Below are 57,671 nucleotides of genomic sequence, written 5' to 3' on the forward strand. Positions count from 1 at the left end.
GTCGACGCCATCGGCACCACGCTCAACACGATCGGCGGTTCGGTGACCAATCTTGGCAACACGATCAACAACATCGCCGGCGATACATCGACCGCCTATACCGACGCCAATGGTGTGGGCATCCGCTACGCCCGCACCAACGAGACTGGACTGGCGCAAACCGATTCCTTCGCTCAAGGTGTCGGCTCCACCGCTGTCGGCTACCAGGCGACAGCGACCGGTGTCAGCGGACTGGCTCTCGGCCGCGACAGCCAGGCCAGCATCGATGGCAGCGTGGCCCTCGGTTCCGGCTCGGTTTCCGATCGCGCATTGGCGCCGGCCACCGGCCAGATTGCCGCCGGTCCTTCCAACTTCATCCAGTACAACACCACCGACAAGACGTTGCTCGGCGCCGTGTCAGTCGGCACCAGCACCTCCTACCGCCAGATCACCAACGTGGCTGACGGCACGCAGGCGCAGGATGCCGTCACCGTCCGCCAGCTGCAGGGGGCGATCGCCTCGGTCGCGACGACCCCGACCAAGTATTTCCATGCCAATTCGGCGGCCGGCGATTCGCTGGCGGTGGGCGCCGAGTCGGTCGCGATCGGCCCGACCACGGTGGTCAACGGCGACAATGGCGTCGGCATCGGCAATGGCGCCATCGTCGACCAGACCGCGCCCGGCGGAACGGCCATCGGCCAGAACGCCCATGTGATGCTGGCCGACGGCCTGGCGCTCGGCACCAATTCGACCGCTGCCGGCGTCCAGTCGGTGGCGCTCGGCGCTGGCGCCAACAGTACCTTCGCCAACAGCGTGGCGCTCGGTGCACAATCCATCACCACTGTCGGTGCGCAGGCGAACTACACGGCCTATGCGCTGGCAAGCCCACAAACCTCGGCCGGCGAGGTGTCGATCGGCTCCGCCGGGGCCCAACGCAAGCTTACCAATGTCGCGGCGGGCTCGGCCAATACCGACGCCGTCAATGTCTCCCAGCTTCGGGGCGTGTCGCAAAATGTCGCCAACCTGTTCGGCGGCAGCACTACGGTCAACCCAGACGGATCGATCACCGGACCGACATACACCATCCAGGGCAACAACTACTCGACCGTCTATGACGGCTTCACGGCCGTCAACAATGCCCTGACCAACATCTCGAATGGCGGCGGCATCAAGTATTTCCACGCCAATTCGACGCTGGCCGACTCTACCGCCAGCGGTACCGACAGCGTCGCGATCGGGCCGGCCAGCGTGGCGAGCGGCACCAACAGCCTTGCCGCCGGCAATGGCTCGACGGCCACGGGGCAAGGTGCGGTGGCGCTCGGCCAGGGCGCCAAAGCCAACAACGCCAACGATGTGGCGCTCGGTTCGGGCTCGGTGACCCAGACTGCGGTCGGCACACCAAGCACCGTCATCAACGGCAAGACCTACGCCTTTGCTGGCACCACCCCGATCGGGACCGTCAGTGTCGGCGGTGCCGGCGCCGAGCGGACGATCACCAATGTCGCCGCCGGACAGATCAACGCCGGCAGCACCGATGCGATAAACGGCTCGCAGCTCTACGCCACCAACACGGCGGTCGAGGATTTGAAATCGGGCCTCGGATCGCTCACCCAGAATGCTGTCGTCTATGACACCAATCCGGACGGCAGCAAGAAGAACAGCATCACGCTTCAGGGCGGCGACGTCAACGCGCCGGTCGTCATCTCCAATGTCGGCCCCGGTGTTGCCGGCACCGACGCGGTCAACGTCAACCAACTGAACAACCGCGTGGATTATGCCATCAGCACGTCCAACACCTATACCGACAAGGTGGCCGCCACGACCCTGCAACAAGCCAATAACTACACCGACCAGAAGCTCAGCCAGCTCAATACGGACATCAGCGGCATACGCGACGAAGCCCGCCAGGCGGCGGCGATCGGGCTTGCCGCCGCCTCGCTGCGTTACGATGACCGGCCCGGAAAGCTAAGTGTTGCGGCCGGTGGCGGCTTCTGGCGGGACGCCGGCGCCTTCGCCTTTGGCGCGGGCTACACCAGTGAGGACGGCCGCATCCGCGGCAATGTGTCTGGTACGGCCGCGGGCGGAAACGTCGGCGTCGGCGCCGGCATCAGCTTCACCTTGAACTGAGGCAGGAATGAAAGGACTTGCCGCACTGACTTGCCTGGCGCTCTGCGGCGGTCTCGCACCGGCCGTCGGGCAGGTTGCCTCGCCGTACAGGATCAAGCCTTCGGATGTGGTGCTGCCGCCCGAGGTGAAGCTCGGTGACTACCAGCGTACCATCCGCCCTTTCGAGAATTGGACACTGATCTGCGACGAGAACCTCAAAGCCCGCAAGAAGGTCTGCAATGTCTCGCAGGTGATCGAGGACATCTCCGGCAAGATGGCCTTCAGCTGGTCGCTTGCCGCCACTCAGGACGGCAAGCCGTACATGATCGTGCGCACCGCGCCGAACGCCAGGAGCGACGGCCTGGTGTCGCTGAAGTTCGATGGACGGAACCAGGCGATCGACGTTCACCTGAACGGCTGCAACGAAATGGTCTGTGTCGGCATGTTGCCGGTCGGGCCCGTCATGCGCCAGCAAATCTCGCAGAATGCGACGTCGGCGATCTCCTACTCGACCGTCGACGGTCAGACGATCACGGTGATCGCAACCCTCAAGGGGCTGTCAGAGGCCCTTTCGCCAGTCAAGTAACCGAGGCAGCACAATGAGCCAGCAGGACCAGTTCATGTCCGCAAAACGCAGCAGCCCGACCGTCGAGCCGGATCGGGACAGGCTCGTGGAACCCGCGCGGCGGTGGCCACGCGTCATCGGATTTTCGCTTTTGGGGCTGGTTGTAGCAGGCCTCGGCTTCGCCGCCGGGAACTATGCCGCGATCGCCAATCTGGTCGGCAGCGCGACGGCTGCGCAGTCCGAGACGGCGGCCCCAGCGCTTCCGGACACGCCTTTCCTCCAGCACGTCAAGCAAGCCGGGGTTCAGGCCTGTTCGACTGTCTTTCCGGTGCTCGGACAGCTTTTGACGACCGGCACGAAATACAGCGTCAAATCGTTGTGGAACGACCAGGCTGCCGACAAGCATGCGGTTCAGGCCTTTGTCGGCATGGATTATGCGACGGAACGCTATAGCGGGCCGGCCGCCGGCGTCGTTTTCGCATCGCCCACCGCTTCGGGTTGCGAGGGGGCGATGGTGCGGGTGGCGCCGTTCGCTAGCCCATGTGCCGACATTCCCTCCGTTCTTCCGCAAGGCAGCAAGATCACCGACCACCTTGGGCAGGTCGAGGTATACGAGCTTGGCGGGAACACGGGTGAAGCCCTTCTCTTGCCGACCGGCAACAGCTGTGTGGTGATTTCCGTCGCATCGGCGGCGAAGTGAGGACGCGAAGCTGATGGCGATGGCTTCCGCGGAGGATTGCTGACTATGAGATCAGGATTTGTGGCGGCAGTTCTCGGCATTGCCCTGCTGTGGACCGGGCAAGTTATCTCCGCCGATCTGTCGGAAGGACCGCCGGAACCGCCCGCTCCGCCACCGCATGAGGAAAAAGGGATATGGGCGGCGATCGCCTATTCCAGCACCGATGCCAGGCACGGCTTCTTCTGGGGCGCCGACAAGCGGCAGGAGGCAATGGATATCGCCCTCAAGCATTGCGATAACGCGGGCGGACAAAACTGCTCTGTCGTCGCCGTGTTCCGTAATCATCGCCATTGGAATGACGACGACCAGACCGGCTTTCCTTACAATCACTGTGGTGCCCTGGCCGTGGGGGAGAGGGCAACGGACCGACTGACGCCCTGGGGGGCAAAGTCCGCCCAGACCCGTAGGGAAGCCGAAGACCTCGCCCTGCAGGCCTGCGAGACGGCAGGGGGCAAATGCAAGATCCGCGAATGGGTCTGCACATAGCAGCCTCCATCAGGCAGTTGAACGGTGCCCGTTCGACGGCGCGCTGAACCCGGAAGAAGAAAGTCGCAGTCATTGCTCGATCTCAGCCCTGTTTCTTTGAAGGTTGTCACTGTTTGCGCCGTGGTCATGGCTTCGTGGGTGTCGGCTGCCGCGGCCCAGCAGCAGGCGGCCACGCTTCCCAACGGCGCATCATCGCTCCAGGAAACCTACCAGGATTGGCGGCTGGCCTGCACTATCCAGGAGAACGCTCGGGTCTGCACGGTCTCGCAGGATCAGGCGCAACAAAACGGCCAAAGGCTTCTAGCTGTGGAATTGCGCACGAGTCCCAGCGGTGGCCTGGGCGGAACCCTGCTCCTGCCGTTCGGCATCCTGTTCGAACCCGGCGTCTCGGCTCAGATAGACGACGCGCCGATGTTGGCCCGATTGCCGTTCCGGACCTGCTTGCCGAACGGATGCATTGCGTTGTTTCCGGTTGATCGGGCCCTCATGCAGAAACTGAAGGCAGGTGCCGTACTGAAGCTCAACGTCACGACGGCGGCGGATACCAAAATGAGCTTTCCCGTCTCTCTGAAAGGTCTTGGCGCCGCCCTCGATCGCGCCGCGGCGCTGAGCGCTCGTTAAACGTCGAATCCGGACTGACCGGGGTTCAAAGGTGAGAGCCGAGAAATCGATTAAGAATTGTAAGGCGCGCAGAGCGGACCCTCAATGTCTAGCGCGGAGACAAAACACCGGCGCTCGGCGAGGAACTCAAGGGCTTTCGGCGGCGAAAGGGGAGCGTCGACAGAGCGTTTCACTGGTGTGATTTCGTCGAGCTGAAGGCTACGGACTTTGCATGCAGACCTCCTTTGTCGTTAACGCCTATCGAATTCAAGGCCGCCGTCCAACACAGCTGACCCGCCACGGGTAGTTTTCCCATCAGAGATTAGAGTCCGGCTCTCGGTTGAAGGACGAACTGATGAAAAGAAAGCGGTTTACGGAAGAGCGGATAATCGCGGTTCTCTGTGTGGGCGGGGACAAATGCGGCAGATTTGTATGGAACTGGTCCAGCGGGCTAAAGCATTTTTGAAATGTTCGCGGGCTCCGATTGAATGGAACAGCCTGAACGCTGCGAGCGATGGCCAGTAATCGCCGGCGAGCCACAGCACCCAGAAAATTATCCCAGACATTCGCCGACGGGCAGATCGCAGACCGCCTGCTGGATCACCTCGCCCCGCGCACCATCGTGCTTGCGGACAACGCCTATGATGCCGACCGCATCCGCGAGTTGATCGAGGACCAGGGTCTACGCCCAACATCCCGCCGAAGAGCAACCGGCGTTCGAAACCCTGCTTCAGCGAGCGGCTCTATCGCGAACGTAACCTGATCGAGCGCTTCTTCTCCAAGCTGAAGAACTTCCGCCGCGTCGCCACCCGCTACGACAAGCTCGCCGCCAACTTCCTCGCCTTGGTCCAACTCGCTTCAAAGCGACTGTGGCTTCGCGCTTATGAGTCTACAGCCTAGCGAAGGAGAATCTGTCGTTTTGATTTCATTTCGGCCGGGCGGGTGCTTTGAGTTTCGGTCGAGGCCTTGCGGTGCCCATTTCGTCGCTATGAGAGGTAAGTCGAGCAGAGCGGGACATAATCGGGCCAGGCCCCTCAAGAGCGACGTTTTCAGCACGATGTTGTCGTCCCAATTGCACTTTTTTCGGTTTGCTTTGTCCATCTCGGCAGCAGATCGCTTCTCGACGTTTTGCTTGAGCAAGTGCAGCTCTCGCCGTCATCTGATCGCAGGCGCTCTCCGTGAAATTGAAGGGAACCATAAGGGCATCCTAACAGTTGAATATGGCAGGGAACTTTATCGGCTTGGGCGAGGACGCCATGCGCGAGAATCACTCCGATGTCTTCGATCTTTTTTCAGAGATTTATGCGAATACGGCGCAGGAGGAGATAAGCGTCCAGCAGTACCTTCTTGCCTGCCGTGACAACAAGTCGATGTATGCCTCGGCGCCCGAACGCATGGTGGAGGCGATCGGCGAACCCACCCTGGTTGACACCAGTATGGACGCGCGGCTCGGCCGCATTTTCTCGAACAGGACAATCAAGGTGTATCCCACCTTTGCCGATTTTTATGGCATGGAGGATACGATCGAGCGCATCGCCGGATATTTCCGGTATGCCTCTCAAGGGCTCGAGGAACGCAAGCAGATCCTCTATCTTCTCGGGCCAGTCGGTGGAGGCAAATCCTCGTTGGCCGAACGACTGAAGAAACTGATGGAGGAGCGTCCGATCTACACGCTGAAGGTCGGCAATCAGATCAGTCCGGTTTTCGAATCACCGTTGGGGCTCTTCCACCCCGACCGCATGGGCGATCTGCTGGAGGATAAATACGGAATTGCGCGCCGCCGGCTGAATGGACTCATCTCACCCTGGGCAGCCAAGCGCCTGGACGAGTTGTCGGGCGACATTTCCAAGTTCAGCGTTGTGAGGCTGATGCCTTCACGGCTTCGCCAGATCGGCATCGCCAAGACCGAGCCCGGCGATGAAAACAATCAAGATGTTTCGGCTCTGGTCGGCAAAGTCGACATAAGACAGCTGGAGAATTTCAGTCAGTCCGATCCGGACGCCTATTCCTATAGCGGCGGGCTGAACCGAACGACGCAAGGATTGCTTGAGTTCGTCGAGATGTTCAAAGCGCCGATCAAGGTCTTGCACCCGCTACTGTCCGCGACCCAGGAAGGCAGTTACAACGGTACCGAAAATTTTGGAGCTTTCCCCTATCAAGGGATCATCGTGGCCCATTCCAACGAATCGGAATGGCTCCAGTTCAAGAACAACAAGAACAACGAGGCATTCCTTGATCGAATCCTCGTGGTTAAGGTTCCGTATTGCCTGCGGATTACCGAGGAGAGGCAGATCTACGAGAAATTGCTGCGCGAAAGTGACTTGGCCGCCAGTCCATGCGCTCCGGAAGTGCTGGACATTCTCAGCCGGTTCACTGTCTCGACCCGTTTGGCCAAGCACGACAACTCGCCGCTCCATACGAAGATGCGCATCTATGACGGCGAGAACCTTAAGGAAACTGATCCCAAGGCGAAGTCAATTCAGGAATATCGCGACGCCGCCGGGGTCGATGAGGGTATGACCGGCGTCAGCACGCGCTTCGCCTTCAAGATCCTGTCGCAAACATTCAACTACGACACCAAGGAAGTGGCCGCCGACCCGGTGCATTTGATGTACATTCTGGAGGACGCCATAAAGCGTGAGCAGTTCTCGAAGGAAATGGAGGCGGCCTATATCGAGTTCATAAAGTCGGAACTCGCCACGCGCTATGCCGAGTTCATCGGTCATGAGATCCAGAAGGCCTATCTGGAATCTTACAGCGAATATGGCCAGAACCTTTTCGATCGCTATATCGCGTATGCCGATGCGTGGATCGAGGATCAGGACTACAAGGACCCTGATACCGGCCAGATCCTCAACCGCGAGGTGCTGGACAGCGAACTCTCACAAATCGAAAAGCCAGCCGGCATTGGCAACCCCAAGGACTTCCGCAACGAGATTGTCAAGTTCACGTTGCGCGCGCGGGCACGAAACCATGGCCGCAACCCGTCATGGACCAGCTATGAAAAGCTGCGCGAAGTCATTGAGAAGCGGATGTTCGGCCAAGTCGAGGATCTGCTCCCGGTGATCAGCTTCGGCTCCAAGCAGGACAGTGTAACGGAGAAGCGGCATAGCGAGTTCGTGCAGCGGATGATCGAACGTGGCTACACTGAACGCCAGGTCCGCCGATTGGTGGACTGGTACATGCGGGTGAACAAGGCGGGTTGAAGTCGACCCGGGGTGTTTTCATGCCGATCTTTATCGACCGCCGATTGAATCCGAAAGACAAGAGCCTCGGCAACCGCCAGCGCTTCCTGCTTCGCGCACGCGAAGAGTTGAAGCAAAGCATCCGGGACCAGATCCGCACCGGCAGGATCGCCGACGTCGATGCGGAGCATGTCGTCTCGATACCCACGAAGGGCACAGGCGAGCCGAGTTTCACGGACGCGAACGACAGCGGCAGGCGTCAGTATATTCTGCCCGGCAACAAGCATTTCATCCCAGGAGACCGAATCCCGAAGCCTGTCCAGGTCGGTGGCACAGGATCGCCAGGCAACGCAGAATCGGAAGACGATTTTCGTTTCCTGCTCTCGCAGGAGGAGGTGCTGGATCTTTTTTTCGAGGATCTTGAACTCCCCGACATGGTGAAGCTCAATCTAAAGCAGATGCTTGCTTTCAAGCCGCGTCGAGCAGGCTTCACAGCAACCGGCTTCCCCACCAACATCAATGTCGGGCGCACGATGCGAAACAGCCATGGCCGTCGCATAGCACTACGGCGTCCCAAGCAGGAGGACCTTGATGCGATCGTGCAGGAACTCGCAACCCTGGAAGCAGGGGCACCGAGCGCAGCGTCGCACCAGCGCATTGCGGCATTGCAGGAAGAGCTTGAGCGGCTGCAACGCCGCCGCAAGCGGATAGGCTATATTGACCCAGTCGACATTCGCTTCAACCGTTTCGAGGCCTGGCCGGTGCCGAATACCAATGCGGTCATGTTCTGTCTCATGGACGTCTCCGGTTCCATGGGTGAGCGTGACAAGGATCTGGCCAAACGTTTTTTCGTGCTGCTGCACCTCTTCCTGAAACGCCGCTATGAGCGTACCGAACTCGTCTTCATCCGCCATACGCACCAGGCACAGGAGGTGGACGAGGAAACGTTCTTCTACTGTACGCAAAGCGGCGGCACGGTGGTTTCCACGGCACTCGAAGAGATGCGCCGGATCATCGAGGAACGCTACCCCAGCCGCGAATGGAATATCTATGCCGCCCAGGCATCGGACGGCGACAATTCCGCCACCGATTCCGAGCGCTGCATAGCTCTGCTGGACGGCCAGGTCATGCGCCTGTGCCAGTATTTCGCCTATGTCGAGATCATCGACGAACGAGAGAGCCATATCTTCCGCGCCACTGACAATGGGACCTCGCTCTGGCGCGCCTACAGCGCCGTCAAGCTGAAATGGCTGAACTTCCAGATGAGCCGCATTGCCACCCCAGCCGACATCTATCCCGTCTTTCGCCAGCTTTTCGCCAAGCAGCCGGCACTCCCGAAGAGGGCTTAAGGGGGGTGCATGATGGCCATGCAAGCCGGTAAATCCAGTTTGCTCTTTTCCGGTTCAGACTGGGATTTTAAGACGCTGTCGCGTGTCTATGAAGCCATCGAGGCGATCGCTATCGAAGAGCTTCACCTCGATGTCTATCCGGTGCAGATGGAAATCATCTCGTCCCAGCAGATGCTCGACGCCTATTCCTCGCAGGGCATGCCGCTGATGTACCACCACTGGTCCTTCGGCAAGCATTTCCTCTACCAGGATTTGCTGTATCGCAAAGGTCGGCACGGGCTCGCTTATGAACTCGTGATCAATTCCAACCCCTGCATCGTCTACCTGATGGAGGAAAACACCATGGCGCTGCAGGCGCTGGTGACGGCCCATGCCGCGCTAGGCCACAATCATTTTTTCAAGAACAATCATCTGTACAAGCAATGGACGGACGCCGGCGCCATCCTGAGCTATCTAGACTTCGCGAAGGGCTATATTGCACGGTGCGAGGAGCGACACGGCGTGGCAGCTGTTGAGGCAATCCTCGACGCCGCCCACGCACTGAGGGAACAGGGCGTATTCAGGTATCAACGGCCCCTGAAGCTGTCGTCGCAACGGCAGCGCGAAGACATGCGCGAGCACCTTGGCTACGAAGACCGTTCCCACGATCACCTATGGCGAACGCTCCCGCATGCCAAGGATGCAAACAAGGGCGGGAAAACGGACCTCGGCATGACGGAGCGCAAGAAAATGCTCAACCTGCCTGAGGAGAACCTGCTTTATTTTCTGGAAAAGAACAGTCTGGTCCTGGAACCCTGGCAGCGCGAAATCATCAGGATCGTCCGCGTCATCGCGCAATATTTCTATCCGCAGCGACAAACGCAGGTGATGAACGAAGGCTGTGCCACCTTCGTGCACTACACACTCATGAACATGCTGTTCGACAAGGGCCGGATCAGCGAGGGCGCGATGCTGGAAATTCTGCGCAGCCATTCAAACGTGACCTTCCAGCGGGCGTTCGACAATCCACGTTTTTCTGGCATCAATCCCTACGCCTTGGGCCTCGACATGATGCGGGACATCCAGCGCATATCGACGGAGCCGACCGCGGAGGATAGGGACTGGTTCCCCGATATCGCCGGAAATGGCAACTGGCGCCAGACCCTGCTCGACGCGTGGGCCAATTATCGCGACGAGTCCTTCATCCGCCAGTATCTGAGCCCAGCGCTCATACGGAAATGGCGGTTTTTTATCCTCGCCGATGCCACCGGCGAAGCGCAGTACGAAGTCGCGGCGATCCACAATGAGCGCGGCTATGAAAAGATTCGCGCGGCGCTCGCTCGTAGTTACGACATCGGCGCGAGCCGAGCGGATATCCAGGTTGTGGATGTGGATCTTCTCGGCGACCGGCATTTGCGGCTGCAGCACAATGTGAAGGACGGGGTCATGCTGGAGGACGGGAGCCGCGACGTAACGCTGAGCCACATCCGAAGACTCTGGGGCTATGACGTCAGCCTGGCAGCGATCGACGCACAGACAGGTGCGACAATCGCCGAACGTTCGACCACCCAAATTGGGCAGTGACTCGGAGCGTGAACCCTGCTTTTCGCATATTGTTGCCACCCAAGGCGGTGTGGAGAACACATTATCTAATTGGTCAGAGCTACCCACCAAAGCCAGGGGCACCGTTTTCAAATGCAGCTACGACGAGTACGTCAGTCGATCTCGACAATTTTACGAGCCGGCTTCTTGGTCGCCGCCCGACGTTTGATCCCTTTAACAGGCTTTGGCGCCCGGATGCCTTGATCGACATGCGCTGCTCCCGCAAACGTGCGGACTTCGCTTCGCGCTCTTGACGTTCTGCCTCCAGCACACAATTCGATACTCACGATCGGCTCGCTCCAGCCTCTCCTTGTCAATTCGTCGCTGGGTCAACAAAGCCTCCCTATGCTTGCCGACCCATGAAAAATTCTAGTCCGGGAAAAATGTTCAGGCCAGGGGCCTGATTGACGTCGTTTTCTGCATTTCCCTTGGTCGCCCCCTTTTTGCCAGAGCGTTTGAGAAACATCCTGAAGATCAACGGGAAGCCTAGTTGGCTCCTTGCCGGACGGGCCTACGGCGAGCCGGCATCAGGCCTTCCGCGATCGCTCTATTTGCTATCATTGTCGATTTTCACTGAGAACTGACCCGGCATTTCTACCGAGATTTGACCCGCCTTTATGTATGTTTCGGGTCTGGTGTGGTATCAAGTTCCTGTTTTTCTCCTTCGTGTTTTTCGGTTCATGAGCTGAGCTGTTTTTGAAGCGGAAGCTGTCGTTTCCGGTTTCGAGGATATGGCAGTGATGCGTCAGCCGGTCGAGCAGCGCGGTCGTCATCTTGGCGTCGCCAAAGACGCTCGCCCATTTCGCTGAAGCTGAGGTTGGTGGTAATGATGACGCTGGTGCGCTCGTAGAGTTTGCTAGCAGGTGGAAGAGCAACGCCCCTCCTGAAGCACTGAACGGCAGGTATCCTAGCTCGTCGAGGATCACGAGATCGGAATGGACAAGCCGATTGGCAATCTGGCCTGACCGGCCCTGCGCCTTCTCTTGCTCGAGCGCATTGACCAACTCGACGGTCGAGAAGAAGCGAACGCCCTTGTGACGATGCTCGATCGCTTGCACGCCGATCGCCGTGGCGATGTGGGTCTTGCCTGTGCCGGGTCCGCCGACCAGAACAATGTTGTTGGCCTCGTCAAGGAAGGCGCAGCGGTGGAGTTGGCGAACCAGAGCCTCGGTGACCTCGCTGCTTGAGAAGTCGAAGCCGTTCAGATCACGATAGGCTGGAAAGCGTGCCGTCTTGAGCTGATAAGCCGTCGATCTGACCTCGCGTTCTGCCCTCTCGGCCTTGAGGAGCTGCGAAGGATGGGAACGGCGGTTTCGAACGCCGGCGATCCCACCTGCTCGTCGAGCACTTGGACGTGCTTCAGGATGAAGCGGCGGCCCTGAGATCGCTCAACGGGCTTCCCATGTTGCGAATGGCAGCAATGCGCCTGATTTCGGCCATTCCGGGCAAAATGAGCCGACCCGAAAGCGGCCATTCATTTCGATTGCGCGTTTGCTGCCTCTCACGGAAATCGACGGGCGGCCCCGGCAGACATAACTTCAGAATGTTGATTTCGAGGCCGGACGAAGATGTTCGCCTCGCTATTCCAGATACGGCCTCAGCACATCTTCGATCCATTTCATGAATGCGCGAACTCGGCGCGACAGATTGCTCCTATGTGCTACGACGAGGGACACGGCGAGCGCCCGGCGACGAAAATCGGGGATGATCTCCACAAGCGCTCCACTCTCCAAGTATCGGCCAATGCCCAGGAGTGGCGCCTGGATCAGCCCAATGCCGGCGAGGGCAGCGGCTTCGTAGGTCTGCGCGCTGTTGACGTGTAGCGCACCTGGCAACTGAAGCGTCGCGTAGCTGTCGCCGTCCGGATATTCCCATCCATAGGGTCTCGCGCCCAGCATCGTCGAAAAATGAATTGTCCGATGTTCCTGACGCTGGAGATCTTCCAGCGATCGAGGGACGCCATAGCGCGCCAGATAGGCGGGACTGGCAGCGTTGACCATGCGCAATCGGCCCAGTGGGCGGGCAATCAGCGTCTCGTCCCGTATGGGTCCAAGCCGCAATACACAGTCGAACCCCTCTTGAACCAGATCGACTTGCCGATCCGTACTCGAAACCTCCAGCTCCAACTCGGGGTGATTGGCCATGAAATCCGGCAGCGCCGGCACGATCGTTGTGCGTGCTACCTCTGTCGGAAGATCGACTCGTAAACGCCCGCGAAGTGCCACGCGATCGCCTGCGAACATCGAGTGCAGATCATCGACTTCAGCAAGCAGATCGCGGGCACGCGCATGAAATGCGCGTCCGTCCTCCGTCAACTGCACGCTGCGCGTCGTCCTGTGCAGGAGCCTGACACCGATATCTTCTTCCAGCTTCCGGACCGCCGTTGAGGCCCTCCCTTTTTGGATGCCCAGGCTATCGGCCGCACGGGTGAAGCTCCCCATTTCCGCGACAGTTATGAAAATGAGGATGGGTTCGAGATTCTGCATTTTCGTGCCTCGGTATTGTTTCCCAAAAAGAGAACAGTGAGTTCATTTCACCAGCGTTTATCACACCTATGAGACACAGTAAGCTCCGAATATGGGATCCCCCCATCGGAGAATGACAAATGTCCGAAACTATGAACCTGCATCACGTGCCTGAAACCATAACCTTGCATCGCGCCCTCTGGGCCGGCCGGATAATGAGCGCGTTTGTTGTTATCGCACTGGTGGCGGACGGCATTATTCAGCTTTTCGCACCGGCACAGATCGCGAGCATGTTGCAGGAAACCGGGTTCGCGATGGACCTGGCCCGTGTCGTGGGTCCGATCATACTCGCCTGCGCCATCCTTTACGCCATCCCGGCCACCGCCGTCCTCGGCGCGATCCTCGTGACGGGCTTCTTGGGAGGTGCCATCTGCGCCCATGTCCGCATCGGTGAGTTGGGATCGCCGCCGGAAATCGTTTCCATGCTTCTGGGCGCGATGACATGGGGCGGCCTCTACGTTCGCGATCCCCGAATCCGGGCCATTCTACCGCTCATCCATTGAACCAACAGGGGCAGTGCTCTGTCCCTCAACATCAGGAGAAAACACATGTTTTTAGTAACGGGAATCACGGGAAAAGTTGGCGGCGCAACGGCAGAACATCTGTTGGCGCACGGCAAGGAGGTACGCGCACTCGTCCGCAATCGCGAAAAGGCGGCTAGCTGGGCGAACCAGGGCGTGGAACTGGTGGATGGCGACTGGAATGATTCAGCAGCCATCGAGCAAGCGCTCAAAGGCGTCGAAGGCGCCTTCGTCATGTTGCCCCCTGTCTGGGCACCGTCGCCCGATTACAAAGAAGCAAAGGGCGTGATTGCGAACTATGTCGAGGCGCTCGCCAAGGCAGCGCCGCCGCGCGTGGTTGCGCTTTCGTCGATGGGTGCGAACAGAGCCAGCGGGCACGGGGTGATCACGGCCCTGTGGCTTCTGGAGCAAGCTTTTCGAGACCTGAATTCGCCAATCGCATTTGTGCGCGCGGGTGGATTCTTCGAAAATTTTCTTTACGGCCTGCAGGTCGCCCAGGGCGGAACGCTACCAGTCTACAACAGTCCGACAAACCGGAAATCGACCATGGTGGCGACGAACGACATCGGCGCGGAGGTCGCAACCCTTTTGACCGGGCCAGCGTGGTCAGGGCAGCGCATCGTCGAGATTGGTTCGATGGTCACCGCGGATGAAGTCGCGGAGCAATTGGGTGAAGTCCTGAATCTCGACGTGAAAGCCTTTGCAATCCCGCGTGCAGGGTGGGCGGAAGCGTTCGAGCAGTTCGGCATCCCGAAGGGCCGCACCGGACCTGCCGAAGAAATGTCTGAGGCCGTGAACGCGGGATGGATGGACCTCGGAGTCGCGGGCACGGAGCACGTAGCGGGTACGACGTCCGCACGCGATGTATTCGAGGCTGCACAGAACGCCGCCAAGGCGTAGGCCCGGGACGGATCAAGTGTGATACGGAGACTTCCCGCCTCTGCGTCAAGACGCGTCGCGGGAAGCGCTCAACAGTTCAAAGCAGCGCGAAGCGCCTCCATTCCCGCCTGACCTTCTTAATTTGCGGGAGGATCTAGTAGTTTCTATTTCGTGATTGGTTGGGCTCGCCCGGTCGTAAATTCTCAGTGACATCACCGCGGTTCTACGCCCATCTGCGGTGACTGCCTCTTCAAAGACTTTTGGTCCCGAAATCAGATTACTGCTGAACCCAGAAAGCGGCTGCGATTAACCGCTGCAGTTCTTCACGCTGACAAGGCTTCTGCAGTGTTGAAATCCAGAATTTCATCGCTCTCGGGTAAACACTGCTGGGTAACGCAGGCGCGATTCAAGTGGAGCGGGCTACTTTTGTCCCTCACCTGCCGATGTAGGCCGCCAGTTCATCGGGCGTTCCGTTGGGAAAAGCCTGCTTCAGAAAATCCAGAAAGGCAGATACACGCGCGCTCAACAGACGCCGCGACGGGTAAAGCGCCCACAGCGCGATCTTTGAACCCTCTATATCGCCCCAGTGCAGCAAAGTGCCGTCAGCGAGATCGTGGCTTACCAACGAGATCGGAAGGCGTGCAGCGCCAACGCCTGCCCGTACCGCATCCCGGACCATGATGAGGGACGACAAAACGAGGACAGGCTCGATCCTGATCTTCGCAGACTCTTTGGAGGTCATGACGTTCCAGGTCTGTGGATTGCCGCCTCCGCGCACGACGCCCGGCGCCGGCAGATCACCAGCCGGGCGGGGAAGTTCTGGGCTTGCCACGACGACCAGACGGTCATGCAGAAAGGCGCGACCAACAAGGCTTTCGTCCGGATGGGGATTGACCCGAATAACGAGGTCATATCCTTCCTCGATCATATCGACGGCCCGGTCTTCCGTTGTGATTTCGAGTCTCACATCCGGATATTTCAGCGCGAAACCTGCAGCGATCTTGCCCATGGCGGTCTGCGACAAGAGGAGTGGCGAGCTGATCCGCAGCCTGCCACGCGGCTTTCCGGCACCCGAGGTAATAGCGGCCGCCGTTTCATCGAGCTCCGTCAGGAGCGCGGCTGTCCGCTCATAGAGGGCGCGCCCTTCCTCGGTGAGTTTGAGGTTGCGCGTGCCACGTTCGAAAAGCCGAAGCTGGAGCGCAGCCTCCAATTCCGTGACGCGTCGGGACAGGGTCGCCTTCGGCCGCCCGGTGGTGCGGGCCGCTTTGCCAAAGCCGCCATGGCGGGCAACAAGATTGAAATCGGTAAGAGCAACGAGATCCATAAGTGTTCCAGCTGTGAGACGCCGTGTCCAAATTGATAGTCTATTGGGCCAACAGTGAACCAGCCATATTCGGGGTGTCAAGCAATACCAACCCGGAGAAAATCCCATGACCATTCTCGTTACCGGCGCCACAGGCAATATCGGCGGCCAAGTCATCCAACACCTCGTCAACCGTGGCGCTGATGTCCGCGCTCTCGTCCGCGATCCCTCCAAAGCCAATTTCCCGGCGGGTGTTGCCGTCGTGAAAGGTGACTTTCTCGATGTCGACTCGCTGCGCACAGCGTTCGAACGCGTATCCACGCTGTTCCTGCTGAATGCCGTCGTGTCCGACGAATTCACCCAAGCTTTGATCGCGCTCAACATTGCCCGCTCGGCTGGCATCGAACGCATCGTCTATCTCTCGGTGATCCACCCGGACGTCTACGTGAACGTACCGCATTTCGCCGGCAAGTTCGGCGTCGAGCGGATGATCGAGCAGATGGGCTTTCACGCCACCATCCTGCGCCCGGCCTATTTCATCCAGAACGATCTGACGATCAAGGATGCCATCACTGGCTACGGCGTCTACCCGATGCCGGTCGGCGACAAGGGGCTCGCCATGATTGACGTCCGCGATATTGCGGAGATCGCAGCCTTTGAGCTGCTGCGCCGCGAACAGGCCGCACAGCCGCTTCCGGTCAACCGCATCAACTTGGTCGGTCCTGAAACTTTGACCGGAACGGATATTGCCGCCATCTGGTCGGACGTGCTCGCCCGCCCGATCAACTACGGCGGTGGCGACACGGCAGCCTTCGAGCAGAACCTCAAGCAGTTCATGCCGGCCTGGATGGCCTACGACATGCGCATGATGGGCGAACGCTTTCTGACCGATGGCATGCTGCCCGAGGGTGGCGACGTCGAGCGACTGACGACACTTCTTGGCCGTCCGCTCCGCTCCTATCGCGACTTCGCCTTGGAAACCACAGCCGCTGCCTGAGACAGACAGCCGAGCACTCCCAAACAAGGACCATCATCATGATCTACTCGACCGCAACCGTCCCGGTGAATCCGGAAGGCGAAACCAAGCTCACCCGCGGGCAGGTCTGGAAAGGCCTGGAGCTGAAGGCGCGCGATGCGCGCCTTTTTCTCCCCCCCGGTCTTTGCACCCGCTGCGACGTCGTGGAGGAAAGTGCTACCCACTTCGTGCGCGAAGCCACCATCGCCGGCTCTGACATCAGGGAAATTATTACTCTTGATCCGCAGAGCAAGGTCACCTTCTTCCAGGCCACCGGCCCCCGTGAAGGCACCATCATCAACGAGTTGTTCGAGGATGAGGCCGGAGCCCTGCATCTGAAGTTCTACTGCTACGTCGGCCTGCGCGGCAAGGAGCCTGATGGCACCGAGGAACAGGCCGAGCAGACGCAGTTCGACAGCGACAAGGGCTACAAGTCGGCCCTGATGTCGACGCTGAAGCGGACCCGCGGACTGCTCGCAGAGGGCCGGCTCTGATCACCACCAGCATCAAACCCAACAGGCGGCCTCCTGAGAGGCGCCCGGCTTTCAAGAGGAGCACAATCATGACCACGTCCATCCCTGAAACACGTTTCGCCGCTGTACCGAATATCCTGGTGCTCGGGGCCACCGGGCCGACCGGCCGCCATATCGTCAGCCAGGCCGTCAGCCGCGGCTACGATGTCACCCTCCTGGTGCGCTCGCCTGAAAAGGCCGCAGACATGAAGGGAGCGAAGATCGTCGTTGGAGACGCCCGTGACGAGAAGGTGTTGCGCCAGGCCGTTAAAGGTCGCGATGCCGTAATTAGCGCGCTCGGCACACCCACAAGCCCATTTCGCGAAGTCACGCTTCTTTCGACCGCGACCCGAGCGCTTGTCAGCGCAATGAAGGCAGAGCGCGTCTCGCGTCTCGTCGCCATCACCGGTATGGGCGCTGGCGACAGCGCAGGGCACGGCGGTTTCCTCTTCGACAAGCTGATCTTCCCTCTGCTCCTGCGCAAGGTTTACGCCGACAAGAATCGTCAGGAGGCAATCATCAAGGGCAGCGATCTGGATTGGACCATTGTCCGTCCTTCAGTTCTCAACAACAAACCTGGACGCACCACGATCCAGACGCTCACGAACTTGAACCAGTTCCGCGGAGGCTCCATTTCGCGCCAAAACGTTGCGACCTTCGTGCTGGATCAAGTCGCCACGGATCGGTGGCTACATAAGTTGCCGTTGATCACCTGGTAGGATTGGCTTGAATGGCCTGTCGAAGCGAAAGATGCAGGCTGAGGGATCGCGTTAACCCAACCGCGAAGGCACAGCTGCACTGCACAAAAATTAAGTGCAGCTGTTCCCCCTCTGGAGGTCCATGACCTTCACACTTTATGGGCCACGGTTTCCGTCGGCCCTTTTTCTTGTTCCGAACCAGGTCGCAACGGCGTTGCGGACGCTGCAGGAAGGCGGCCGAAGCCCCGCGGTCTATTATTCGAAGGCTGCCATCTGGGCCGTTGCGGCCTTTTGATCAACGGAGTTGGCGGGCTGTTCGACCGTTCGTTCGTAAGGCTTCTAGGTTTCGCCTGTGATGTCCTCGTAAGCCGAGACGGCACCTTCGGCTGCCATGCGAAGCACGTAGGCCTGCAGGCCCATGTCGGCTGCGAACTCGCTCTTGCGCTGGGCGCGGCTGTCAAAGCCTACCGGGCGGTCTAGGTCCTCGCCTCTGGTATCGTTGGAGAGTTTCGTGGTGAGATCACGGGCCTCGGTGACCGCGCGGCTGTAGAATTGCCCGGCACCGTAGGCGGAGCCGAAGAACGATCCAACGATGCGCTGCATGTGGATCCGCATCGCCCTGGACAAGGCGGCCCTGCGGATCGCCGCCGTTGCGACGCGAAGTTCTGGATTGCCGGCGGCCAGCGAAAATCGGTCACGTGAACGGCAGCTCTGCGCCCAATCTAGGCCGTTCCGTGGGCTTTTGGCCCAACCTTAAAGCGGACATCTCCTGCGTTCAGGTAACGGCGGCGACTTTGCGCCAATAACGGACTTTGCTATTTCGCCGCCTATCGCAAGGTGTCTAGGCAGCGTACTTGTTCATTCTATCGGACCACTTGTTGGCTATAATTTGAGACACGACTTTACAAAGGCCACGATTCAGTTTCTTCGCGACCAGGTGGGCAACCGCTGCTCTAACCCTGGGTGCCGTCGGCCGACCATCGGGTCCGCGGAAAAAGGTCAGTCGATCGTCAACGTCGGCCAAGCTGCCCATATCACCGCGGCGGCCCCAGGTGGACCGCGTTATTTGGCAACCCTTACCGCTGAAGAGCGTGCCTCTGCCAAAAATGGGATTTGGCTCTGTCAGAACTGCGGCAAGTTGATCGATTCTGATTCCGCTTATCACACGCTCGAGCTTCTCCGTGACTGGAAACGGAAAGCGCAAGATCAGGCTTTTGTGGAGGTTTCGACCGGGCGGCTGGGAGCGGCTGCCAATCCGGTATGGGAGGGCGGCGACACTGAGGTTTGGACGGCAGCGGCGGCCGATCTGGCAAAGTTCAAAAGTTCGGAGACTTTCCCCAAGCATCCGATCTCGGTGAGCCTAGCGATCCAAGGCTATGATCGCGGTGAACTGGTAACAGCCGTGGGTTTGGCGGCCGGCCTGTCGATCGAGCGCGAGCTGCTGATCGCGGCCCCTCCCGGGACGGGTAAGTCGACCGCAATGATCCAGATCGCGGAGGCGCTGGTTGCGACGCGGACGTTCGTTCCAATCATCGTTCCGCTAAACGAGTGGTCGGTCGACACCAGTATCGGCTTTATTTCCGAGGTTGCCGCTCGAAATAGCTTTGAGGGAATTGACCCCGGCCGCTTAAAGGCTCTAGCCGCCTCCGGCCGCTTGGCCGTCCTTCTTGATGGTTGGAACGAGCTCGATGAGGATGCGCGCTTGGTCGCAGCGGCCTTCATTAAAAAGCTGCGGCGGGACTATCCGCAATTGAGGCTCGCCGGATCCACGCGGCAGGAAGCTGTCGACACACCCTTCAATGGGCGGCGGGTCGACGTGCAGCCGCTGTCGGAGGACCAGCAATTTGAGCTGGCGCGCGCCATTGTCGGAGAAGGCGGAACCGATCTTATGGAGCGTGCTTGGCGAACGCACGGTCTGCGGGATCTCGTCAGCAACCCGTTCTATCTGACCGCGCTCGCCGAGCACTCGCCGACTGGCAATCTGCCCGCGAGCAAGGACGAAGTCTTGAACGCATTCGTAGCTCGCATCGAAGTTGCCCATGCGCAGGTCCTCAGGACAGAACTCGAAGGAGCCCACGCCGAATTGCTGACCGGCCTAGCGATGGCGATGTCGCACGCAGGCAAGGTAGGCTTCTCCGACGCCGAGGCACGCGCAGCGATTTCCGAGGAGCTCAAGCGCCTGCGAGCAGCGGGGCAGATTGGCGACAAACTCCTGCCCGGACCTGTGATCGATGCGCTGGTCGCCCACCACCTTTTGGTCAGATCTGGGTGCACCGTCATGTTCCACCACCACCAGTTCCAAGAATGGTACGCCTCAAATCGCGTGGCAGACATGATTGTTGAGGCAGCGGCCAAGCCGGAGCGTATGGCGTCGCTCGCGGCCGATATTCTGGATCGCCGAATTTGGGCCGAGGCGGTCCTGTTCGCGGTCGAGCGGCTCGGCAGCGGCTCAAACGTGGAACAGAATGCTGCGGCGGCCGGCATCATCTGGACCTTGGGCGTCGACCCAATCCTAGCAGCGGAGATGATCTTCCGGTCGTCCGATGCTGTTTGGAACTTGGTGAAGCATCGGGTCACCAAGTTTGTTGAGCGCTGGCATCGGCCCGGCACGGTTGATCGGGCGGTACGATTCATGGTCACAACGGGTCGTGGAGACTTCGCGCCGCAGGTGTGGGCCCTCGTGAGCGCATCGGATTCCAATACGCATCTGGGCGCAACGCGTGCCGCCAGCCGCTTCCGCTCTGGCGTCCTCGGCCATGACGCCGCGCAGAAGCTTTCGGCTCTGACCGGTGAAGTGCGTCGACACGCATTGGGTGAACTCGCCTCCCACGGCGACTTCGACAGCATGACACTGGCCGCGGGCCTGGCGACCAACGAGCCCGATCCGAAGGTTCGCGCCGATGTCGTAGGCTCCCTGCTGTTTCGACGCTGCAAGAGTCTTGCCGCGCTCGCCTTGAAGGAGGCGCCCGACGACGTCTGGTTTGAGGTTGCGCGTCATGGATACGATGAGGAGTTTGAAGATCCTGTAATCGTTGAGCGGATCGTCGCGGCCCGCCAAAAAATGCTGGCGGCAGAGAAGAATCCATTGGAGCAGCTAGCGATGCTCAGTCGCCCCGGAACGGGGAAAATAGACGCCGACGATGTTGTCTCGCTGATCGCCGGAGCCGATTTCGAGGCAACGGATCATCGCGGGGCCGCGATCCTGCGCAATCTCTTGGAGCGCGACACAAATGCCGTCGCGCGCGGCATGTTCGCTCGCATGGCCGCCGGGAAAAAGCTTCCGTTTGGCGGGGAAGAGTTGCTGGAGCAGCTTGATGCGGTCGACGAGGGGTCGATAGTGGAACTAGCTCTTCGGCAAACAGTGGCGCGGCACGAGCGGAACGATGCAATCCTCGTCGCAGGCCCCAAGACGGTGGGCAAGCTGATTCATCGGCTGCTGGCGCAGCGGCCAAGCGCCAGCCAGCGCACGGATCCAGCCGCAAAGCCCCGCGTGGATGCTTATTGGGGGCTACACGACCTCATTCAGATGTCGCGGGGCACGTCGTTCGGTGAGGCGCTCCTTCGCCACGCCGACGAAACGGACATCGACACCGTCATCGCGCTCGCCGACTTGCTGAGCGGCCACGGCCGTGATCGGCGGGGGGCAAGTGCCGACTTTCCTCCCGAGATGAAGACAGCCATCGCACACATGGCGGTCGGCTGGGCGAAGAGATTTGTAGCAAGTGATGCATGGCTGCCCTGGCAATGTTACGCCATTATTGGCGCGCTCCAGCGCGTTGCCGATGAATATGAAATTGATGCCCTCATTCGGGTGCTTGAAAAAGACGTGGCTCGCCATCGCGCCGCGCGGATCAAATATGACCAAACCCATTTGCAGTCGGACCTAGAGGCCGTCAGGCATCATCCGCACTACCTGCAGATTCGCCAGGCTTTGGTAGCAATTGGTGGGGACCGGGCAAAGGAATACTTAGTCAGCCAACTTTCCGATCCCGAGTTCGGCGCCGAAGCAGCGATCGGCGTGCGCCTCATTACAGCGCCTCCGGTGCCCCGCGAGGGGACGTTTCAACTGCGCTGGCCAGATTTCTCGAACCTCAAATTGCGCCGGGCCAAATACGCGGCGGCAACGGCGAAAGATTGCAGCAAAGACGCAGTCACGATTTTCGGAGTGGTGGAATCGCTGATCTCGCCTGGCTCGATCGAGCGCGATCAGTTGCGTGCGTTGGCGTTAGCGTCCACCGCCTTCATGATGCCGTGTGGTGGCCACGACGATCTCGCCCGTTGCCTCCTCGCCTTGCCGCTACCGCTCTCGAAGAAGCTGCATTTCCTGAATGCGCTCGCGGCGGCCGGTTTGGTGGTGCCTGCCGACCTTGTCTTGAGCGGTGTTGCCGATTGGGTCGAGCGCTCGAAGAAGGAATGGTGGGTGGCCCAACAGGAGCGCTATGAGCTGAATGAGTGGTTGCGGCTGCTGCCGGTGTCGGACCGCCCGGCCGCTGTGCTCGACGGCTTTAACCTGCTGCCGGACGATCATCATCGGATCAGCGATCTTGCCGGCATGATCGGTGCCCTCGGCGACACGCCTGACGCTCAAGGCCTAGAACTGTTGTTCGAGCTCGCCCGCCGCGATCCGCGCATCGTGGAGCACCATCAGTGGCTCTACGCGGTCCTGAGCCGCCGCGAGCCGGAAATGGTGATCGGCCTTGTTGAATTCTGCCATGCGGCGGGTATCGCCTCGAAGAAAGTCGAAACCTGGTACGCAGCGCGAAGTATTGCGCCATTGGTCGCCGCTAACCCTACGTTACGCGAGGAGCTCGCAAAACGCTATGATGTCGGGCTTTCTAATCCGGCGAACTCTTTGGTCGAACAGATTTTTGCGGATGAAGCGGACGGCAACGCTGTGCTTGCGATGATCCGACATCGGGGCGGCGGACGAATGGACGGCACGCTTCGTATGGCAATCGAGCACGCCGTCACGGCGCGGCGCTACCAGAATGACGAAGGCACACAATACGAGATTTATCCGATCAATGCGGCACCCCTTCGCAAGGCGCTTTTCGTCACAGTCTGCGAAGGCGGTGCGATTGCTGGGCTCGCAAAGGACGCGCTAGCGGTGATTGATGAAACGCGGGACCGGTACGGCTTCCCAGAGGATGAGCCTCGCCATCCTGACGTCGCGTCGAACTTTCCTTGGCCGCCCGAAGCCGTACCTGATCGATGGACGCGCCCGAGCATAGCGCCCGCCCATACGGTCTAGGCGCTAACGGGGGGGAATGCCATGAAGGCCGGCCGGACGAGGATAACCCGACGCGTCGTAGACCTCCTCAAAGAAGCGGACCGCCAACGCCGTGACCGCGGCATCGGTTGCGATGTTCAAGGTGGCATCGAAAACCACCTCATTTTGAGATACCGGTCCGATTGTGTCACTATTCACGCCGTAGTGGACGCCCGCCACCCCAGTCACACCCAGAACGACCCGCCAGGGTACGTGGAGCTCTAGATGCTCGCTCCTGAAGTCGACAGCTTGCCGCAGGGTTTGATGGAAGGCCTTTTCAAATGGCGAAAGCGGCACAAGTGGAATTACAACGTGTGCGGGTCTCAAGCCGCGCTCTGTAATCACAAACTTAGCGCCAACTGCCCAAAGCTCACCATTCCGAAAGAGTTGGATTGAAGCGCCGAGGCGAGCTTCTCCACTTGGCGGATTAGAGGCAGGTTCAAACCGGATTGCGCCAAAGTCGTTATTCGCCGTCAACCCCCCGGAGGCCTGGGGTGTCAGCAACGGCGCGTATGTGATCTTTTCAAGAAGCCGAGCCCGTGGCAAAGGATTATCGAGACGTCGGGTTGGAATGAGACGCAAAAAGCAAAGCTTGTCCGTCTGGTAGGTGTAGAAGAGCTCATCGACTCCCTGAACTCCAATCCTCGCCAGCGTCGCGCCAACCGGAAAATATGCTGCGGGGACGTAGGTTGAGAGCGTTGGCTGAAATTCAGGAACGGACGAAGTGGCGGCGACATCGAGATAGTCACGAAGGCGCGTCACAAACTCCTCAGTCAATGTCCACTTAGCCACGGCAATCGCTTGGCGATCCGCGCCAGGTGCCAATCGGTAAAACACCGGTCCGGCCTTGTGTGCCAAGTCAAACGGCAGGTCTGCACGATCACCGTAGTGGGAGTTGCAGACCATCAGAAGGCGTCGATCGCTTAGTGCGTGTAGTGCGTAGCCAAGCTCGATCGCGACGTTGGAGTTCATCAATTTCTTGGGTGCGCCTACCTGTTCGCCGCGACCGTGGGTAAAGCCCGACGTCGTTCCAACGGGTGTTACGTCCGCAACGACGACCGTCGCGGCGGCGATCTTTTCCATGATGAGCGCTGCAAGATCAGGGCTACCTGAGACACCTTGGCGATCGGAATCCAGATGCAGGGCTTTGCGAGCCTCGTTTCGATCAACCGTTTTCTGAGGCGCCAGTTGTGCGGGAAAGACTTTCCGCTCCGTGAGTGTCCGCCGTGTTGCTGCTCATGTTCAGACGCTCGGCGATATCGTCGACAGCGAGCCCTTCGGACGCCCAGCGAAGGACGTCACGCTGCCTCGGCGAGAGACGGACAGACTTATGATCACGCACGCCTCCAATGAGAGCGGACGCGCAACCAAAGGCGTAGGCGATAGCGAGTTGGTGCCAGCCTCCACGGGGATCGGGGTTCAGTTTCTTGCCGGCGATCGAAAAGCCTACTGGTTGTCGCTCCATGGTTGAGAACGCAATTGTCAATCCTTCGTCCAGCCGAAATTCCTTTGCCTCATGCATGATGCGGCGGCCGAGTGGGTACACTTTGCACCGGTCACCAACCTCGCTCCAATGAAACGGCGCGGTGGCCTGTCTCACAAGCCGGATCGTCGGGTCGCGGTAAAGGTAGCCGTTCGAGAAGTACCGTGTTGCCCATTCCTCCGGCCAAGCGTCGAGCAGGACATGCGACAGTTGCTCGCGCGACAAGCATGGCAGCGGAATTGCTCCGGCAAGCAGGTTCGTCGCTCCGAATCGTCCAGCATAGCCCAGCAGCAATTTGCAGATCCTTTCCGCACTGCCGCATTGCCCGATCTCCTCAAGGATCACGCACGTTTCGTCGAATCTCCGGTGCCAATTGCCCGGGAGTCTTTCCGGACTAATTAGGTTAGCTTTCTTATTCACTGCTCTGCGTACAGGTGGAGAAGGTTCTGCAGATAAAATCTCAAATAACTTATCAAAAAACTTATCAAAAAATTGACAGCCGATATAGTTACTAATAGGTGTCCTTCGACAGCATCTGACGGTCCGGCGCTGCATGTTCAGCGTCGGGTATCACGCGGAGCTATTTGGGAAAGAGGTTGTGTCATGCAAGGCGTCCGACACCGGGGGCGAGGAGTAGATGATACCGTTCGGATTGGAATAATAGGGCTGGGCGAAGTCGCTCATGTCCATCTGGCGGCATTGCCCATTGTGGCGGGCGCGCAACTGGTCGCGGTTTGTGATGCCCGCTCAGGAGTGGTTGAGAAGGTGGCGCAGCAGACCGGTGCAAGAGGATACGTCGATGCAGCCGCGATGGTCGGTGACGGCGGCCTGGATCTTGTGATGATCCTGACGCCGGCTGCAACGCATCGCATGTTGGTCGAGCTCGTTGCTCGCGCCGGCATCGACGTATTCTGCGAGAAGCCGATCGCGGTCAATCTTGAGGATGCGAAGGCGATCGTGGAGGTCTGCGACCAGACGGGCATTCGCTGCTTCTACGGCTCTACCTACAGATATCTGCCGGCGGTTCGCAGTGCGCGCGAGCTGATCAAGAACGGAGCCATCGGCAAGGCGCAGCTCATGAGCGAAATTGTCGTTTCGGGTCACGGGCTTGAGGGCTATGTCCCGCTGCCATTCTCGCACTATCCCGAAGGCGGCCCGGGTGGACCGGGTATGAGCCTCATCGACCACGGTGTTCATCTCGTCGACATCTTTGGTTGGCTGCTGGATGAGAAGCCGCAAAGCATCATCGGTCATGGCTTGAAATCCGGCCAGCCCGCCGGAACCGAATTCCTGATTGCAAACTATCCGTCGGGCGCGATCGGGCACCTTCTTTACAACAACGCCACATTTCCCACAAGCTTGCCCAACGAAGGCATTTTCGCGGGTGGTGCGGGTTGGGGAAATGATGGGCAGTATGTGCCCGCGGGCGGATGGATCAACGATCCAGGCTCGATATCGGTATGGGGTACTTCCGGCTCGCTGCGGATTTTTCATTATGCCAATGCGCTGTTTATGAACACGGGAAAGGGTTCGCAGCGCGTGGAGACTCCGGGCTTGGCACCTCCGGGCCACTTTTCGGCGCAGCTGACAGCCTGCGTTCAGACGATACGGGAGGGCGGTATGCCCGCCGTCACGGCAAGGGACGGACTGGTTGCCTTGTCAGTCGTACTGGCAGCTGGCGATGCCGACAAAGGGATCGACCCGTTCGGCTGACATCATCACCAAGAAGAAAGCTAATGCACAATGACTCAAGACGTATCTGTAACCTGCGCGGTCACTGGCGCGGGCCGGGGCTCCGTAAAAACAAGCATGTGCCCGTCACGTCCGAACAGATCGTACCGACGTGCTCGCAGTCGCAGATGCAGGCGCGACTGCCGCACATGTTCACGTCCGGGATGTCCACATGACGGAAGGCAGCCGTGAAACCGTCCTTTATGCTCAGGTCCTTGAGCGTGTGCGGGCGCAAAACACCGATATCATCATCAATTTTACAGCCGGGATGGGTGGCGATCTGATCATAGGCGCCGAAAAATCCCCTGATACCGGGCGAAGGCACCGACCTCGCCGGTCAGGAAGAGCGGCTTGTTCATGTTGATCGTCTGCGCCCTGACATCTGTAGGGTTCTTGTCGCCAAGCAGGGGCATATCACCGCGGAATTGGAGGGGAGTGCGATCTCCGAAGAGGCATTCATGCAGTTCGCCGCGTATTGACAGAAACTTGCGAGGAATTTCGACATGTCCAATGAAATCAGCAACTCCGCGTCTCAACTTCCCCACTTGTTGGCTGGAGTTGTTCATCCGTGGCACCTGGATCAATTCGGCCACATGAATGTCCGTTGTTATGCTCCGTTTTTCGACGATGCGTCATTTTTGTTCTGGAAACGGCTAGGTCTGGGGCAACAGCGCATGATCGATGAGCATGGCGTACACACGGTCACCCTGCGGGCATCCACGGAGTTCCGGTCGGAGCTTCGTTCGGGGGACTGCTTTGCGGTCGCGGGCCAGGCTGAAAAGCTTGGCAACAAGAGCGTCACCCTCCGTTTCGAGATGACCGAAAGCGAAACGGGCAAGTTGCTCGCGGTTCATGAGACCGTCGAGGTTTTCGTTGAAAACGAGACGCATGCATCGATGACGATTCCGGATGCGATACGAACTCGGCTACAGAGGGATAACCAAAATCTGGCACCTGCATAGCATTGCCAACCGCTTGCTGGTGCCGCGATGGATACAGATATTGAAGTCGAAAGCTATTTGAGATTGGAAAACTCCAACGCGCCGGGACATTGCCGAACATGCCACATCAGCAGAGACGCGGCCTGCTCCGTACACGGTTAGCGGGGAGCCAGAGGATGTCGTTGTGACGGTACGTTCGGGACTACATGAGCGAGCTTTCCAGCATTTGCGCGCGCAGTTGTTCGAAGGAAAGCTCACGCCCGGGCAAACGATCCTCGCGAGCGACATGGCCGCGTCGATGTCGATGAGCCTGACGCCTGTCCGCGAGGCGATCCAACGTCTCATCGGTCATGGGTCTCTGGAGGCGATGCCGAACGGAAATGCACGGGTAAGACTGTTTTCGGAAGCCCAGATCGACGAATGGTGGCTGATCAGGACACTGTTGGAGAGCCTGGCTACAGCTCGAGCGGCGGAACGTGCCGGGCAGGCGCCGCTAGCGGACCTGCTGGCCATCAACACCGCTGCCAAGGAACAGTTGGACGCAGGCAATGTGCTGGAGTTCGCGCGGCTCAACAGGAATTTCCACTTCTCTCTCTATGCTCTTGCCGGCTCCAACGTCCTGAGCGAAATCATCGAAAACCTATGGGAAAAAGCCGGACCATATATCGTGATGGCCATCCCAGCCTACGTGCAGGCATATGCATCGGGAAAGCCGAAGCATTTGTTGGACCCTCACGACGAGGTCTATGATGCCCTTCTCTGCGGTGACGGAACGGCAGCTGCGGTGGCCCTGAGACGCGACATCGGCATGACCGTCAAATGGGGAAACGTTCCGGCCGCAATCAAAATACAGGCAGTCGTTCGTGAGGTCAGGGCCATCAGGCCCGATTTTCGTCTCGTCGGATTGACGTCATCCGAACTTGAAAATGCCGCGAGCCGACCCGACGAGTTCCAGCGCTCACATGCCGTCACTCGGTCGGCAAGCAGGGTGGAGCGGCGCCAGTCGGAGCAGAGCAAGGCGCGCAAGGCAATTCGCGAAGCCTTGATTTGTGGCCAGTACATGCCTGGTGAGCACTTGACGGTCAGACAGCTTAGCGAGGGGCTGAATTTGGGCGTTGTCCCTGTCCGGGAAGCGCTCCGCGAGATCGGCTCGATCGGCCCTCTTGAAAAGCTGGAAAACGGACGACTGCGCGTTCGGTTGTTCTCCGGAGCGGACGGACGAGACATTCTGGAAATCCAGGCGCTGCTGGAGGCGATCGCGGCAGCATCCGCCGCCACACTCCTCAAACAATCGATGCTGGACCGTCTTAAACAGCTGAACGAGAAGACGGAAAAGGCGATGTCCGCCGGGGAAGTGTCAAAGACGAGACTTCTGGTGCATGCCTTTGTCGAGACCATATGCAAGACCGCCAATTTGGAGATCCTGTTTGAAGTCCTGGAGCATGTCTGGGTCATGGCCGGCCCGATCATGGTGCACTATTGGCGTCAGGTGGATCTGGATGCCGTTCTTAAATGGCAACGGGCGATGGTTGTCGCGCTGGCCGATGGAGACGCTCTTGGAGCGGCGCGTGTGATAGCCTCTCGGGATAAGGCAAGCGGTACGTTCTACGCCTGACGGCGTCACGCCGCACTCGTCTGCTTTGACGAACTGGCAGGAAAACAAGAATATTCTGTATCAGTGTACCTCACCGGCAGATGTCCGCCTTGCTGCGCGATTTGCGTGACGAAGCGGCTATTAGATCCTTGCTTTGGCACCGTGCGGTTTCTGCGGTTGCGTCGACAGTGCCGTCGCGATTGCGCTCCCTGCCTCCTCCAAGTCGGCGACGAGATTTTGGACGGCGCCAGCAACGTTGCCGGCTCTCACCGCGGTGATAATTTCGGCATGATGGCGATGCCCTGAGAACGACATTGGTGTGGCTTTCAGAAGGTTTAGCAGAGGGCCATAACGCATCCACAGCAGCTCGATTATGTTTACGAGTTCTGGGTTGCCGCATCGTTCGTACAAGGAAAAATGAAACTTGTGATTGAGTTGAAGATAAGCTCGCGTTCCTAAAGCGCCGCGTTCCGCTTCGGCGTCCATTCGGGCATTTATCTGCGCCAATTGATCAGCTAGCCCAGCCGCGCCACGCTCAACGGTCATGGCGACCGCTTTGCCTTCCAGATCGGTGCGAAGAGTGAGCAAGTTACGCAGGCGCTCGACGCTGGCCTCAGGTATGAAAGGCGTGCGTCTCGTCTCGGCCTGAAGTGCGCGAGCCATCACCAACCGATTTAGCGCCTCTCGGACGGGCATATGGCTCGTGCCGAAAGCAGTCGCCAGATCATCCAGTTTTAGTTTCTGCCCAGGCGCGAATTCGGCCATCATGAGCGAACGGGCTAGCTCTGCGTAAACATGCTCGAGATCGGAATTGCTCGATCTCGGCCGAAGGGAAGGAAACTGGGACGCGGGCATTTTCTCTCCTGAATTAATAGCTTCATGATGATCATAGCGATCCCTGATCAATGATCATAGAGTTCTGGCGCGAGCTCTTTCATTCTTGGCGGAAATCAAGATTGAAATAGGGGTGATCCCGTTTCCATTGACTTTGATCAAAGATCAAATTATTGGGCTCTTTGAAATGGAGCGTTGGATCGTGGGGGCGTCGTCAAAGGCGCTTGAAACTGTAGAGGTTTCCATCGATGCCGGAAGCCACAATTCGATAAAAATGCCGGATGGGCTTGGGCTGTGCTCGAGCAAACTTAACACCATGCCCGGATGACACGATCGCCTAGCGTGGCAGAGGAGGATGAGTTCGTGTCCAGCGAGCGGCCTTTGTGGTTACCGACGGAAGACAGCATTAATAGCAATGCGATGACCGCTCTACGGCGCATATGTGCGGAAAGGTTCGATGTCGACCTGCCCGATCACGATTCCTTCCATCTATGGTCGATCGACAATCGCGGGCCATTCTGGTCGGCCGTCTGGGATTCCTGTGGTGTGCGCGGAGAAAAGGGCGTGCGCGATCTGATCAACGACGACGTCATGCGCGACGCCCGCTTCTTCCCGGATGCAGAGCTGAATTTCGCCGAGAACCTTCTGGTCAAGCAGGGCGACGGCGATGCACTGATCTTCCGCGGCGAAGACAAGGTGAGCTACCGCTGGTCCTGGGATCAGCTTTATTCCACCGTATCCAAGCTGCAGCAGGCCTTCCGCGCAATGGGAATCGGCAAGGGTGATCGCATCTCGGCGATGATGCCCAACATGCCAGAGACCATTGCATGCATGCTGGCCGCGGCTTCGATGGGGGCGATCTGGTCGTCCTGCTCGCCCGATTTCGGCGAGCGGGGCGTGCTCGACCGCTTCGGCCAGATCGAACCGAAACTGTTCATCACCTGCGACGCCTATTGGTATAACGGCAAGCTCCAGGATGTCGGCGACAAGGTGCGCCACGTGGCACCGAAACTCGGATGCCCTGTCATGGTGGTGAACTATGCAGGTGACGCCGAAGCGCTGGCCGCCTCGCTCGTTGATGGCCGGACTATGGATGCCGCGACCATTTCCTTCGATGCCAAGTCGGTGGAATACGAGCTGCTGCCGTTCTCGCATCCACTTTACATTCTGTTTTCGTCGGGCACGACTGGCATGCCGAAATGCATCGTCCATTCCGCCGGCGGCACGCTGCTCCAGCATCTCAAGGAACACCGCTTCCATTCGGGCATCGGTGACGGCGACAAGCTCTTCTACTTCACCACCTGCGGCTGGATGATGTGGAATTGGCTGGCGTCGGGCCTGGCGAGCGGCGCTACGCTCTGCCTGTTCGATGGCTCGCCATTCGCGCCCAGCGGCAGTGTGCTTTGGGACTACGCCGCCAAGGAGCGGTTCGCGATCTTCGGCACGTCGGCGAAATACATCGATGCGGTGCGCAAGGACGGCATCGAGCCTTGGAAGACGCATGATCTGTCGAACCTCCGCCTGATCACCTCGACAGGCTCGCCGCTCTCGCCGGAGGGTTTCGCGTTCGTCTATGAAGGCATCAAGCCGGATGTACAGCTTGCTTCGATTTCCGGCGGAACCGATATCGTCTCCTGCTTCGTGCTCGGCAATCCTATCAAGCCGGTGTGGAAGGGCGAGATCCAGGGACCCGGCTTGGGCCTCGCGGTCGATGTATGGGACGACGATGGCAAGCCGCTGCACGGCGAGAAGGGCGAACTCGTCTGCACCAAGGCATTTCCCTCGATGCCCGTTGGTTTTTGGAACGATCCCGATGGCGCCAAATACATGACAGCCTATTTCGAGCGTTTCGACAATATCTGGTGCCATGGCGATTTCGCCGAATGGACAGAGCATGGCGGCCTGGTCATCCACGGCCGCTCCGACGCGACGCTCAATCCGGGCGGCGTCCGCATCGGCACGGCCGAAATCTACAATCAGGTGGAACAGCTCGATGAGGTCTCGGAGGCCATCTGCATCGGCCAGGATTGGGATGACGACGTGCGTGTCGTGCTCTTTGTCCGCCTCGCGGCGGGACTTAGCCTCGACACCGATCTGGAGAAGAAGATCAAGACCAAGATCCGCATCGGTGCTTCGCCCCGTCACGTTCCGGCCAAGGTCATTCAGGTGTCGGATATCCCGCGCACCAAGTCCGGCAAGATCGTCGAACTCGCCGTTCGCGACGTTGTCCACGGCCGGCTGGTAAAGAACAAGGAAGCGCTCGCCAATCCAGAGGCTCTGGAACTTTATGCAGGCGTTGCCGAACTTGAGACCTGATCGACGAGAGGACCGACAAGGGAGAAAATCCCATGCCCAAACATCTGTCGTAACGGGAGAAAGCGCTCTGGAACGGACGTTTGGGCCCTCCTTGGTTGGAGAGAGAAATGGTTAAGTGGGGATGAAAGGCAATTTTGTGATCTCCCGACGCTGTTGAATAAAATCTTTGCCTGTCGGTCTCTGGCCTGCTGCCGGTTTCGTGCCACCCACCGAAAATTCATGAAAGATCACCCGCTGGCCACGCGGTAGGATGCTCGACAGACACGCACAAGACGACAGTCGACCAGTTTCACAACGTCGGCGCCACGCCGGTCTGCGTCACAAGGGGAACGCGTTCTCAAATGCACTATTCGTTGCTAGGGATGGCGATTGCGGCAGAGGTCATTGGCACGACTGCACTTCACCTGAGTGAGCAGTTCACCAGGCTGATACCGGCTCTGGTAGTGGTCGTTGCCTATACGACCTCCTTCTATTTGATGTCATGGACGATGAAGGTGCTTCCGATCGGCATCGTCTACGCGGTCTGGTCGGGTGTCGGCATCGCGTCGATTTCCGCAGTCGGCCATTTCGCGTTCGGGCAGAAGCTGGATGCCCCCGCACTTCTGGGGATCGGACTGATTGTTTTGGGCATCATTGTCATCCAGCTCTTTTCGCATGCGGCACATCATTGAAGGTCTTGGGGCCGATGCGGCGCCGGATATGACTTGGCACCCCCACGATGCCGGGATGTCTTACGGGTTCATCCGCGGTGAAGCGAAGAAAGGATGAGATCGTATGCATGTGTTGATTGCCGGTCAGGGCTATATGGGGCGGGCGCTCGTGGATGCACTTCTTGCCCGGGGGATCGCCGTGTCGGTCTGGAACCGGACCGTCGAAAGATGCTTTGCAGCGGTGAGTGCCGGGGCCAATCTTGCCATGACCATAGAGGATGGCGCCCAGTCCTGCGATGTAATGATCACTTGCCTGTCGGACAGTGCGGCCGTGCGTGCCTCTCTTGCGACGCTTCAGACCGGCCGCATCCTGCAGGGCAAGGCATTGGTACAGCTTTCACAGACGACGGTGGAAGAGGCGGAGGTGCTAGCAGAGTGGGCCGCCGCCAACGGGGTGGGTTACCTGGACGGTTCGATCATGGGCCTGCCGTCGGATATACGCGGCGAAGGCTGCATGATTGTCTATTCAGGACAGAAGGCCGAGTTTGAGCGGCAGCGGTCCATCCTGTCGGCCCTTGGCGGCAATCCGCGCCATGTCGGGGAAGCGGCAGGCGCGGCAAGCGCCTTCGACAAGGCATTCTTTTCGGCCTACTACACGCATCTTGCCGGCTTCTTTCATGGTGCGGCGATCTGCAAGGCCGCCGGTGTGCCGCTCGAAACCTATTTCGACCTGATGACCACCGTCTGGAACTGGCAGGGCCCTGATGCCGCCTTTGCCGACATGATCCGAACCGGGGATTTCACCGCGAAGGAGGCAACGCTCGATGTGCACGCATATGCCTTTGCTCAGGTCTCCCGACTCTGTCGTCAAAAGGGCATCGATGCCAGATTGCCCGATGCCGTTGCCGCCGCGATGGCCGATGCGATCGAGCGGGGACTGGGCGATCAGGAAATCGCGGCCCTGGTCGAGACGTTTCAGAATTCGGGCAGGTGAGACCGGCCAAACTGCTCTGTCCGGCGCCGATCCACGGCTCCACACGGTTATGTGCCAAGGCCGATCCTATCATGCAATAACGCGCCGCGGCAGAGCGCTAGGCTAACAGGAGCTTCGGATCGCCTGCCTGCCGACACGCCCGGACCACCGGGTCACTGGCATCTGGGCTGGCGGTCGGAAGACCAGGTGCAAGCAATTCGGGTTGCTGGCTCTGTGGCTGCCCCTGTGGCGCTCACGGCCACATCCCCTGCCGTCCAACTCCGGGAGAGGCCAGCCATGGCGCGCGATCCAAAGTACGACCCGCTTTTCGAACCTATCCAGCTTGGTCCGAAGACCATGAAGAACCGTTTTTACCAGACCCCGCAATGCAACGGCGCGGGCCAGGATCTGCCCGGATCTCAAGCCGGACACCGGCACATGAAGGCCGAGGGGGGCTGGGGCGCGATCTGTACCGAACTGTGCTCGATCAGCCCGGAAACCGATCTGACGCCGCACCGGCTCGGCACGATCTGGGATCAGGGCGATGTCATCAATTATCGCCATTTTAATGACGGGCTGCACAAGCACGGCGCTCTTGGCGGTATCGAGCTGACGCATTCCGGACCGCATTCGAACAACTGGTTTACGCGCGCTGTCGCCCGCGGGCCAAGTGCCTATCAGTCGAATGCCGAACAGCAAAGCTATTGCGCTCCGATGTATGACGAGGACATCGACGACGTGATCCGTCTTCATGTCGAGGCAGCAAAGCGCGCGGTCGATGCGGGGTTCGACATCGTCTACCACTACGTCGCGGACTCGATGCTGGTGCTTCAGTTCCTGTCGCCCTTCTACAACAAGCGCACCGACCAGTACGGTGGCAGCTTCGAGAATCGTGCACGGTTCAGTCTGAGGCTGCTGGAAGAGACGAAGAAGGCGGTGGGCGACAATTGCGCGATCGCCTGCCGCTTCTCGGTCGACGCCCTTCTCGGAGCGGATTCAATCGAAAAGCACGAAGACGGGATGCGCTACCTGGAGCGGGTCGACAAGGAAGGGTTGGTCGATCTCTGGGACATCAAGTTGGGCGCCTATATCGAATGGGGCGAGGATGCTGCGCCCTCCCGGTTCCAGCAGGTCAATCACGAACGCGGGTTTGTCGAAGGCATCAAAGGCGTTGTGACAAAGCCGGTTCTGATGGTCGGGCACATGACCAGCCCCGATGACATGCTTGAGAACATCGAGAAGGGATATTGTGACATTGTCGGCGGAACACGCGCCTCGATTGCCGATCCCTTCCTACCTAAGAAAGTCGATGAAGGGCGGCTGGACGACATTCGCGAATGCATCGGCTGCAACATGTGCGTCAGCCGTTTCGAGGTCGGCTCGATGCTCGTCTGTTCTCAGAACGCTACCTCAATGGAGGAATACCGCCGTGGCTGGCACCCGGAGAAGTTTGAGAAAACCAAAGAAGCCTGCTCGGTGCTTGTCGTCGGCGCGGGGCCGGCCGGGCTTGAATGCGCGCGCGTTCTAGGCGAGCGCGGCTACGACGTGCACCTGCGCGAGGCCGAGCCCGAACTCGGCGGCCACCTGCGCGATGTCCTGAAGTATCCCGGCCTTTCGGAGTGGGGCCGCGTGACAACGTACCGGGAAACACAACTGGCCAAGCTGAAGAATGTCGAGGTGCATCGCGGCACTGGCCGAATGACCGCTGACGATATCCTTGAATACGGCGCGGACAAGGTCGTGCTGGCGGTCGGCTCGCGCTGGGACCCGAACGGTCTATCGGGCGCCACGGGTCGGCCGATCCCCGGCGCCGATGCGAGCCTTCCGCAATTCGCGACACCGGATCAGGTGATGGCTGGCAAGAATATCGGGCAGCGCGTCCTTGTGCTGGACGGTGAGGGGTTTGTCCACGCGATCGGCATGGCGGAGATGATGGCAGACCAGGGAAAGGACGTGACGATCCTGTCGCAAAGCCACATCGTCGCGGCCTATCTCGAGCGCACGCGCGAGACCGCGAACCTGCAACGGATGATGCACGAGAAGGGCATCCACGAGCGGCCGATGCACTGGGTCGAGTCCTTCGTGTTGAACGGTGACGAGGTGATGGCCGATATCTTCTACGTCTACCGCGACGGCTACAAGCGCTTTCAGAAGCCCAGCCCGGACGGCGGCTTGCCGCGCAGGGTCGGGAACGAGGTCGAAACCAAGGCCTTCGATAGCGTGATCCTCTGTACCTCGCGTTGGTCCAACAGCGAGCTTTACGAAGAGCTTCTGGGTCGGAAGGACGAGTGGGCACAGAATGAGATCGCGGCGATCTATCGCGCAGGCGACTGCTATGCGCCACGCCTCCTGCCCGATGCGATGTTCGACGGGCACAGGATCGCTCGGGAGTTCGAAAGCGAAAACCCGCAAAGGCCGCAGGCGATGATCCGGGAACGTCAGATCTGGGGTCAGGAGACCTTCCCGAAGCTGGGCGACCGTGAGGTGAACGGATGAAATGAGAAAGCGCGGGGCGGCTAGGCGCCCCGCGAAACTGCATGTGCCGGCGGCCGGTTCGTCCTGCTGAGCTTCTGTCCATACGGTCTGCTTGCGCAATCTACCCAAAGTTCGGCGCTCTCCAATCTTTGATCAAAGAAACCGTTGACATGAAACAAAAATTGTATGATCTTTGATCAAAGAATTTACCGATCTTGAGATGACATGTCTGCGTCATCAACGGGGGAAGGGCGTTGGCGAACCAAGACGAAACTGCGGAATATGTGGCTGGCGGCGGCGTTGTGCATCCAGGGCATATCGATCTGTTCGGCCATATGGCTGAGGCTCGTTCGAGCATTTTCTTCGACAACGCCAGACTTCAGGTTCTCGACAAGATCGGTTTGGGTTTGACCGAGACGATGAAGCCTACGGCGTGCGCAGCGTCACGGCCAGGCTCATGGCCAAGCTTATGGCCGGACACTGCATCGAGATCGTGGGAACTATCGCGCTGGTCGGCGGCAAGAGCCTGACACTTAATCTTCATTGCGCCGGGGGCTGACGACGGCCGGAGAGTAACGCGTTTGTCCCGACCTGCGGGGCAACGGATCCGAGCAATCTCGTTGCCGTCCCGACCTCGGGCAGTCATCTGCAACAAAGGAGTATCGTGTTGAACAAGGATGTATTCATTACCTGCGCGGTAACCGGCGCCGGCGGCGGGCCGCACAAGAACCCACATGTGCCCGTCACGCCCGAGGAGATCGCGACAGATGTTCTTGCTGTGGCCGCGGCTGGCGCGGCGATCGCGCATATCCATGTGCGCGACCCACTGACCAAGGAAGGATCGCGCGATACCGCGCTTTACGCGGAAGTCATCGAACGCGTACGGGCGAAGAACACAGAGGTCATCATCAACACCACCGCAGGGATGGGCGGCGACCTTGTCCTTGGAGCTGACGATCCGCTGAGCCCGGCAGCGGGTACGGACCTGGTTCCGCAAAAGACGCGGCTGGTGCATGTTGATGCGCTGCGCCCCGACATCTGCACGCTTGATTGCGGATCCTACAACGTTGGCGAAGGCAATCTGGTCTATATCTCGACCTCCGAGCAGATACGCGAAGGGGCCAGGCTGATCCGCGGCTATGGCGTCAAGCCCGAGCTGGAAGTTTTCGATCTTGGTCATCTCAGCTTTGTCACCAGGCTGATTAGTGAAGGCGCGTTCGATGGCCCGGTGATGATCCAGTTTTGCCTTGGCGTGAACTTCGGCGCGCCCGCGACGACCGCCGCGATGAAGACCATGGCGGATGCCGTTCATGGACTGGACGTGGTCTGGTCCGCTTTCGGGGTGGCTCAGATGCAGCTCCCGATGGTCGCGCAGGCCGCGCTTCTGGGCGGCAATGTCCGCGTTGGGCTTGAGGACAATATCTGGCTGGCGCGCGGCGTGCCGGCGACCAACGTGGAACTGGTCAAGCGCGCGCGCACCATCATCGAGACGATGGGTAGCTCGGTGATGGATGCGGCGGCGACCCGCAAGAAGCTCGGGCTGTCATGAGCGACCTTTCAAACAAGCGCGCCATCATCACGGCCGGGGCGTCCGGGATCGGCAGGGTCACGGCCCGCACTTTCATCGCGGCCGGCGCGCGGGTTTCCGTCTGCGATATCGACGACGCTGCGCTGGCCAGCTTCATGGAGGAATTTCCGTCCGCATCGGCCTTTCTGTGCGATGTCAGCAAACCTGCGGCGGTCGCGAGGGTCACAGAGCTAATGGTCGAGGCGCTGGGTGGCATCGACATCCTCGTGAACAACGCTGGCTCGGCCGGCCCGACGGCAAATATCGAGGATATCGACACGGATGACTGGTCGCGGACTGTCGACGTAAACCTCTTCTCGCAGTTCCTCTTCACCAAGGCGCTGGTGCCTCTGATGAAGGCGCAGCGCTCGGGGGCTATCGTCCACATGTCCTCGGCTGCGGGACGGCTCGGCATGCCTATGCGCACGCCCTATGTCGCCGCGAAATGGGCGACGATTGGGCTCACGCAATCACTGGCGATGGAACTGGGCGGGCACAACATCCGCGTAAACGCGATTCTTCCCGGTTCGGTCCGCGGTGACCGGATGGGCCGTGTGATGAAGGCCCGGTCAGAGGCCACTGGCCTGTCGCTCGCCCAGGTTGAAGCCGAGGAAACCGCCGCGATTTCGCTTGGCCGGATGATCGAGCCGCAAGAGATCGCGGACATGATTGCCTTTATCTGTTCTGATCGCGGCAGCGCGATTTCGGGGCAATCCATCGGTGTCTGCGGCAATACCGAAATTCTAAGGTGACCGGGCTCTTCGCTCGCGAAAAGCCTAAGCCCAAGGGAAGCACGACCGAATGAACAAGCGTTCCGAAAAACCTGCCAAGCTGATATGTCGCAACGTGTGGAAGGTATACGGAACCAACCCGCGCGCATTTTTCGATCAAGGCTCAGGCGACGTCAAAGACACAAAGGGCAAGATCGCCGAGATCCGCGGGACGGGCAGTATCGCCGCCGCGGCGAATGTCTCCTTCGAGGTGCACGAAGGCGAGATTTTCGTGATCATGGGATTGTCCGGTTCGGGTAAGTCCACGATGGTGCGTTGCCTGTCGCGGCTCGTTGAGCCGACCGTGGGCGAGGTGTACCTCGATGGAACGGACCTGCTGAAGGCCTCGAAATCCGAACTTATCGAAATCCGACGCCACAAGATGGGAATGGTTTTCCAGGGCTTCGGCTTGCTTCCACATCTGAGCGTTCTGGAAAATGTCGCCTTTCCTCTAAAGATCCAGAAAATCGACGAGAAGGAGCGTTTTGCGCGGGCTCGGGAGATGATCGAGCTCGTCGGACTTCGCGGCCGAGAGAACGCCATCCCCAACCAACTGTCCGGCGGGCAGCAGCAAAGGGTCGGGATCGCGCGGTCGCTGGCAGTGCGCCCGGATGTCTGGTTCCTGGACGAGCCATTCTCGGCGCTCGATCCTCTGATCCGGCGGCAGATGCAGGACGAATTCGTCCGGCTGCAGACAATGCTGCACAAGACGATCGTTTTCATCACACATGATTTCCTTGAGGCACTGAAGATCGCCGACCGGATCGCCATCATGAAAGATGGCGAGGTCGTACAGATCGGCACCCCGACAGAGATCGTCCTGAACCCGGCCACGCGCTACGTCGCCGAATTCACCGAGGATGTTCCCTTGGTGCGCGTGATCACCTGCGGCTCGATCATGGAGCCCGCGACCCTCGGCCTCGACACTTCGCGGGCGGTCGATCCAACCACGACCTTGGAGACGCTGCTTCCCAGCTTCTCGGACCGTCAGTCGCCTGTCGCGATCGTGCGAGATGGTGCTGTGGTCGGCATGGTGACCGCGATTGGGGCCTTGCAGGCGCTGGCGCAAAATGAAGCCAAAGTGTTGAAGCAATGAACGGGTCTTCGAAAGCCAGTGCGGCGCCATTCTGTCGCCGGACCGGCGCCGTTCTCTGGATGGGTTGGGCCGTCTTAACAGCGATATGCACAGTCGCGATCCAGTTCGCACCTTGGCTGCGCGCCTATCCTGACGGCTGGGTGCTTCCGCTTGCCGGCGCCATCGGTGATTTCTCTCACTGGTTCGTTGCGAATTTCAAGTGGATCTTCCGCGCAATCTCGGCAGTGATCGACCATCCGATGCGGGCCGTCCAGAGCCTGCTTCAATGGTTGCCCTGGCCCGCGACCATCACTCTTTTCGTTCTTTTCGCACTCCGGTTCGGGAGCCGAAGACTGGCGCTCTTCACGGCCATGGCGCTGGGCTACATGGTCATCGTTGGATACTGGGAAGAGTCCATGAACACGCTGGCGCTCGTGGCCATATCGGTCCCGCTCTCCATCGGCCTGGGTCTTGCGCTTGGCGTTCTCGCCTACCGATTCCCGGGTTTCAACGCATTTGTCCAGCCGGCCCTCGACGGCATGCAAACCATTCCGGCCTTCGCGTATCTGATTCCGATTCTGTTCCTGTTCGGTTTCGGCCCCGTGGTCGGCGTCATCGCCAGCATGATTTTCGCGGCGCCACCGATGGTGCGCAACACCATATTGGGGCTGAAGGAAGTCCCCTCCGATATCGTCGAAGCCGGGATCATGAGCGGCTGCAAACCCCGGCAGCTGTTTTGGCAGGTCGAGTTTCCGACGGCGCTCCCACAGATTCTCGTCGGCGTTAACCAGGCCACCATGGCGGCGCTGTCCATGGTCATCATTGCGGCCATCATCGGCGGCTTCGACGACATCGGGTGGGAGGTGCTGAGCACGATGCGCAAGGCCCAGTTCGGCGAAAGCTTCTTGGCGGGTCTTGTGATCGTGCTGCTCGCTATGGTTCTCGACCGGCTTTCCGCGGCCGCTATCAACCGGCAGCCCCTCCCGACGGATGTGCCGCGATCCGTCTTTCAGCAATACAGGTTTTTGCTGTTCGCGCTGATGTCCGTCGTGGCATTTAAGCTTGTCGGCCACGTGCTGCCCGCGCTGGCCAAATTTCCCTTGGCCTGGGAGTTTTATCCAGCCGAACCGATGAACGCGATGATGAACGATTTCATCCGTACCTTCGGCAAGGCGATGGAAGGGATCAAGTCGGTGACGCTGCGCTTTCTGATGCTGCCGATCCGCGACGGGCTGGCAACAGCCGTGAACCCCTTTACCTGGGGATTTGCGATGACGGCCACGCTGACCTGGTGCTATGCGCTTGGGGCGGCTGCGATCAGTCTGAGCTGTTTCCTCAGAGGTCACCGCAGCTGCGCGATGACAGTCGCCGTGGTTGCCTATCTGCTTTACTTCGGTGCAGCCGGTACGCCCTGGCCCGTCTTCATCGCCTTGATTACCTTGATCGCGTATCAGGCGGGCGGGCTTCGGACTGCGGCCTTCGCAGTGCTGTCGATGACTTTCATTCTGGTGAATGGAATCTGGAAAGAAGCTATGCTGTCGGTCTACCTGTGTACCGTCGCGGTGCTGATCAGCTTTGCGATCGGTGGCCTGATCGGAATCTGGGCGGCACATAACGACACCGTTTCGAACGTCATGCGTCCGATCAACGATACGCTTCAGACGATGCCTCCCTTCGTTCTGCTGATCCCGGCGCTGATGCTATTCAAGGTCGGAGAATTCACGGCTCTTCTGGCGATCATCTCTTATGCGATCGTGCCCCCGATCCGCTATGTAGAACACGGGCTGCGCGGCGTTCCCGCCAGCATCGTCGAGGCGGCCGAGCAGATCGGATGCACCCCGCGACAGATTCTGTTCGAGGTCAAGCTGCCGATCGCTTTGCCGGTGATCATGCTGGGTCTGAACCAGACCATCATGTACGGGTTGGCGATGCTGGTCATCGCCGCGCTGGTCGGCACGCAGGACCTGGGGCAGCTGATCTATCTTGCGCTGACGCAGGCGGATGTGGGCAGTGGGATGGTGACTGGCATCTCCATGGCGCTGATCGCCATGGTCGCCGACCGCATCCTGCAGGCCCTCAGCCGCAAGTGGCAGAAGGTGATTGGCTAGACCGCATTTCTGACCGTTTCGATTTTGATACGCCGCGCCGGAACATGAAAGACTGGCGCGGCGCGCGGTGCAAAGTTTGTCCAAGGAAACTAGCGCCCAAAAAATAAGGTCAGGCCATGAAACGCGAAGCAATCTTTCCCACCGGCGGCAACCCGGTTTATGAAGCGAACCGGTATTCGGCGGCGATCAAGTCGGGCGACCTTCTGTTCGCCTCTGGGCACGTCGGCATGCGGGCGGATGGTACGCCCGAGCCCGACTTCAGCAAACAGGTCGATCTGGCCTTCAGCAATCTTCAGCGAACGCTTGCTGCTGCCGGATGCACGTTGGAGGACGTGATCGACGTCACCACCTTCCACACTGATCTTGAATCTCAGTTCGACACGATTATGCAGGTCCGCGACCGTTATGTGCCGGGGCCGGTCTACCCGAACTGGACAGCCGTTGGCGTCGCCTTCTTGTCAGGGTTCGACTTCGAAATGAAGGTGATCGCTCGGGTTCCCGGCGGCGCATGAAATCCGATATCTGATCTCGTGGCGCTGGAAACCTAGCTGACAGCGATGCGGTAGCTTTGCGGCGTCACGGACTTCTGCTTGCGAAAGGTTCGGGTGAAATGGCTCTGGCTGGAGAATCCGACCGTGAAGGATATTTCCGCAAGGCTCAGATCGCTCGTTCGTAACAGATGCTCCGCCCACTCGATACGTTCCTTCAAGACGTACTGGTAGGGAGTGATACCTGTCGCCGTGCGGAACGCGCGGGGGAACTCGAAGGGCTTGACACCTGCGGCCTCCGCCAGACCCGCGACGCTCAGCGGCATATCGACGTGGTCTACGACGTATTTCCGGACCTTTTCCAGTTGCGCGAGGGATAGATGCTCTTGTCCCGATGCGATGCTCTCGTTCTCGGTGATGTAATTCTTAGCCAGATGCACGAGTGTGGCATCGACAAGCGAACGAATATAAACGTTTCCGTTGGTCTCGGGACCCATCATGTCGGCGGCAATGAGTTGCAGAAGGCTTCTCAGTCTTGCATCCGTTTTGTAGATGCCCGCGAGCATCACCGGATACCGGATTCCGGTGTCGAGACCTTCCATCATAAGCTGTTTCAGACGTAAGAATGGAAGGAGGAACACCACTGTGCTGTGCGGGCTGTCCCAGACAAATTTCGATCGTTCGGTGTTGGAATAGATCCAGATATCGCCGGGGCCCCAGACCACCTCGCTGCTTGCCCGGTCGCCGAATTGATATTTGACATTCGCGGACAGGGCCGTGTTGATTTCCACCGTCAGATAGTCCGGATCATCAGGGACGCAAAGCGGGCTGCGCGCCGTGTCGAAATTGCAGGCGAAGGCCCTCAAACCTTTCCAGCCAAGCCGGCCGCTATCAGCCGTTATTGCCTTTGAGTATTGGAACGGCCAGGTCTGGCTATCGGCTAGAGCTTTCATTTCCATCGCGCACACCGCCTTCGGCTGTTTGCAACAAATCCCGGGAAGAGTTCCAAGCTGGCGAATATGACACGCCCGGCAGAAAATGTGTCCGCCGTTGGTCTTCACAAAAACGCTACATCCACGGTGCAGGTACGGTCAACGTTTCTATCGATTGCGGCGTCCTTCCGCGGCATGGCTCCCGGCCGCTTCGTGATTGTCTCAGTCGCCGATCGGCGCAAACGCTTTGACCAGCCATTTTCCACGCTCTCTGACGTGTCTGCGATCGCGTTCGGAAGTGATCGCAGACCGTATGGCGAGGGGGCGCGATCATATAGCTCATATTCCGTTCAAGCGGCTGTAATAACAACACAAATCGCTTTATGCCAACCCCTTTTGAAAGGTGAAAGACGATTTGGGCCCCCGCGTTTAAATTGACGCGGTCTAGTGCGCAGAAGGTGATGACAGCGCCAATAGGTCTAGGTGACGCGAGGCTGCCTGTGAATCTACCGCCTTTTGGGCTGAGAAGAAAATCTCAATGGGGAACAATAAACCAATGAAAAGCCAAAACGCATCCATCATGAAAATTGTGGGCTTTGCCGCCGCCGCACTGGCAATCGCGGCGGTTCCCGCGAAGGCGGCTGAGTTGGGCGCCGTCGATACACCGATCAAGCTGGCCATCAACGAATGGACTGGACAACATATAACGACCCGTGTGGCCGGCGAGATCCTAACGCGCATGGGCTACAAGGTCGAATACGTGACGGCTGGGTACTTTCCCCAGATGACCGCGCTTCAGGACGACACCATCACCGCTACGCTTGAGATCTGGAGCTCGAACATCGGCGAAGTGATGAACGAGGCGCTCAAGTCGGGCAATGTCGTTAAGCTGGGCGACCTCGGTCTCGCGATCTCCGAGACGTGGTACTACAACGATGCGGCGCAGGCGGCGTGTCCTGGATTGCCGGACTGGAAGGCGCTGAAGGGTTGCGCAGACAAGTTCGCCGTGGCTGAAACATATCCCGACGGCCGGTTCCTTGACTATCCGGTGGAATGGGGAACCACCAACGCAAAACGTATCAAGGCGCTTGATCTTCCGTTCAAATCCGTGCCGGCGGGATCTGAAGGCGCTCTGGTCGTGGAGATCAAGGCGGCTGAGGAGAAAAAGGAACCGATCCTGGTGATGTTCTTCTCGCCCCACTGGCTATTCGCGGACGTCAATCTGCATATGGTGGCGCTGCCACCATATTTCGACGGCTGCTACGAAGACGCGTCCTTGGGCGTGAACCCTAATGCAACCTATGACTGCGACTGGCAGCGGGGGCATGTCGACAAGCTTGCCTGGATCGGCATGAAGGAAAAATGGCCCGCCGCGTATGCGTTCCTTTCGCAGTACCAGATGACCAAAGAGGCCCAGGTCCCGATGCTGGCCGCGGTGGATAGCAAGGGCGAGAACCTGCAGGCTGTCGTCAGTAAGTGGGTCGACAGCAATGAGTCCGTCTGGAAGCCTTGGGTTAATGCAGCTGTCAAATGACCTGTCCGAAGGTGGGTTTATTCTGGCTGGAAACCTGGACGAGCAAGGGCAGATGATCATCAGGCCAGACCGCGAAGGCGGTTTGGCCTTTGCCGTTTCCGCATGGCATCCGCCCGCAATGCTGCGCATCGGCGACATCGCGGCCGAGCGTAAACAGGCGGGCCGGTTTGTGCAAAAGCCCTGAGGAACGTGAAAGACTCTGAACGTGCCCGCGTGTGAGCTTAACTCCAACACGTGCGTTCGCATCATCGGGCGAATGCACCTTCAGACTGAAAGATCTTTAGAAGAGAGGCCGCCGCGCATGGACTTGGGAAAGCACTATGTAAACGGGCAGTGGGTTACGCCGCTGGGCGAACGGGAATTTCCCGTCATGAATCCGGCCACCAACGAACAGATCGACACCGTCATTCTGGGGAGCGAGGCGGACGTGGACCGGGCGGTTGCGTCAGCCAAGGCCGCGTTCAGGACCTATTCGCAGACATCGAAGGCCGAGCGGCTGGCGCTTTTGCGCGCGCTCCTCGTCCAGACCAATGCTCGGATGGATGATTTGGCGGCTGCGATTTCCATCGAGATGGGTGCGCCGATCTCGATGGCGCGCAGCGAACAGGCCGCGACCGGCCTGTGGCACCTTGAGGCCTTCATCGAGCTGTTGGAAAAACAGGAAGAACGCAAGACGTTGCCCAATGGCGATATTCTGCTACGCGAACCCGTTGGAGTTTGCGGGCTGATCACGCCTTGGAACTGGCCTGTCAACCAAGTCGCGGCAAAGGTCATTCCGGCGCTGGCTGCGGGGTGCACCGTTGTGCTTAAACCCTCGGAGCACACGCCGATCGCGGCCGCGATCTATGGCGAGATGATCGATGCTGCGGGCTTTCCGGCCGGTGTGTTCAACCTCGTGCAGGGCGACGGCGCGACCGTCGGCGCGGCGATGTCGCGACATCCGGACATCGACATGATGTCCTTCACCGGATCGACCCGCGCGGGTAAACTGATCAGCAAGGACGCGGCTGATACGGTCAAGCGCGTGGCGCTGGAACTCGGTGGAAAATCCCCCAACATAGTCTTCGCCGACTGCGACCTTGAGCGGCAGGTCGCCAATTCGGTCGCCCTGTGCATGTTCAACTCAGGCCAGTCCTGCGACGCCCCGACCCGGATGCTGGTGGAACGATCCTGCTACGACAAGGCGGTGAAAATTGCCAAGGCGGCGGGCGATGCCGTCGCGGTCGGCGATCCGTCGAAAGAGGGCGATCACATCGGCCCGCAATTCGACAAGATCCAGTATGACCGGGTGCAGGAACTGATCCAGAAGGGCATCGAGGAGGGGGCGACTGTTCTGGTAGGTGGTCTTGGCAAACCAGAAGGGTTCGAACAGGGCTGGTACACGAAGCCGACGATCTTCGCTGATGTCCGCAATGACATGGCCATCGCGCAACAGGAAATCTTCGGCCCGGTCCTGTGCATCATCCCGTTCGAGGGCGAGGCCGAGGCAATCGAGATCGCCAACGACACGCCTTATGGCCTTCATGCCTATGTGCAGACCGGCGACCGGAACCGGGCAGAGCGCGTGGCCCGCCAGATCCGCGCGGGCGGTGTGCAGATCAATGGTGGACCGTTCAAGTTCGGCAGCCCCTTTGGTGGCTACAAGCAATCGGGCAACGGCCGCGAGGGCGGTATTCAGGGCCTTGAGGAATATCAGGAAGTCAAGATCCTGCACGTCCCGGTCTGAGCCGCCGGTCGCGGGGCGGGCAGCGACAAAGTTCTTGACCCTGCGGCGCGCCCGGTGCCGCAGGGCGAACATTTAAGCCGCGGAGTTGTTTGTCCGATCTGCGGATTGCAGTTATCGGTCTTGGCCTTTCTCCGAAGCCATGTCGACGCTCTCAGGCTTCCTGAGACGGTCAAGGTGGCGGCGGTTTCCAGTGTCCGCAAGTAGGTCGCGGAGACGGCCGATACCGAGTGCAACGCAGCGGCTTATGCCGACTACCGCGCGATGGTCGGAAAGACTCCATCTTAGCAAAGGGCTGGTGAGACTACCCACAAGACCACCGTTTCTTGATCGCCCACGCACCAGAAACGGATCAGTCGCGACGCTTCATTCGCAACGCTATCGCTCGTCTAAGCGGGGCAGGGCCTAACAGTCGAAGTGCCATCGACGATGTAAACAACGGGGGCTTGCCGCACATGAACCACGCTACCGGAAGAGGCATGGTGTTTCTCTTTCGTGACGATGAAGATGATGCACCCGAGGCAAAACTTTGTGACGAGCCTCATGTTCGCCAGGCGTGGCGCCCTCTGGGCATCACTCTGGTCAAGAAGATCGTGCGCGCATTTCACCCAGCTCATAGATCCGTAGAGTGCAGTCCCTTGGATGAGTTGGTCGCACCGACACAGTCACCGCAGGATTCGTTCCACCGAGAAGACGGCCTGCGAGGTGAAAAACGGTTGCAATAGGCAAGCCGTCGCAACACCAGGCATGATTGTTTTGACCTACTACTGAATGTGCAATTGGCGACGGCTTCGTGAAAGACGGCTCAAGGCGCTGACCTTAGTCTGCCATCACTGACGGTATAGATCTTAGCAAATGGCTTGAGCTGCTGGCGGGGCCTGATTGCCACCCGTTGCTTGCGTTGGGGATATGGACATTCAATCAGCGACTGAATGGTCAGCCGTTCCGAAACGTTCGTGAATTTCCCACGAAGATCCACAAAGACCGGATGTGGTTGGTCACAGCGCGCGAGCGTGCGGGAAACACGCCCCTAAACCCCGAAGCCGCCGATCCCGTTGTCGGTCGTGGTTAGGGCAATACCCAGCGAGTGAGGTTGCAAATTTGGAAACGCGCGAGCTCTTCTGGTCTTTGAGCAAACTTGAAATCGCGGTATTCTATGTTTTCGGAATAACCGCGATATTCTTGTTTCTTCTGGGCCTTTGGCATGACTTCGCCAAGTATCGCGGCGCGAGTGGGGCAGTCGGGCGCGTGCGGTTGCGCCCCGGCTTTCTTCGTCTGGTTCGTGACCTTCTGTCTCATAAAAAGGTAGCTCGCCGGGACAGACTCGCCGGAATTGCTCATGCTGCCATCTTCTGGGGCTTTGTTATCGCCCTGATGGGCACGACGATCATTTTCATCGACCACGATTTCGTACAGCCGATTTTCGGGTTCAGTCTCTGGAAAGGCGATTTCTACCTCATTTTCAGCCTGCTTCTCGATCTTGGAGGTTTCGCACTTCTCATCGGGTTGATCGCAATGTCGTGGCGACGCTGGGTTATTCAGCCCGCCAAGCTGGATTACACCCGTCCCTATTCGAACACGAAGGCACTCCGGTCGGTTCAAGCGGGTTGGCGATGGGAAGACCGCGTTTTCATCTTGGTCCTGATGGTGATCACCATCTCGGGCTTTCTGCTCGAAGGGCTCAGGCTTTATACCGACCGGCCCGCATGGGCAGACTGGTCTCCGATTGGATATACGGTCGCGGGCGTATATGCGGCCGCGGGTCTCTCACCGGAGGCCGCGAATTCCCTGCGGCTTTGGGGATGGTGGTCGCACGGGATTCTGGCGCTGGCATTCATCGCGACGATCCCGTGGTACAAGGCCAAGCACGTCATCGCCGTCCTCGGATCGCTCTTGCTTCGTGATACGGCACCGTTGAAGCGCCTGCCGAACGAGCCCGACGTGTCCGATACGGTTGGGATCGCCAGGCTATCCGATTTCGACCTCAAGGATATGCTGGATTTCGACGCCTGCACCAAGTGCGGCCGTTGTCACGAGGCCTGTCCCGCGGCGGCTAGCGGATATCCGTTGAGCCCCCGCGACCTCATTCTTGACCTGCGGACGGCAAACGGGAGTGCCGCCGATGGCCAGACCCTGGTGGAGATGGTCATCAAGGAGGAAACGCTCTGGTCATGCATGAGCTGCGGCGCCTGTCAGGAGATTTGTCCGGTCGGGATAGAACATCCCTCGAAGATCGTGCGCATGCGCAGGTCTCTCGTCGATCAGGGCAAGATCGAGCCGCTGCTGCAGACCGCCTTCACCTCTCTCGGCAATTTCGGCAACAGTTTCGGGGAGCCGCCCCGCAAGCGATCCGCCTGGGTGGACGAGCTCGATTTTCCGGTCAAGGATATCCGCAAGGAGCCCGCCGACTACCTCTGGTTCGTCGGGGACTATGCATCTTTCGACCCGCGAAACCAGATCGTGTCGCGGACCGTCGCGCGCCTGCTGCGGGTAGCGAATGTCGATTTCGCGCTCCTCCACGAAGGTGAGCACAGCGCCGGAAACGACATCCGCAGAGCGGGTGAGGAAGGTCTGTATTCGATGCTCGCGGAGCACAATCTGGGGCAGATGAAGAATGCGCATCCGTTCAGCCGCATCATCACCACGGATCCGCACAGCTACAACACCATCCGCAACGAGTATCCGGAATTTCAGGACGTCGCCGAGATCGAGCATTATTCGACCGCGCTCGCCGAGTTGCTGAGAACGGGGGGGCTGAAGGTCACCAAACCCCTCAACAGGCGCGTGACCTTTCACGACCCCTGCCATCTCGGCCGGTTGAACGGTGGATATGACGCGCCGAGAGAGGTGCTCGAGCTGATTGGCTGCGAGATCGTCGAGATGCCGCGCAATCGCGACAACTCCTTTTGCTGCGGTGCCGGTGGCGGTCGGATCTGGATGGCAGGCAAGCTCGGCGAAAAGCCATCCGAAAACCGGATGCACGAAGCCGCGGCGCTTACTGAAATCGATTGTTTCGTCACCTGCTGTCCGAAGGATCTCAATATGTTTGAAGACGCCAACAAGACGAGCGACCACGTCGGCAGCTTTACTGTCAACGATCTGGCCGAGCTCGTCGCAGAGGCCATCGAGCTGGAGAAGTTGTCGGGCGACGACCTGCCCGATCTGGTCGAGCGGATCGTGAATCGCTCCTCGCAGATCGTCGCGAGCGCCGTCCTCGAACTCCTGAAAGATGGGCTTTCGAAACAATGGCCGACGCTCGATCAGGTTACGCCGCGCATCAATGCGCAAGCCGCGCCGGCTATGATGCCAGTCGACCCGCTGGCCGCGGCAACTTCCGTGGGAGACACCAGTTCAGACGTCGGCATTGTCAGCGAGGTAGCGCCCCCGCCGTCCGAGCCGGTGCCGAAGCGGCAGGTTGCGGTGAAAAAGCTTCGGGCGATGGATTGGGAGCAACTCGCACCCGTCGAAGCGGCAAAGCTGCCGGCCTATGAAATGCCCGAAAAAAGCAAACACAAGATTCTAGTCGCCGTTCGGCATGTGGGCGTTCTCAATGAAGATTTCGAAATCACGAGCGATGGTCTCGGCGTATCGAGCGGCTCTTTCGATCACAAGATCAACGAGTGGGACGAAGCGGCCATGGAGGAAGCGTTGCTTCTTTCCGAGAAACTTGGAGAATGCGAGATCGTGGTGGTCACGATAGGCGACGAGGGCGCAGAAACCTCTCTGAGAAAAGCACTGGCGATGGGGGCCGATCGTGGAGTGCGGATCTGGGACGACGGCCTGATCGACGCTGACCCAATGACGATTGCCCGTGGTCTGGCTGGCATTGCCGAGATGGAGCGGCCCGACCTGATCTTGTGCGGTGTCCAGTCAGCCGATTTCGGGCATGGCTCCACGGGCACGATCCTCGCCGGAATACTTGGATTGCCGCACAGCGCATCGGTGGTCGGCTGCGATTGGGATGGTGCGTCCAGATTGACGCTGACACGAGAACTGGAGGGGGGGACACAGCATCGGTTCCACCTGTCGGTGCCCGCCGTTCTGACCATCCAGACAGGTGCAAACCAGCCGCGTTACGCCACGATGCGCATGATCAAGCAGGCCAGGCAGAGGCCGATCCAGTTGGTCGACGGCGCGTCGCTGGACGACGGGTCGCGCGGATTCGTCGTGGATCACGTGTACAAACCGGTCACGGAGCAGGCGACGATGCTGCCGGGAAGCGTCGATGAGGTTGCTGCCTTCATCATCGAAAAAGTCAAGAACGTCGGAGGGCGCTAACACATGTCAGGAATTCTCATTGTTTCGGAACACCTGAACGGTCGCGCAGCAAGAATTTCCAAGGAGATCGTTGGCGCCGCGAATGCCTTGAAAAGCGGCATCGACGGGCCTTTGAGGGTCCTGATGCTCTCTGATGGTGACGAGGGGCCGCTCAACGACATGAACCTTGAAGGCGTCGACGAAATCGTCATCGTCAATGTCGGGTCTGCTCATTTTGATGCCTCCATCTATGAGGATGTCACGATCGAGCTTAGCAAGACATTGCGGCCATCGCTGATACTCTTCGGGCACACGGCGAACGGGATGGCATGCGCGGCGTCCGTAGCTGCTCGTCTTGGCACCGGCTATGCAAGCGACATCATCGGGATGAAGGTCGCCGCAGGAAAACTGATCGCCACCCGTTCCGCACACGGGGGAAAAATCAATCTCGACCTAGCGTTCCCCGACAAGCGCGTGGTTACGCTGACGATCCGCGGCGCGACGTTCAAGGCTCCGGATTCGGCAGGACATGCGTCCGTGGTCGAACGGGAATCCACCCGCGGCGACGGGAAATCCCATATCGAGCACGTTGACTACATCGACCCGCCGGCTGCGGATATCGATATCGCCAAGGCCGAGATCATCCTTTCAGTCGGGCGGGGAATCCAGAACGCGGACAACATCCCGCGTTTTGCGGCAATTGCGGAAAAATTAGGTGTGACGCTTGGTTGTTCGCGACCTTTCGCGGATGCGGGGTTTCTGCCCAAGGCTCACCAAGTGGGGCAGTCGGGAACTGTCGCGTCGAACTGCAAGCTCTACATCGCGATCGGAATATCAGGCGCAGTTCAGCACCTCTACGGGATGAAGCACATCGACACGATCATCGCCGTCAACAACGATCCCGGCGCGCCGATTTTCGGCTTTGCCAAGTTCGGATCGAACGTCGATTCGCTGGCATTGGCCGATGCGCTCGAAGCCAAGCTGGGCCTGAGCTGAATCACCGCATCAATAAAAACAAGAATCCAAACAAGAGGAGAGACGTAATCCACGCACTTTTGCGAATGCTAGTTCTGGCCACGGCGACGACGATGGTGTCGGCCGCCCGCAAGGCTCAGGACCTGCCGGCGATCAAGGAAGCTGTTTTCTTTGGCGACAGTCTCACGGACGCCGGTACGTTTGGCTTCCGGTTCACGACCGCTCCCGGCCTGACATGGGCCTAGCATGTGGCTTTGCATTTCGGCTAATCGCCTGTCCCCAACCAGCACGTCAACAGCTATTCCGAAGTCTATATCGATATTCCTCTCAGCGATGGGCCCGGGGGCTAAACTATGCCCAGGGCGGCGCAAGCGGACTTGCCCTATTTCGTCGCTGCGAAAACTGCCGAAGCCACGCCGATATCGACCGCCGTCCAGTTGCAGCACTTTCTGAAGCAGCATCATTCATTCAAACCGGACCAGGTCGTCGCACTATACATCGGGACGAACGACGTCGGCAACAATTTCGACCTTAACAACAATCCTGAATTGGCCAGGGTGCTACGCGACGACAAGGCGCCCCTTGAAGAGGTGATGACGACCGAGCGTGCCCGCGTGGAAACGGCGGGAAAAGCGGCGGCGAAGACAGCGGCGGATATCCTCGAGAACGGCGCAAAACGGTTGATCGTGTTCAAGTTGGCAAGGGTTGGTGATCTGCCCTGGTACCGCCCCAAGGCAGCCCGGGACTATGTCAATGACCTTACGGCTGCGTACAACACCAGCTTGGGGTCTAGCCTTCCGGACAATCCCGCGATCTTCAATCTGATGAGCTCTACCTACCCTGCACCGTCCAAGATCAGCCCCGCCGAAAAAGCTGGCCGCATGCTCGCGCGGGATGCCTTCGGGTACCTGAAGACCATGCTGTCGATCTCATTCATGCGGGCGGGATTGGCTGCGTCCTGTCGCTGCTGGCGAAAGCACCAGATCAACGGGGCATTTGGCAGACGCTGCACTGGAGGCCATCCTTTCGCAGATAATTGAAGGGCGACCCGATGGCTGAACACAGTGGTCTTTCGAGCATCGCAACTACCCTAAGAGCGAGATTGAGTGAGGTTTCAATTTTGACGCCGCGTGAACGCCTTCTTTTGGAGGTAATGCTGCAGAAAATTGCTGATCAGGTGTGATTATTTCGTCAAAACTTTGCTAATCGCGTTTTGGCCCGATTCGGGCCGTCTGAGGTGGGCGGCAACCACCCCGTCTTGTTCTGACCCCCACAACGGAAGGGGAAGCCGCATGACCATAGGACGGTCGATGGCCGCGGCACAGGCGATGAATAGCTCCTGTGCTCGAAGCCGCGACCCAGGTCGAGATGTTCCTCACCACGCATCCTGCAATATTGGTCAAGTAAGCGTCGAGAAACGCCGCAGTTTTGGTGACACACCGGCGCCGTCGTGTCGACCGTATGAGATCTCGGCAGCCGAACGGCGGTTTATTGCAAGTCCGGGCCAAAACCGGACAGTCTGGTGTCGGCCCCAAACTGGACGCCCCATTGTCTTGCGCTGAACGTCGGTAATCTGGCGCAAAGCGGGCCTAGTCCGATGTCCACATCGGGTCATTGGCCACTTTTTTCCGCTGGCAACCGTTCCGCCTCCAGCAGGTCTATCCAGGTCGAGCTACGCCGCGTCGCAGTAAGCTGCCCTTGGTTCTTGCTAATACCGAAACTCGACATTTTCTGTAGGCTCCCGATCCTCAGTCAGAAGAGACGCGACGTGCAGGCAACCAGAATACTGTGGGGCCAAGTCCTAGCGGTGCTTTTTATCGTGCTCGTGACCACCTGGTGCGCGACGCAATGGACGGCGTGGCAGCTAGGTTTTCAGCCACAACTCGGCCCGCCCTGGTTCGAGCTTGCCGGCCAGTCTATTTATCCGCCCCCAGCATTTTTCTGGTGGTGGTTTTTCTACGATGCCTATGCGCCTGAAGTCTTTCTCGAGGGCGCGCTGATTGCGGCGAGCGGCAGCTTCATCGCGATCACCGTTGCGATTGCCATGTCAGTTTGGCGGGCAAGGGAGGTGAAGAACGCCGCCACGTACGGTTCAGCGCGGTGGGGAACGCGCGATGAAATTGCAGCCTCAGGTATGATCGGTCCTGATGGTGTCGTGCTCGGTAAGCTCGACCGTGACTATCTTCGCCATGACGGGCCGGAGCATGTGCTTTGCTTCGCACCAACACGGAGCGGCAAGGGCGTCGGCCTTGTGGTTCCATCGCTGCTCACCTGGCCCGGCTCGGCCATTGTCCATGACATCAAGGGAGAGAACTGGGAACTAACCGCTGGATGGCGGTGGCGTTTTGGTCAGGTACTGCTGTTCGATCCGACCAATGCGGCCTCGGCAGCCTACAATCCGCTGCTGGAAGTGCGACGGGGCGAATGGGAAGTCCGTGATGTGCAGAACGTCGCCGACGTGCTTGTCGATCCAGAAGGTTCGCTTGAGCGCAGGAACCATTGGGAGAAAACGAGCCATGCACTGCTGGTCGGTGCCATCCTGCATGTTCTCTATGCCGAGCAGGACAAGACGCTCGCCGGCGTTGCAAATTTCCTATCCGATCCACAACGACCGATCGAGGCGACACTGCGAGCCATGATGCTGACGCAGCATCTGAGTGATGGCGGTGCCCATCCGGTGGTAGCATCGGCCGCGCGAGAATTGCTCAACAAATCGGAGAACGAACGCTCCGGCGTGCTCTCGACCGCCATGAGTTTTCTGGGCCTCTACCGCGATCCAGTGGTTGCGAAGGTCACGTCTCGTTGCGACTGGCGGATCGCTGACCTTGTCGAGGGCGAGCGTCCGACGACACTCTATCTGGTCGTACCGCCCTCAGACATAAGTCGCACCAAGCCGCTGATCCGTCTCGTACTCAACCAGATCGGCCGCAGGCTGACCGAGGATCTCCACGCCAAAGATCGACGGCAGCGACTGTTGATGATGCTCGACGAATTCCCGGCTCTCGGCCGGCTCGATTTTTTCGAAAGCGCACTGGCCTTCATGGCAGGCTATGGCATCAAGTCCTTCCTGATCGCGCAGTCGCTCAACCAGATCGAAAAGGCCTATGGGCCGAACAATTCGATCCTCGACAACTGTCATGTGCGGGTGAGTTTTGCGACCAACGATGAGCGCACCGCCAAGCGCGTCTCGGATTCGCTGGGAACGGGAACAGAGATGCGGGCCATGAAGAACTATGCCGGGCATAGGTTGTCGCCCTGGCTTGGACATCTCATGGTTTCGCGGCAGGAAACGGCGCGTGCGCTGATGACGCCCGGCGAGATCATGCAGCTTCCACCGACCGATGCCATCGTCATGGTGTCTGGCCTGTTCCCGATTCGAGCGAAGAAGGCTCGGTACTTCGCCGATCCGCGCCTGGCCGAGCGGGTCCTGGCGCCACCGAAGCCTGCAACGACCGCAGGAGCATCGCGCGCCGACGACTGGACCGGCACAACAGTCGTACCGGCGTTGGGAGGCCATCCTCCCCAATCGCACCTCTCTGCGGGTACGCAGGACGAGGATCCGGCAAATGGGGGCATACGCCGGCAGCCCGAACTCCCCGAACACGAGGACATCGCTCCTGAGCAAGTGGCACAGCACGGCAATGAATTCGATCTCGACCTTGATGAAGCTGACGATGACGCAGTTCGTAGACGCGCGGTCGACCAGGTCATGCGGCGCACCGCACGGCAGGCTTCGCTTGATCCCAATGACGGCATCGAGCTCTGAGCCATGAAGAACACCAAGAAGAAACGGCTCTCGGCCTATCTCGACCCCGACGTGATGAACGCGCTCGCCGACTATTCCGCGCTGCGCAATGTCTCACTGTCGTTGATCGCTGAGGCCGCGATTGCGTCGTTCCTGTCCCCGGACGCCGAGGAGCGGAAAGAGGCGGCAATCACCCGCCGTCTCGACCAGATCGACCGGCGTGTGCAGCGCGTCGAGCGCGATGTTGGGATCGCTATCGAGACACTGGCGCTGTTCGTGCGCTTCTGGCTGAACTCGACCCCGGCGTTGCCGGAATCCGCGCAGGCCGAAGCGCGTGCGAAGGGATTGCAGCGCTACGACAGTTTTGTCGATGCGCTCGGTCGCCGGTTGAGCAAGGGGCCAAAGCTGAGGCAGGAAATCGCCGAGGACGTCCCGCCAGCGCCGCCGGCTGACACGGATGATTCCCCGGCGAGATAGGCTGCGGCGGGGAAGCTGGCGAGATCGGCGGACCGCATTCTGCAAGTCTCTGCAGGTCGCGTCACGATCGCTTATTTCGCTTGTTGCAAGGCTGGTATTCCTGCCTCTTCTAATCATCCCCGACCGCGGCACAAACCAGCTCGCCGCGAAGAATGGGGATCATCGTGGCAACCAATCATCAATCCGGCAGGGAAGCGGTTTCGCGCGGCGCGCGCATGCTGCGCACGGCGCTCGGCCCAGCGATTGCCAGCTTCCTGGAAGATCCTGATATAGTCGAGGTAATGCTCAATCCTGACGGTCGGCTCTGGGTCGACCGGCTGAAGGAAGGGCTTTCCGCCACCGACGAAATCCTGATCCCGGCCGATGGCGAGCGGATTATAAGGCTGGTCGCACATCATGTCGGTGCCGAGGTACATCCCGGCAGCCCACGGGTGTCTGCGGAACTGCCGGAAACAGGCGAGCGCTTCGAGGGGCTGCTGCCTCCCGTAGTGGCAGCACCCGCCTTCGCCATCCGCAAGCCGGCCATCGCCGTGTTCACGCTTGAAGACTACGTCATCAATGGCGTCATGACGGCGAGCCAAGCCGGCGTGCTGCGGTTTGCCGTCGAGGAGCGAAAGAATGTGCTCGTGGCCGGCGGCACGTCGACAGGCAAGACCACACTGGTCAATGCCCTGCTGGCGGAAGTCGCCAAAACCGCTGACCGCGTCGTGCTGATCGAGGACACGCGCGAACTCCAGTGTGCCGCGCCCAATCTGGTGGCGCTGCGCACCAGGGACGGCGTCGCCTCGCTTTCCGATCTGGTGAAGTCTTCGCTGCGTCTTCGCCCCGACCGCATTCCGATTGGCGAGGTGCGCGGCGCTGAAGCGCTAGATCTCCTGAAAGCCTGGGGCACTGGCCATCCGGGCGGCATCGGCACCATCCACGCAAGTTCGGCCCTAGGTGCGCTCCGCCGACTTGAGCAGCTCGTGCAGGAGGCCGTCGTCACGGTTCCTCGCGTGCTCATCGCCGAGACCATTGACATTGTTGCCGTACTCGCCGGCCGCGGCTCGGCTCGCCGCCTTGTCGAGATTGCGTTCGCCGACGGGCTAGATCCCGTCACCGGCGACTACCGCACGATCGAGGCCAAGCTCGAGGCCGCATCAACTGTGAATCCCCAATCTCATGGAGTCTCAGAATGAAACCCATCCGCCTCACTTCATCGTCGGTCCCCAAGGCTGTCGCCCTAATCTCCGCAGCTGCGTTGACCGCTTCCGCCATGGCCATCATGGTCGCGCCGGCATTTGCCGCTGGCTCCTCCATGCCGTGGGAACAGCCACTTCAACAAATCCTCGAATCCGTCGAAGGGCCGGTCGCCAAGATCGTGGCGGTGATCATCATCATCGTCACCGGCCTGTCGCTCGCCTTCGGCGACACATCGGGTGGCTTCCGCCGGCTGATCCAGATCGTGTTCGGGCTCTCGATCGCCTTCGCGGCCAGCTCGTTCTTCCTCTCATTCTTCTCCTTCGGCGGCGGGGCGCTGATCTGATGACCGGGTACCTGCTGGAAGACGAAGAGGTACGCGGGTTTTTCGCGCCGGTGCATCGCGCACTGACCGAAACGATCCTGCTCGGCGGCGCGCCGCGTGCTGTGGCGATTGCCAACGGCACGCTCGCCGGCGCGGTGGGGCTGGGCCTACGGCTCTGGATCGCCGGTCTCGTGATCTGGGCGATCG

At 59.5% G+C, this 57,671-nt stretch carries 47 protein-coding genes and 2 pseudogenes (1 of these 49 running past the window's edge); 41 read left to right on the forward strand and 8 right to left on the reverse strand.

Annotation, left to right across the window (positions count from 1 at the left end; translation table 11 throughout):
* The 9 genes and pseudogenes from ABVQ20_RS28545 to ABVQ20_RS28585 all read left to right on the forward strand — a co-directional run.
* Positions 1-2,106: YadA-like family protein (locus tag ABVQ20_RS28545; protein ID WP_354463015.1), on the forward strand; the 2,106-nt coding region annotated here is incomplete at its 5' end.
* A 7-nt stretch (positions 2,107-2,113) separates the two neighbouring features.
* The gene (locus ABVQ20_RS28550) at positions 2,114-2,671 is read left to right on the forward strand and encodes an invasion associated locus B family protein (protein ID WP_354463017.1); all 558 of its coding nucleotides are present in this window, start codon (positions 2,114-2,116) and stop codon (positions 2,669-2,671) included.
* 13 nt (positions 2,672-2,684) lie between these two features.
* Positions 2,685-3,350, forward strand: a complete 666-nt coding sequence (locus ABVQ20_RS28555; RefSeq protein WP_354463018.1) for a hypothetical protein — start codon at positions 2,685-2,687, stop codon at positions 3,348-3,350.
* A gap of 45 nt (positions 3,351-3,395) precedes the next feature.
* On the forward strand, positions 3,396-3,875 hold the full coding sequence (locus ABVQ20_RS28560) for a DUF4189 domain-containing protein (RefSeq protein WP_354463019.1): 480 nt from the start codon (positions 3,396-3,398) through the stop codon (positions 3,873-3,875).
* A 126-nt stretch (positions 3,876-4,001) separates the two neighbouring features.
* Positions 4,002-4,496, forward strand: coding sequence for an invasion associated locus B family protein (locus tag ABVQ20_RS28565; RefSeq protein ID WP_354463160.1), 495 nt, complete (start codon positions 4,002-4,004; stop codon positions 4,494-4,496).
* Positions 4,497-5,097: 601 nt separating this feature from the next.
* Positions 5,098-5,375: pseudogene (locus ABVQ20_RS28570) on the forward strand (transposase); the annotation flags it as partial.
* A gap of 356 nt (positions 5,376-5,731) precedes the next feature.
* The gene (locus tag ABVQ20_RS28575; RefSeq protein WP_354463161.1) at positions 5,732-7,681 is read left to right on the forward strand and encodes a PrkA family serine protein kinase; all 1,950 of its coding nucleotides are present in this window, start codon (positions 5,732-5,734) and stop codon (positions 7,679-7,681) included.
* Between the two features lie 20 nt (positions 7,682-7,701).
* Positions 7,702-9,009 carry a YeaH/YhbH family protein gene (locus ABVQ20_RS28580; RefSeq protein ID WP_354463021.1) on the forward strand — a complete coding sequence of 436 codons (1,308 nt, stop codon included), beginning with the start codon at positions 7,702-7,704 and terminating at the stop codon, positions 9,007-9,009.
* A 12-nt stretch (positions 9,010-9,021) separates the two neighbouring features.
* On the forward strand, positions 9,022-10,572 hold the full coding sequence (locus ABVQ20_RS28585; protein ID WP_354463162.1) for a SpoVR family protein: 1,551 nt from the start codon (positions 9,022-9,024) through the stop codon (positions 10,570-10,572).
* A 575-nt stretch (positions 10,573-11,147) separates the two neighbouring features.
* On the opposite strand, the gene istB is transcribed toward ABVQ20_RS28585, so the two are convergent.
* A complete protein-coding gene (gene istB / locus ABVQ20_RS28590; protein ID WP_354463163.1) occupies positions 11,148-11,975 on the reverse strand; it encodes an IS21-like element helper ATPase IstB in 828 nt (275 codons plus the stop codon).
* Positions 11,976-12,170: 195 nt separating this feature from the next.
* A complete protein-coding gene (locus tag ABVQ20_RS28595) occupies positions 12,171-13,076 on the reverse strand; it encodes a LysR family transcriptional regulator (protein WP_354463022.1) in 906 nt (301 codons plus the stop codon).
* A 119-nt stretch (positions 13,077-13,195) separates the two neighbouring features.
* Here ABVQ20_RS28595 and ABVQ20_RS28600 point away from each other — a divergent pair, with 119 nt between their 5' ends.
* Complete coding sequence (locus ABVQ20_RS28600) at positions 13,196-13,618, forward strand: DoxX family protein (RefSeq protein WP_354463023.1); 423 nt, start codon at positions 13,196-13,198, stop codon at positions 13,616-13,618.
* 45 nt (positions 13,619-13,663) lie between these two features.
* Positions 13,664-14,536, forward strand: coding sequence for an NmrA family NAD(P)-binding protein (locus ABVQ20_RS28605; RefSeq protein ID WP_354463024.1), 873 nt, complete (start codon positions 13,664-13,666; stop codon positions 14,534-14,536).
* A gap of 412 nt (positions 14,537-14,948) precedes the next feature.
* Here the strand turns inward: ABVQ20_RS28605 and ABVQ20_RS28610 are convergent, their stop codons facing one another.
* Positions 14,949-15,839, reverse strand: coding sequence for a LysR family transcriptional regulator (locus ABVQ20_RS28610; protein WP_354463164.1), 891 nt, complete (start codon positions 15,837-15,839; stop codon positions 14,949-14,951).
* A gap of 106 nt (positions 15,840-15,945) precedes the next feature.
* On the opposite strand from ABVQ20_RS28610, the gene ABVQ20_RS28615 reads away from it, so the two are divergent.
* The 3 genes from ABVQ20_RS28615 (at position 15,946) to ABVQ20_RS28625 (ending at position 18,064) form a co-directional block, all read left to right on the forward strand.
* Positions 15,946-16,815, forward strand: coding sequence for an SDR family oxidoreductase (locus ABVQ20_RS28615; RefSeq protein WP_354463026.1), 870 nt, complete (start codon positions 15,946-15,948; stop codon positions 16,813-16,815).
* Positions 16,816-16,853: 38 nt separating this feature from the next.
* On the forward strand, positions 16,854-17,327 hold the full coding sequence (locus tag ABVQ20_RS28620) for an SRPBCC family protein (protein ID WP_354463027.1): 474 nt from the start codon (positions 16,854-16,856) through the stop codon (positions 17,325-17,327).
* Positions 17,328-17,395: 68 nt separating this feature from the next.
* Complete coding sequence (locus tag ABVQ20_RS28625; RefSeq protein WP_354463029.1) at positions 17,396-18,064, forward strand: NAD(P)-dependent oxidoreductase; 669 nt, start codon at positions 17,396-17,398, stop codon at positions 18,062-18,064.
* A 234-nt stretch (positions 18,065-18,298) separates the two neighbouring features.
* On the opposite strand, the pseudogene ABVQ20_RS28630 reads toward ABVQ20_RS28625, so the two are convergent.
* Positions 18,299-18,664: pseudogene (locus tag ABVQ20_RS28630) on the reverse strand (hypothetical protein); the annotation flags it as partial.
* A gap of 445 nt (positions 18,665-19,109) precedes the next feature.
* Between ABVQ20_RS28630 and ABVQ20_RS28635 the strand changes: the two are divergent.
* Positions 19,110-23,294 (forward strand): NACHT domain-containing protein, encoded by a 4,185-nt coding sequence (locus ABVQ20_RS28635; RefSeq protein ID WP_354463030.1) that lies wholly within the window; start codon positions 19,110-19,112, stop codon positions 23,292-23,294.
* Positions 23,295-23,297: 3 nt separating this feature from the next.
* Here ABVQ20_RS28635 and ABVQ20_RS28640 read toward each other — a convergent pair whose 3' ends face one another.
* Positions 23,298-24,395, reverse strand: coding sequence for a hypothetical protein (locus tag ABVQ20_RS28640; protein ID WP_354463032.1), 1,098 nt, complete (start codon positions 24,393-24,395; stop codon positions 23,298-23,300).
* A gap of 82 nt (positions 24,396-24,477) precedes the next feature.
* Complete coding sequence (locus tag ABVQ20_RS28645; RefSeq protein ID WP_354463033.1) at positions 24,478-25,140, reverse strand: helix-turn-helix transcriptional regulator; 663 nt, start codon at positions 25,138-25,140, stop codon at positions 24,478-24,480.
* Positions 25,141-25,398: 258 nt separating this feature from the next.
* On the opposite strand from ABVQ20_RS28645, the gene ABVQ20_RS28650 reads away from it, so the two are divergent.
* The 4 genes from ABVQ20_RS28650 to ABVQ20_RS28665 all read left to right on the forward strand — a co-directional run bounded on the left by ABVQ20_RS28650 (position 25,399) and on the right by ABVQ20_RS28665 (position 29,082).
* Positions 25,399-26,508 carry a Gfo/Idh/MocA family protein gene (locus ABVQ20_RS28650; protein WP_354463035.1) on the forward strand — a complete coding sequence of 370 codons (1,110 nt, stop codon included), beginning with the start codon at positions 25,399-25,401 and terminating at the stop codon, positions 26,506-26,508.
* A gap of 130 nt (positions 26,509-26,638) precedes the next feature.
* On the forward strand, positions 26,639-26,890 hold the full coding sequence (locus ABVQ20_RS28655; protein ID WP_354463037.1) for a 3-keto-5-aminohexanoate cleavage protein: 252 nt from the start codon (positions 26,639-26,641) through the stop codon (positions 26,888-26,890).
* 139 nt (positions 26,891-27,029) lie between these two features.
* Positions 27,030-27,488: an acyl-CoA thioesterase gene (locus tag ABVQ20_RS28660; protein ID WP_354463038.1), complete on the forward strand. Its 459-nt coding sequence runs from the start codon at positions 27,030-27,032 to the stop codon at positions 27,486-27,488.
* A gap of 163 nt (positions 27,489-27,651) precedes the next feature.
* Positions 27,652-29,082: a GntR family transcriptional regulator gene (locus ABVQ20_RS28665; protein ID WP_354463040.1), complete on the forward strand. Its 1,431-nt coding sequence runs from the start codon at positions 27,652-27,654 to the stop codon at positions 29,080-29,082.
* A 120-nt stretch (positions 29,083-29,202) separates the two neighbouring features.
* Here the strand turns inward: ABVQ20_RS28665 and ABVQ20_RS28670 are convergent, their stop codons facing one another.
* Positions 29,203-29,916 (reverse strand): GntR family transcriptional regulator, encoded by a 714-nt coding sequence (locus ABVQ20_RS28670; protein ID WP_354463042.1) that lies wholly within the window; start codon positions 29,914-29,916, stop codon positions 29,203-29,205.
* Between the two features lie 85 nt (positions 29,917-30,001).
* Between ABVQ20_RS28670 and ABVQ20_RS28675 the strand changes: the two genes are divergently transcribed.
* From ABVQ20_RS28675 to ABVQ20_RS28720, 10 genes are all read left to right on the forward strand, one after another.
* Positions 30,002-30,223 (forward strand): hypothetical protein, encoded by a 222-nt coding sequence (locus ABVQ20_RS28675; protein ID WP_354463044.1) that lies wholly within the window; start codon positions 30,002-30,004, stop codon positions 30,221-30,223.
* Between the two features lie 92 nt (positions 30,224-30,315).
* Entirely contained in the window at positions 30,316-32,211 is a 1,896-nt protein-coding gene (locus ABVQ20_RS28680; protein ID WP_435528437.1) for an acetoacetate--CoA ligase, read from the forward strand.
* 341 nt (positions 32,212-32,552) lie between these two features.
* A complete protein-coding gene (locus ABVQ20_RS28685) occupies positions 32,553-32,882 on the forward strand; it encodes a DMT family transporter (protein ID WP_354463047.1) in 330 nt (109 codons plus the stop codon).
* Between the two features lie 103 nt (positions 32,883-32,985).
* Entirely contained in the window at positions 32,986-33,855 is an 870-nt protein-coding gene (locus ABVQ20_RS28690; RefSeq protein ID WP_354463049.1) for an NAD(P)-dependent oxidoreductase, read from the forward strand.
* 276 nt (positions 33,856-34,131) lie between these two features.
* Positions 34,132-36,330 (forward strand): oxidoreductase, encoded by a 2,199-nt coding sequence (locus tag ABVQ20_RS28695; RefSeq protein WP_354463051.1) that lies wholly within the window; start codon positions 34,132-34,134, stop codon positions 36,328-36,330.
* Positions 36,331-36,976: 646 nt separating this feature from the next.
* Positions 36,977-37,858, forward strand: coding sequence for a beta-keto acid cleavage family enzyme (locus tag ABVQ20_RS28700; RefSeq protein ID WP_354463053.1), 882 nt, complete (start codon positions 36,977-36,979; stop codon positions 37,856-37,858).
* Positions 37,855-38,628 carry an SDR family oxidoreductase gene (locus ABVQ20_RS28705; protein ID WP_354463055.1) on the forward strand — a complete coding sequence of 258 codons (774 nt, stop codon included), beginning with the start codon at positions 37,855-37,857 and terminating at the stop codon, positions 38,626-38,628. The genes ABVQ20_RS28700 and ABVQ20_RS28705 overlap by 4 nt, the downstream gene beginning before the upstream one ends.
* Positions 38,629-38,677: 49 nt before the next feature.
* Positions 38,678-39,742, forward strand: coding sequence for a quaternary amine ABC transporter ATP-binding protein (locus ABVQ20_RS28710; RefSeq protein ID WP_354463057.1), 1,065 nt, complete (start codon positions 38,678-38,680; stop codon positions 39,740-39,742).
* 59 nt (positions 39,743-39,801) lie between these two features.
* On the forward strand, positions 39,802-41,829 hold the full coding sequence (locus tag ABVQ20_RS28715; RefSeq protein ID WP_354463058.1) for an ABC transporter permease: 2,028 nt from the start codon (positions 39,802-39,804) through the stop codon (positions 41,827-41,829).
* Between the two features lie 116 nt (positions 41,830-41,945).
* Positions 41,946-42,341: a RidA family protein gene (locus ABVQ20_RS28720; protein ID WP_354463060.1), complete on the forward strand. Its 396-nt coding sequence runs from the start codon at positions 41,946-41,948 to the stop codon at positions 42,339-42,341.
* Positions 42,342-42,373: 32 nt separating this feature from the next.
* Here ABVQ20_RS28720 and ABVQ20_RS28725 read toward each other — a convergent pair whose 3' ends face one another.
* Positions 42,374-43,378, reverse strand: a complete 1,005-nt coding sequence (locus ABVQ20_RS28725) for an AraC family transcriptional regulator (RefSeq protein ID WP_354463061.1) — start codon at positions 43,376-43,378, stop codon at positions 42,374-42,376.
* A 427-nt stretch (positions 43,379-43,805) separates the two neighbouring features.
* Between ABVQ20_RS28725 and ABVQ20_RS28730 the strand changes: the two genes are divergently transcribed.
* The 12 genes from ABVQ20_RS28730 to ABVQ20_RS28785 all read left to right on the forward strand — a co-directional run.
* On the forward strand, positions 43,806-44,783 hold the full coding sequence (locus tag ABVQ20_RS28730; protein ID WP_354463063.1) for an ABC transporter substrate-binding protein: 978 nt from the start codon (positions 43,806-43,808) through the stop codon (positions 44,781-44,783).
* The gene (locus ABVQ20_RS28735) at positions 44,767-44,967 is read left to right on the forward strand and encodes a hypothetical protein (RefSeq protein WP_354463064.1); all 201 of its coding nucleotides are present in this window, start codon (positions 44,767-44,769) and stop codon (positions 44,965-44,967) included. The genes ABVQ20_RS28730 and ABVQ20_RS28735 overlap by 17 nt, the downstream gene beginning before the upstream one ends.
* 117 nt (positions 44,968-45,084) lie before the next feature.
* Positions 45,085-46,509, forward strand: coding sequence for an aldehyde dehydrogenase family protein (locus ABVQ20_RS28740; RefSeq protein WP_354463065.1), 1,425 nt, complete (start codon positions 45,085-45,087; stop codon positions 46,507-46,509).
* 1,098 nt (positions 46,510-47,607) lie between these two features.
* On the forward strand, positions 47,608-50,784 hold the full coding sequence (locus ABVQ20_RS28745; RefSeq protein ID WP_354463067.1) for a heterodisulfide reductase-related iron-sulfur binding cluster: 3,177 nt from the start codon (positions 47,608-47,610) through the stop codon (positions 50,782-50,784).
* Between the two features lie 3 nt (positions 50,785-50,787).
* Complete coding sequence (locus ABVQ20_RS28750) at positions 50,788-51,759, forward strand: electron transfer flavoprotein subunit alpha/FixB family protein (protein WP_354463068.1); 972 nt, start codon at positions 50,788-50,790, stop codon at positions 51,757-51,759.
* 65 nt (positions 51,760-51,824) lie between these two features.
* Positions 51,825-51,983 (forward strand): hypothetical protein, encoded by a 159-nt coding sequence (locus ABVQ20_RS28755; protein WP_354463070.1) that lies wholly within the window; start codon positions 51,825-51,827, stop codon positions 51,981-51,983.
* A gap of 132 nt (positions 51,984-52,115) precedes the next feature.
* A complete protein-coding gene (locus tag ABVQ20_RS28760) occupies positions 52,116-52,778 on the forward strand; it encodes an SGNH/GDSL hydrolase family protein (protein WP_354463072.1) in 663 nt (220 codons plus the stop codon).
* A 728-nt stretch (positions 52,779-53,506) separates the two neighbouring features.
* On the forward strand, positions 53,507-55,504 hold the full coding sequence (locus ABVQ20_RS28765) for a conjugal transfer protein TraG (RefSeq protein WP_354463165.1): 1,998 nt from the start codon (positions 53,507-53,509) through the stop codon (positions 55,502-55,504).
* Positions 55,505-55,507: 3 nt separating this feature from the next.
* Positions 55,508-55,960, forward strand: a complete 453-nt coding sequence (locus tag ABVQ20_RS28770) for a CopG family transcriptional regulator (protein WP_354463074.1) — start codon at positions 55,508-55,510, stop codon at positions 55,958-55,960.
* Positions 55,961-56,175: 215 nt separating this feature from the next.
* Entirely contained in the window at positions 56,176-57,138 is a 963-nt protein-coding gene (gene trbB, locus ABVQ20_RS28775) for a P-type conjugative transfer ATPase TrbB (RefSeq protein WP_354463166.1), read from the forward strand.
* Between the two features lie 77 nt (positions 57,139-57,215).
* Positions 57,216-57,485, forward strand: coding sequence for a TrbC/VirB2 family type IV secretion system protein (locus ABVQ20_RS28780; RefSeq protein WP_354463167.1), 270 nt, complete (start codon positions 57,216-57,218; stop codon positions 57,483-57,485).
* Positions 57,485-57,671 carry the 5' portion of a VirB3 family type IV secretion system protein gene (locus ABVQ20_RS28785; RefSeq protein ID WP_354463076.1) on the forward strand. 95 nt of this gene lie beyond the right edge of the window, so only the first 187 of its 282 coding nucleotides appear in the window; the start codon lies at positions 57,485-57,487; its stop codon lies off the right edge, out of view. Before ABVQ20_RS28780 ends, ABVQ20_RS28785 begins: the two co-directional genes overlap by 1 nt.

Origin of the sequence: Mesorhizobium shangrilense (assembly GCF_040537815.1) — a bacterium.
In the GTDB taxonomy this organism is placed as follows: Bacteria; Pseudomonadota; Alphaproteobacteria; order Rhizobiales; family Rhizobiaceae; genus Mesorhizobium; species Mesorhizobium shangrilense.

Coding starts and splice junctions, on each gene's coding strand:
- ABVQ20_RS28550 (WP_354463017.1), top strand. CDS start 2,114: ATGAAAGGACTTGCCGCACTGACTTGCCTGGCGCTCTGCGGCGGTCTC.
- ABVQ20_RS28555 (WP_354463018.1), top strand. CDS start 2,685: ATGAGCCAGCAGGACCAGTTCATGTCCGCAAAACGCAGCAGCCCGACC.
- ABVQ20_RS28560 (WP_354463019.1), top strand. CDS start 3,396: ATGAGATCAGGATTTGTGGCGGCAGTTCTCGGCATTGCCCTGCTGTGG.
- ABVQ20_RS28565 (WP_354463160.1), top strand. CDS start 4,002: ATGGCTTCGTGGGTGTCGGCTGCCGCGGCCCAGCAGCAGGCGGCCACG.
- ABVQ20_RS28575 (WP_354463161.1), top strand. CDS start 5,732: ATGCGCGAGAATCACTCCGATGTCTTCGATCTTTTTTCAGAGATTTAT.
- ABVQ20_RS28580 (WP_354463021.1), top strand. CDS start 7,702: ATGCCGATCTTTATCGACCGCCGATTGAATCCGAAAGACAAGAGCCTC.
- ABVQ20_RS28585 (WP_354463162.1), top strand. CDS start 9,022: ATGGCCATGCAAGCCGGTAAATCCAGTTTGCTCTTTTCCGGTTCAGAC.
- ABVQ20_RS28595 (WP_354463022.1), bottom strand. CDS start 13,076: ATGCAGAATCTCGAACCCATCCTCATTTTCATAACTGTCGCGGAAATG.
- ABVQ20_RS28600 (WP_354463023.1), top strand. CDS start 13,196: ATGTCCGAAACTATGAACCTGCATCACGTGCCTGAAACCATAACCTTG.
- ABVQ20_RS28605 (WP_354463024.1), top strand. CDS start 13,664: ATGTTTTTAGTAACGGGAATCACGGGAAAAGTTGGCGGCGCAACGGCA.
- ABVQ20_RS28610 (WP_354463164.1), bottom strand. CDS start 15,839: ATGGATCTCGTTGCTCTTACCGATTTCAATCTTGTTGCCCGCCATGGC.
- ABVQ20_RS28615 (WP_354463026.1), top strand. CDS start 15,946: ATGACCATTCTCGTTACCGGCGCCACAGGCAATATCGGCGGCCAAGTC.
- ABVQ20_RS28620 (WP_354463027.1), top strand. CDS start 16,854: ATGATCTACTCGACCGCAACCGTCCCGGTGAATCCGGAAGGCGAAACC.
- ABVQ20_RS28625 (WP_354463029.1), top strand. CDS start 17,396: ATGACCACGTCCATCCCTGAAACACGTTTCGCCGCTGTACCGAATATC.
- ABVQ20_RS28640 (WP_354463032.1), bottom strand. CDS start 24,395: ATGGAAAAGATCGCCGCCGCGACGGTCGTCGTTGCGGACGTAACACCC.
- ABVQ20_RS28650 (WP_354463035.1), top strand. CDS start 25,399: ATGCAAGGCGTCCGACACCGGGGGCGAGGAGTAGATGATACCGTTCGG.
- ABVQ20_RS28660 (WP_354463038.1), top strand. CDS start 27,030: ATGTCCAATGAAATCAGCAACTCCGCGTCTCAACTTCCCCACTTGTTG.
- ABVQ20_RS28670 (WP_354463042.1), bottom strand. CDS start 29,916: ATGCCCGCGTCCCAGTTTCCTTCCCTTCGGCCGAGATCGAGCAATTCC.
- ABVQ20_RS28680 (WP_435528437.1), top strand. CDS start 30,316: ATGACCGCTCTACGGCGCATATGTGCGGAAAGGTTCGATGTCGACCTG.
- ABVQ20_RS28685 (WP_354463047.1), top strand. CDS start 32,553: ATGCACTATTCGTTGCTAGGGATGGCGATTGCGGCAGAGGTCATTGGC.
- ABVQ20_RS28690 (WP_354463049.1), top strand. CDS start 32,986: ATGCATGTGTTGATTGCCGGTCAGGGCTATATGGGGCGGGCGCTCGTG.
- ABVQ20_RS28695 (WP_354463051.1), top strand. CDS start 34,132: ATGGCGCGCGATCCAAAGTACGACCCGCTTTTCGAACCTATCCAGCTT.
- ABVQ20_RS28705 (WP_354463055.1), top strand. CDS start 37,855: ATGAGCGACCTTTCAAACAAGCGCGCCATCATCACGGCCGGGGCGTCC.
- ABVQ20_RS28710 (WP_354463057.1), top strand. CDS start 38,678: ATGAACAAGCGTTCCGAAAAACCTGCCAAGCTGATATGTCGCAACGTG.
- ABVQ20_RS28715 (WP_354463058.1), top strand. CDS start 39,802: ATGGGTTGGGCCGTCTTAACAGCGATATGCACAGTCGCGATCCAGTTC.
- ABVQ20_RS28720 (WP_354463060.1), top strand. CDS start 41,946: ATGAAACGCGAAGCAATCTTTCCCACCGGCGGCAACCCGGTTTATGAA.
- ABVQ20_RS28730 (WP_354463063.1), top strand. CDS start 43,806: ATGAAAAGCCAAAACGCATCCATCATGAAAATTGTGGGCTTTGCCGCC.
- ABVQ20_RS28735 (WP_354463064.1), top strand. CDS start 44,767: ATGCAGCTGTCAAATGACCTGTCCGAAGGTGGGTTTATTCTGGCTGGA.
- ABVQ20_RS28740 (WP_354463065.1), top strand. CDS start 45,085: ATGGACTTGGGAAAGCACTATGTAAACGGGCAGTGGGTTACGCCGCTG.
- ABVQ20_RS28750 (WP_354463068.1), top strand. CDS start 50,788: ATGTCAGGAATTCTCATTGTTTCGGAACACCTGAACGGTCGCGCAGCA.
- ABVQ20_RS28755 (WP_354463070.1), top strand. CDS start 51,825: ATGCTAGTTCTGGCCACGGCGACGACGATGGTGTCGGCCGCCCGCAAG.
- ABVQ20_RS28770 (WP_354463074.1), top strand. CDS start 55,508: ATGAAGAACACCAAGAAGAAACGGCTCTCGGCCTATCTCGACCCCGAC.
- trbB (WP_354463166.1), top strand. CDS start 56,176: ATGCTGCGCACGGCGCTCGGCCCAGCGATTGCCAGCTTCCTGGAAGAT.
- ABVQ20_RS28780 (WP_354463167.1), top strand. CDS start 57,216: ATGGCCATCATGGTCGCGCCGGCATTTGCCGCTGGCTCCTCCATGCCG.